Source organism: Prevotellamassilia timonensis (assembly GCF_900106785.1).
Taxonomy (GTDB): domain Bacteria; phylum Bacteroidota; class Bacteroidia; order Bacteroidales; family Bacteroidaceae; genus Alloprevotella; species Alloprevotella timonensis.
Genome location: NZ_LT629839.1, coordinates 57672 through 115342 on the forward strand (window position 1 = coordinate 57672; position 57671 = coordinate 115342).

General features: G+C 54.3%; 48 protein-coding genes (2 of these 48 cut by a window edge). 28 read left to right on the plus strand and 20 right to left on the minus strand.

What is annotated here, in order from left to right:
- The 6 genes from ribD to BQ5453_RS01060 all read left to right on the plus strand — a co-directional run.
- Positions 1-527, plus strand: partial view of a bifunctional diaminohydroxyphosphoribosylaminopyrimidine deaminase/5-amino-6-(5-phosphoribosylamino)uracil reductase RibD gene (gene ribD / locus BQ5453_RS01035; RefSeq protein ID WP_071121772.1) — the 3' portion only. It extends 445 nt beyond the left edge of the window; the window shows 527 of its 972 coding nt (coding positions 446-972); the start codon falls outside the window, past its left edge; its stop codon occupies positions 525-527.
- A gap of 380 nt (positions 528-907) precedes the next feature.
- Positions 908-1855, plus strand: coding sequence for a rhomboid family intramembrane serine protease (locus tag BQ5453_RS01040; protein WP_071121773.1), 948 nt, complete (start codon positions 908-910; stop codon positions 1853-1855).
- A 127-nt stretch (positions 1856-1982) separates the two neighbouring features.
- Positions 1983-3050 carry an endonuclease/exonuclease/phosphatase family protein gene (locus BQ5453_RS01045; protein WP_071121774.1) on the plus strand — a complete coding sequence of 356 codons (1068 nt, stop codon included), beginning with the start codon at positions 1983-1985 and terminating at the stop codon, positions 3048-3050.
- Positions 3051-3660: 610 nt separating this feature from the next.
- Positions 3661-5757, plus strand: a complete 2097-nt coding sequence (gene nrdD / locus BQ5453_RS01050) for an anaerobic ribonucleoside-triphosphate reductase (RefSeq protein ID WP_071121775.1) — start codon at positions 3661-3663, stop codon at positions 5755-5757.
- Between the two features lie 195 nt (positions 5758-5952).
- Positions 5953-6438, plus strand: a complete 486-nt coding sequence (locus BQ5453_RS01055; protein WP_071121776.1) for a radical SAM family protein — start codon at positions 5953-5955, stop codon at positions 6436-6438.
- Between the two features lies 1 nt (position 6439).
- Positions 6440-7105 carry an HD domain-containing protein gene (locus BQ5453_RS01060; protein ID WP_410525564.1) on the plus strand — a complete coding sequence of 222 codons (666 nt, stop codon included), beginning with the start codon at positions 6440-6442 and terminating at the stop codon, positions 7103-7105.
- 857 nt (positions 7106-7962) lie between these two features.
- Here the strand turns inward: BQ5453_RS01060 and miaB are convergent.
- The 8 genes from miaB to dut form a co-directional block, all read right to left on the minus strand.
- On the minus strand, positions 7963-9285 hold the full coding sequence (miaB, locus tag BQ5453_RS01065; RefSeq protein ID WP_071121777.1) for a tRNA (N6-isopentenyl adenosine(37)-C2)-methylthiotransferase MiaB: 1323 nt from the start codon (positions 9283-9285) through the stop codon (positions 7963-7965).
- A gap of 78 nt (positions 9286-9363) precedes the next feature.
- Positions 9364-10101: a ribonuclease H1 domain-containing protein gene (locus BQ5453_RS01070; protein WP_071121778.1), complete on the minus strand. Its 738-nt coding sequence runs from the start codon at positions 10099-10101 to the stop codon at positions 9364-9366.
- Between the two features lie 140 nt (positions 10102-10241).
- A complete protein-coding gene (locus tag BQ5453_RS14720) occupies positions 10242-10439 on the minus strand; it encodes a DUF6722 family protein (RefSeq protein WP_394365330.1) in 198 nt (65 codons plus the stop codon).
- Between the two features lie 10 nt (positions 10440-10449).
- Positions 10450-12267 (minus strand): arginine--tRNA ligase, encoded by a 1818-nt coding sequence (argS, locus tag BQ5453_RS01075; RefSeq protein ID WP_071121779.1) that lies wholly within the window; start codon positions 12265-12267, stop codon positions 10450-10452.
- Positions 12268-12316: 49 nt separating this feature from the next.
- On the minus strand, positions 12317-13804 hold the full coding sequence (locus BQ5453_RS01080; protein WP_071121780.1) for a murein hydrolase activator EnvC family protein: 1488 nt from the start codon (positions 13802-13804) through the stop codon (positions 12317-12319).
- Positions 13805-13904: 100 nt separating this feature from the next.
- On the minus strand, positions 13905-14768 hold the full coding sequence (locus BQ5453_RS01085; RefSeq protein WP_071121781.1) for a lipoprotein insertase outer membrane protein LolB1: 864 nt from the start codon (positions 14766-14768) through the stop codon (positions 13905-13907).
- A 77-nt stretch (positions 14769-14845) separates the two neighbouring features.
- On the minus strand, positions 14846-16735 hold the full coding sequence (locus BQ5453_RS01090; RefSeq protein ID WP_143033243.1) for a tetratricopeptide repeat protein: 1890 nt from the start codon (positions 16733-16735) through the stop codon (positions 14846-14848).
- A 274-nt stretch (positions 16736-17009) separates the two neighbouring features.
- Positions 17010-17444 carry a dUTP diphosphatase gene (gene dut, locus BQ5453_RS01095; RefSeq protein WP_022102507.1) on the minus strand — a complete coding sequence of 145 codons (435 nt, stop codon included), beginning with the start codon at positions 17442-17444 and terminating at the stop codon, positions 17010-17012.
- Between the two features lie 184 nt (positions 17445-17628).
- Here dut and dgt point away from each other — a divergent pair, with 184 nt between their 5' ends.
- Positions 17629-18984, plus strand: a complete 1356-nt coding sequence (gene dgt / locus BQ5453_RS01100) for a dGTP triphosphohydrolase (protein WP_071121839.1) — start codon at positions 17629-17631, stop codon at positions 18982-18984.
- Positions 18985-19574: 590 nt separating this feature from the next.
- Here dgt and BQ5453_RS01105 read toward each other — a convergent pair.
- The 7 genes from BQ5453_RS01105 to BQ5453_RS01135 all read right to left on the minus strand — a co-directional run bounded on the left by BQ5453_RS01105 (position 19575) and on the right by BQ5453_RS01135 (position 29275).
- The gene (locus BQ5453_RS01105; RefSeq protein WP_071121783.1) at positions 19575-20690 is read right to left on the minus strand and encodes a 4-phosphoerythronate dehydrogenase; all 1116 of its coding nucleotides are present in this window, start codon (positions 20688-20690) and stop codon (positions 19575-19577) included.
- An 84-nt stretch (positions 20691-20774) separates the two neighbouring features.
- Positions 20775-21647, minus strand: coding sequence for an Rpn family recombination-promoting nuclease/putative transposase (locus BQ5453_RS01110; protein WP_071121784.1), 873 nt, complete (start codon positions 21645-21647; stop codon positions 20775-20777).
- A gap of 186 nt (positions 21648-21833) precedes the next feature.
- Complete coding sequence (gene porN, locus BQ5453_RS01115) at positions 21834-22967, minus strand: type IX secretion system ring subunit PorN/GldN (RefSeq protein ID WP_071121785.1); 1134 nt, start codon at positions 22965-22967, stop codon at positions 21834-21836.
- 9 nt (positions 22968-22976) lie between these two features.
- Complete coding sequence (gene porM, locus BQ5453_RS01120) at positions 22977-24527, minus strand: type IX secretion system motor protein PorM/GldM (RefSeq protein ID WP_071121786.1); 1551 nt, start codon at positions 24525-24527, stop codon at positions 22977-22979.
- Positions 24528-25268: 741 nt separating this feature from the next.
- Entirely contained in the window at positions 25269-26282 is a 1014-nt protein-coding gene (porL, locus tag BQ5453_RS01125; RefSeq protein WP_071121787.1) for a type IX secretion system motor protein PorL/GldL, read from the minus strand.
- Positions 26282-27730, minus strand: coding sequence for a T9SS ring complex lipoprotein PorK/GldK (gene porK, locus BQ5453_RS01130; protein WP_071121788.1), 1449 nt, complete (start codon positions 27728-27730; stop codon positions 26282-26284). The genes porL and porK overlap by 1 nt, the downstream gene beginning before the upstream one ends.
- A gap of 585 nt (positions 27731-28315) precedes the next feature.
- Positions 28316-29275, minus strand: coding sequence for a PorP/SprF family type IX secretion system membrane protein (locus tag BQ5453_RS01135; RefSeq protein WP_083361077.1), 960 nt, complete (start codon positions 29273-29275; stop codon positions 28316-28318).
- An 813-nt stretch (positions 29276-30088) separates the two neighbouring features.
- Here BQ5453_RS01135 and BQ5453_RS01140 point away from each other — a divergent pair.
- The 10 genes from BQ5453_RS01140 (at position 30089) to BQ5453_RS01180 (ending at position 39106) form a co-directional block, all read left to right on the plus strand.
- Positions 30089-31279: a PCMD domain-containing protein gene (locus BQ5453_RS01140; RefSeq protein ID WP_071121789.1), complete on the plus strand. Its 1191-nt coding sequence runs from the start codon at positions 30089-30091 to the stop codon at positions 31277-31279.
- Positions 31280-31321: 42 nt separating this feature from the next.
- Complete coding sequence (locus tag BQ5453_RS01145) at positions 31322-31540, plus strand: hypothetical protein (protein WP_071121790.1); 219 nt, start codon at positions 31322-31324, stop codon at positions 31538-31540.
- Complete coding sequence (locus BQ5453_RS01150) at positions 31537-31812, plus strand: type II toxin-antitoxin system YafQ family toxin (protein WP_071121791.1); 276 nt, start codon at positions 31537-31539, stop codon at positions 31810-31812. Before BQ5453_RS01145 ends, BQ5453_RS01150 begins: the two co-directional genes overlap by 4 nt.
- 18 nt (positions 31813-31830) lie before the next feature.
- On the plus strand, positions 31831-32625 hold the full coding sequence (locus tag BQ5453_RS01155) for a porin family protein (protein ID WP_022101591.1): 795 nt from the start codon (positions 31831-31833) through the stop codon (positions 32623-32625).
- Between the two features lie 258 nt (positions 32626-32883).
- Complete coding sequence (locus BQ5453_RS01160; RefSeq protein ID WP_083361078.1) at positions 32884-34638, plus strand: calycin-like domain-containing protein; 1755 nt, start codon at positions 32884-32886, stop codon at positions 34636-34638.
- Between the two features lie 91 nt (positions 34639-34729).
- Positions 34730-37036 (plus strand): calycin-like domain-containing protein, encoded by a 2307-nt coding sequence (locus BQ5453_RS01165; protein ID WP_071121793.1) that lies wholly within the window; start codon positions 34730-34732, stop codon positions 37034-37036.
- A 24-nt stretch (positions 37037-37060) separates the two neighbouring features.
- Positions 37061-37231, plus strand: coding sequence for a hypothetical protein (locus BQ5453_RS14255; protein ID WP_154668724.1), 171 nt, complete (start codon positions 37061-37063; stop codon positions 37229-37231).
- A gap of 324 nt (positions 37232-37555) precedes the next feature.
- A complete protein-coding gene (locus BQ5453_RS01170) occupies positions 37556-38068 on the plus strand; it encodes an RNA polymerase sigma factor (RefSeq protein WP_071121794.1) in 513 nt (170 codons plus the stop codon).
- Positions 38058-38609 (plus strand): hypothetical protein, encoded by a 552-nt coding sequence (locus tag BQ5453_RS01175; RefSeq protein WP_071121795.1) that lies wholly within the window; start codon positions 38058-38060, stop codon positions 38607-38609. Before BQ5453_RS01170 ends, BQ5453_RS01175 begins: the two co-directional genes overlap by 11 nt.
- Before the next feature lie 11 nt (positions 38610-38620).
- A complete protein-coding gene (locus BQ5453_RS01180; RefSeq protein WP_071121841.1) occupies positions 38621-39106 on the plus strand; it encodes a DUF4252 domain-containing protein in 486 nt (161 codons plus the stop codon).
- A 727-nt stretch (positions 39107-39833) separates the two neighbouring features.
- Here the strand turns inward: BQ5453_RS01180 and BQ5453_RS01185 are convergent.
- Positions 39834-40826: a malate dehydrogenase gene (locus BQ5453_RS01185; RefSeq protein ID WP_022101584.1), complete on the minus strand. Its 993-nt coding sequence runs from the start codon at positions 40824-40826 to the stop codon at positions 39834-39836.
- 515 nt (positions 40827-41341) lie between these two features.
- Here BQ5453_RS01185 and nadA point away from each other — a divergent pair.
- The 8 genes from nadA to BQ5453_RS14260 all read left to right on the plus strand — a co-directional run bounded on the left by nadA (position 41342) and on the right by BQ5453_RS14260 (position 50205).
- The gene (gene nadA, locus BQ5453_RS01190; RefSeq protein WP_022101583.1) at positions 41342-42328 is read left to right on the plus strand and encodes a quinolinate synthase NadA; all 987 of its coding nucleotides are present in this window, start codon (positions 41342-41344) and stop codon (positions 42326-42328) included.
- Between the two features lie 14 nt (positions 42329-42342).
- Positions 42343-42660 carry a type II toxin-antitoxin system RelE/ParE family toxin gene (locus BQ5453_RS01195; protein WP_071121796.1) on the plus strand — a complete coding sequence of 106 codons (318 nt, stop codon included), beginning with the start codon at positions 42343-42345 and terminating at the stop codon, positions 42658-42660.
- Positions 42661-42727: 67 nt separating this feature from the next.
- Positions 42728-43072 (plus strand): HigA family addiction module antitoxin, encoded by a 345-nt coding sequence (locus tag BQ5453_RS01200; RefSeq protein ID WP_022101581.1) that lies wholly within the window; start codon positions 42728-42730, stop codon positions 43070-43072.
- A gap of 47 nt (positions 43073-43119) precedes the next feature.
- Complete coding sequence (locus BQ5453_RS01205; protein WP_071121797.1) at positions 43120-44919, plus strand: aminopeptidase P family protein; 1800 nt, start codon at positions 43120-43122, stop codon at positions 44917-44919.
- A gap of 594 nt (positions 44920-45513) precedes the next feature.
- Entirely contained in the window at positions 45514-45894 is a 381-nt protein-coding gene (rbfA, locus tag BQ5453_RS01210; protein WP_071121798.1) for a 30S ribosome-binding factor RbfA, read from the plus strand.
- Positions 45887-47113 carry an FtsX-like permease family protein gene (locus BQ5453_RS01215; protein WP_071121799.1) on the plus strand — a complete coding sequence of 409 codons (1227 nt, stop codon included), beginning with the start codon at positions 45887-45889 and terminating at the stop codon, positions 47111-47113. The genes rbfA and BQ5453_RS01215 overlap by 8 nt, the downstream gene beginning before the upstream one ends.
- A gap of 566 nt (positions 47114-47679) precedes the next feature.
- The gene (locus tag BQ5453_RS01220; protein ID WP_071121800.1) at positions 47680-49995 is read left to right on the plus strand and encodes an RICIN domain-containing protein; all 2316 of its coding nucleotides are present in this window, start codon (positions 47680-47682) and stop codon (positions 49993-49995) included.
- 33 nt (positions 49996-50028) lie between these two features.
- Positions 50029-50205, plus strand: coding sequence for a hypothetical protein (locus tag BQ5453_RS14260; protein ID WP_154668725.1), 177 nt, complete (start codon positions 50029-50031; stop codon positions 50203-50205).
- Between the two features lie 637 nt (positions 50206-50842).
- On the opposite strand, the gene BQ5453_RS01225 is transcribed toward BQ5453_RS14260, so the two are convergent.
- The 3 genes from BQ5453_RS01225 to aroQ all read right to left on the minus strand — a co-directional run bounded on the left by BQ5453_RS01225 (position 50843) and on the right by aroQ (position 54004).
- Complete coding sequence (locus BQ5453_RS01225; protein WP_071121801.1) at positions 50843-51469, minus strand: O-methyltransferase; 627 nt, start codon at positions 51467-51469, stop codon at positions 50843-50845.
- 301 nt (positions 51470-51770) lie between these two features.
- A complete protein-coding gene (pyk, locus tag BQ5453_RS01230) occupies positions 51771-53213 on the minus strand; it encodes a pyruvate kinase (protein ID WP_071121802.1) in 1443 nt (480 codons plus the stop codon).
- Positions 53214-53560: 347 nt separating this feature from the next.
- Positions 53561-54004, minus strand: a complete 444-nt coding sequence (gene aroQ, locus BQ5453_RS01235; RefSeq protein ID WP_071121803.1) for a type II 3-dehydroquinate dehydratase — start codon at positions 54002-54004, stop codon at positions 53561-53563.
- A gap of 168 nt (positions 54005-54172) precedes the next feature.
- Here aroQ and BQ5453_RS01240 point away from each other — a divergent pair, with 168 nt between their 5' ends.
- Complete coding sequence (locus BQ5453_RS01240; protein ID WP_071121804.1) at positions 54173-55066, plus strand: tyrosine recombinase; 894 nt, start codon at positions 54173-54175, stop codon at positions 55064-55066.
- Positions 55067-55474: 408 nt separating this feature from the next.
- Here BQ5453_RS01240 and BQ5453_RS01245 read toward each other — a convergent pair whose 3' ends face one another.
- Positions 55475-56185: a Sir2 family NAD-dependent protein deacetylase gene (locus tag BQ5453_RS01245; RefSeq protein ID WP_071121805.1), complete on the minus strand. Its 711-nt coding sequence runs from the start codon at positions 56183-56185 to the stop codon at positions 55475-55477.
- Positions 56186-56319: 134 nt separating this feature from the next.
- On the opposite strand from BQ5453_RS01245, the gene BQ5453_RS01250 reads away from it, so the two are divergent.
- Positions 56320-56907: a BamJ family beta-barrel-assembly machinery protein gene (locus BQ5453_RS01250; RefSeq protein WP_022101459.1), complete on the plus strand. Its 588-nt coding sequence runs from the start codon at positions 56320-56322 to the stop codon at positions 56905-56907.
- A gap of 105 nt (positions 56908-57012) precedes the next feature.
- Positions 57013-57671: the 5' portion of a BamJ family beta-barrel-assembly machinery protein gene (locus tag BQ5453_RS01255; RefSeq protein ID WP_071121806.1), read on the plus strand. It continues 199 nt past the right edge of the window; the window shows 659 of its 858 coding nt (coding positions 1-659); the start codon lies at positions 57013-57015; its stop codon lies beyond the right edge, outside the window.

Below are 57671 nucleotides of genomic sequence, written 5' to 3' on the forward strand. Positions count from 1 at the left end.
AGCGCCGCCCTTACATTACGCTCAAATGGGCGCGTTCGGCCGATGGTTTTATCGACCGCTGGCGCGACGAGGCTGAGGGCGAGGCTGCGGCGCGCTTGTCGTCGGAGGCGTCGCTCATGCGTGTGCACCAGTTGCGTGCCATGCACCAGGCCATATTGGTGGGGCATAACACGCTGCGCATGGACCGTCCGCAGCTTAATGTGCGCCATTGGGCGGGCAACCAGCCGCGCAGGGTGGTGCTGGGTCGTGTGGCCGAGGGCGAACTGCCTGCGGGGTGGCTGGCTTATGCCGACATCGATACTGCGCTGGCCGAATTGTACCGCACTGAGGGGGTACAGTCGCTGTTGGTTGAGGGCGGGCAGCAGACGCTGCAGAGCTTTATTGACCAGGGACTGTGGGACGAGGCTTATGTTGAGCTTTCGCCCGTGGTGCTTGGCAGCGGTGTGCCCGAACCGCGTATGCCGGTGGGCGTGACGCTCAATGAGGAACACTACTTCGGTGCCACTGTGTGGCATTATACTGAGTAGGGGAGGCTGAGGGAGTTTTGAGTTTTGAGGTTAGGTGAGTTCTGAGTTTTGAGGTTATAAGGTTATAAAGTAACCTTTGTGAGCAGGTAGCCTAACTCTAATGGGGGCGACGCGTCCCGCGTCGGTAGTTAAGGCAAAGCCCCCCCACAGTATTCGCGTGTGATTTGTGCTGCCTGTGAACATCTATTTGGTGTATGAACATAGCGCATTTTCCCGACGCGGGACGCGTCGCCCCCATTAGAGGTAGGGGGCCTGCTCACAAAGGTTACTTTATAACCTTATAACCTCAGAACTCAGAACTATCCCAACCTCAGAACTCACTCCCCCTCCAACCCTCGCACAAAGTTACAGAAAATAAATTCCAATACGTTACACTATTCATGCAAAAGATTTCACCCATCACGCGCAACCTGCTGCTTATCAATGTGCTGTGCTACCTGGTGCAGGCCGTAATGCGCACGCGCGGCATCGACCTGACCGAATGGCTCGGACTGCACTTTGCGCTGGCTGACAACTTTTATGTGTTTCAGCTGCTCACATACATGTTCCTGCATGGCAGTTTCACACATTTGTTTTTCAACATGTTCTCGCTGTGGATGTTTGGCGGACTGATAGAGCGCACTTTGGGGGCCAAACGCTTCCTTATATATTATATGGTGTGTGGCATAGGCGCCGGCATCTGTCAGGAACTGTGGCAAACGGCCGACTACTTTATTGAGGGCATGTATGCCTATGACATGGTGAATACGGGGTCGAGCCTCATGCCTATGGGGCTGTTCCTCAACCAGTGGACCACCATTGGTGCCTCGGGCGCCTGCTATGGTGTGCTGCTGGCCTTTGGTATGCTCTACCCCAATGAGCGCATCATGCTGCTGCTGCCGCCCATACCGATGAAGGCCAAATATTTTGTGGCGGGCTATGCTGCCATTGAACTGATATCGGCTTACGCCTCGAACGATAATATTGCGCACTTTGCCCACTTGGGCGGCATGCTGTTCGGGTGGTTCTTGCTGCGCTGGTGGCGGCGCCGTGCGCACAACCGACAGACGGTGGGCGGCTGGCAGCGCTGGGACGACCGCACCAAAACACACCGCACGCTGTGGCAGCGCATCAAGCAATGGCTCGGCATGCCGCAGACGGCTACGCCGGGCAATGCGCATCACACCGCTACGCGCGAGAGCGACTATGAGTATAACATGCGCGCCAAGCGTGAGGCAGAACGCAATGAGGCGCGTATGGACGAGATACTTGACAAGGTGCGCCGCTCGGGTTACGACAGTCTGACTACCGACGAGAAGCACGAGCTCTTTAGGCTCAGTCGCAAGTGATGTATGTGCGCTTTGCTTAGCTGTCGGAATGAGCTGCAAAGTGCCTGTTCGTGCTTTTGCTCTTTAGCCCTTTAGCCCTTACAGGCAGGGCGTAGATTACTGGATAGAGAATAGATGAAACAGAACTATGACTAAACTGCTCACCTTTTTGGCGTGGCTCGCGGTGCTCATTATGTGGGGCTGCGCAGCCACTGTGTATGTCAGTGCCGCCACCTATGGCAAATATATAGCTGTGGTGGGGCTTGGCTTCCCCTTTTGTGTGGCAGCGGTGCTGGCAGTGGGCATGGTGTGCCTGCTGCTCAAACCGCGGCTGGTGTGGATACCCGTGGTGGGCCTTGTGGGCTGCTGTGGCTCGGTGCGCGACTACTTTCCGGTCAATTTGAGCTCGCCCCCGCCCAAGGGCACACTCAAGGTGATGAGTTACAACACGCTGGCCTTGGGCAATATGCGCATGTCGGATGATAGCGTGAACTATGAGGTGGTGCGCTACATCATAGACCAGCGGCCCGACATAGTGTGCCTGCAGGAGGTGTCGTTCCGCAACGACGAAGACCGCGGACGCATGACACGCTCGATGCGCCGCTATGGCTACCACTTCGAGACCATCTGGGTGGGCGAGAACCAACTTGGCGTGATGGCCCGTATGCCCATTGCCGACAAGCGGGTGGTGTGCCACTCCAAGGGCAATGGCTTTGCCGCCTTCAGCCTTGTGCCGCGCCGTGGCGACACCATTACCGTGGTGTGTGCCCACCTGGAGTCGATGCACTTGTCGGGCGAGGAGCGCAGCGAGTATCACGAACTTGTAAAGTCGCCTACCAAGGCCGACAAGGTGCACGGCAAGCTGACGCTTGTGCGCAAGATAGCCACCGGTGGCTATGAGCGCGCCTTACAGGCCGACACGCTGGCACAGTTTATTGACCGCCACAAGGGGCGCAAACTGATAGTGATGGGCGACTTTAACGACACGCCCATATCGTATGCCCACCACCAGGTGTGCAGCCGCCTGACCGACTGCTTCAGGGCCACGGGCAACGGCATAGGCCGCTCGTTTAACCGTGATGCCATATATGTGCGCATTGACAACATATTCTGCTCGTCGCACTTCAAACCTTATGCCATGCGCATCGACACGTCGGTTTCGTGGTCGGACCACTATCCCATGGTGGGCTATCTGAAGGAGCTTGGCTCGAAGTAGCGGGGCGCTTGCGGCATGGTTGATACGCTCAGGGGGCTGTAAAGACAATTTGGGCCGATTGGTACGCCCGTGATGTCTTTACAGCCCCCTGTTCCGTTGCGGGCAGATGGGGTACGCTCCCTCCGTGTTGGTTATCAATGACATTGGCGTTTTGGGGTAAAGTAATAGGTGAAACGTGTGAACTGCGAGACGCAAAGTTGTCCGAAAGTTTTCCGAAAAAAACATTTTCGATTGCTTTTTTTGTTAGAAAGTTTTCCGTATCTTTGCCTTGCAATTAAGAAATAATTCCAACACGAAGGTTCGTTGGAGACGAAGCGCGGCCCGCAATGGCGCCACGTTAGATTAGGTGCACGTGATGTGTGTAACGCGTTGATAATCAGTAGGTTAACAATGTTGTGTGACACGCATTCGATGAAAAACAGCAGCGTGCGCTTACGGATAACACCCTCCCTGAAAACTACTGTTAAGGCATGCCTGCCACGAGATTGACGGGTAGGGAAAGTGTTTGTCATAACGGACAATTCTGATGACGGTGTTGCGCGAAAAGTTTTCCAAAACGGATAACTTTCTGCTCCCGGCGAGCCTTTAGAAAAACCTATATTCCTGCCCCATGTGTACTGACAACTTTATCATTACCAAGCGTAACGGCAAGACCGAGCCGTTGAGCATTGAGAAAATTAAATCCGCTGTGCTGAAAGCCTTTCAGTCGCGCAAAAAAGAGATAGATGCCGAGGCTTTGAACCGCATCATGCAGCGCCTGCGCTTTTGCAACGGCATGAGTGTGGAAGATGTGCAGAACCAGGTGGAAGTGGCCCTGATGGCCGAGCACCACTATGAGGTGGCCAAGTCGTTCATGCTCTACCGCAAGCGTCATGAGGACGACCGCGAGACGGCCGACAAGCTGCGCTTCTTGATAAACTACTGCAACTCGGCCAACCCCGCCACGGGCTCGAAGTATGACTCAAACGCCAATGTGGAGAACAAGAATATAGCCACACTCATTGGCGAACTGCCCAAACAGGGCTTTATACGCTTGAACCGCCGCCTGCTGTGCGACCGCATCAAGGAGATGTATGGCAAGGAGCTGTCAGACCGCTACCTTTATTTGCTCAAGAACCACTTTATATATAAGAACGACGAGACGTCGCTGGCCAACTATTGCGCCTCGATAACAATGTATCCGTGGTTGCTCAACGGCACCAAGGACATTGGCGGCAACTCTACGGCTCCGACCAACTTGAAGTCGTTCTGCGGTGGATTTGTCAACATGGTGTTCATTGTAAGTTCAATGCTCTCGGGCGCTTGCGCCACTCCGGAGTTCTTGATGTACATGAGCCACTTCCTCGAGCTGGAGTATGGCACCGACTATTATGCCCATGCCGACAAGGTGGTTGACCTGTCAGCACGCCAGCGCACCATCGACAAGATTATTACCGACTGTTTTGAACAGATAGTATACTCTATCAACCAGCCTACGGGTGCGCGCAACTTCCAGTCGGTGTTCTGGAACATTTCGTACTACGACAAGTATTACTTTGACAGCATATTCGGCGAGTTCCGCTTCCCCGACGGCTCGCGTCCCTCATGGCCCGCACTCGACTGGCTCCAGCGCCGCTTCATGAAGTGGTTCAACCAGGAGCGCACCAAGGCGGTGCTCACCTTCCCGGTGGAGACGATGGCGCTGCTCTCGAAGGACGGCGACGTGATGGATACGGCGTATGCCGACTTTACGTCGGAGATGTATGCCGAGGGCCACAGTTTCTTTACTTACATGAGCGACAATGCCGACTCCCTGGCCTCGTGCTGCCGTCTGCGCAACGAAATTCAGGACAATGGGTTCAGTTACACGCTCGGAGCCGGCGGTGTGTCGACCGGTTCGAAGTCGGTGCTCACTGTCAACCTTAACCGCTGTGTGCAGCAGGCTACCCGCGAGGGACGCTCATACGTGGAGTATCTTGACGACGTGATAGACCTCATGCACAAGGTGCAGCTGGCTTATAACGCCAACCTCAAGGACTTGTTGGACAAGGGTATGCTGCCGCTGTTCGATGCCGGCTATATCAACATCAAGCGCCAGTATCTGACCATTGGTGTGAACGGTATGGTGGAGGCTGCCGAAAGCCTTGGCATCACCATTTCAGACAACAAGGAGTATGAGGAATTTGTAGGCAATATATTGGGCCTGATTGAGGGCTACAACCGCAAGTACCGTTCAAAGGACGTGATGTTTAACTGCGAGATGATTCCGGCCGAGAATGTGGGCGTGAAGCATGCCCGCTGGGACCGCGAGGATGGCTATTATGTGCCGCGTGACTGCTACAACTCTTACTTCTACGTGGTTGAGGACCCCAATACCGACATCATTGAGAAGTTCCGCCTGCATGGCCGCCGCTTTATAGAACACCTTACGGGTGGTTCGGCCTTGCACATGAACCTTGACGAGCACTTGAGCCAGCCGCAATACCGCCAGTTGCTGCGCGTGGCTGCCAAGGAGGGTTGCAACTACTTTACGTTTAACATACCTAACACGTTGTGCAACGACTGTGGCCACATTGACAAGCACCACTTGCACAAGTGCCCCAAGTGCGGGTCGACCAATCTCGACTATCTGACCCGTATCATTGGCTACTTGAAGCGTGTGTCAAACTTCTCGCTCGACCGTCAGAAGGAGGCCGGCCGCCGCTACTACCAGAAGGTGGAGGCTTAAAGCGGGGAGGACGGCTTTAATATGAACAAGCATGGGCTGCCTGAAGCCCAATGAGCCCATAGCCCAGAGTGCCGCTCGGCTGCCTTGGACTATGGGCTCATTATCTTAATATTGTTGTTTGGTAAAACGCAAGCACTAATGGTTTTATAGAACAGCAATAGTTCTTTAGCGCATTATCTGCACATTACTACTACTATGCTCAAATATTACAACTACGACATTGTATTTCAAGAATATCCCGACGAGGTGACCCTTGCCATCAATCTGACCATGTGCCCCAACCGCTGTGTGGGTTGCCACAGTGCCTACCTGCGCGAGGACATAGGCGAGGAACTGACCCATGAGCGCCTGACGGCACTGATAGACTCGTATGACGGCACTATAACCTGTGTGGGCATACAAGGCGGCGACAACGACCCCGAGGCCGTGCTGGCCGCAGGGCGTTACATCAAGCAACATTATGAGGGCCGCTTGCGCACAGGGTGGTATTCGGGCCGCACGTGGCTGCCCGATGCCGCCACCCTTGCCGCCAGTCTGGATTATGTAAAGACTGGCCCCTATTCGGCCAAATTCGGTCCGCTCTCATCGCCCACCACTAACCAGCGCTTTTGCCGCGTTGAGGCCGACGGCACACTGACCGACATGACGCTACGCTTCAAAAAGAAGGGGGTGAATGACTGACATGACACACACCACAGAACAAGTGCAGGCTTACATGGCCCGTGTGCCCGAGAGCCTTGTGCGGTACCTTGAGGACGAGGTGCTGCCACAGTACGACCATTTTGACCCGGCCCACCAACGCGACCATGCCCGCAGTGTGATGCAGCGCAGCATGGCCATGGGGGCGCACTATGCCGACACCGATGCGGGCATGTTGCTCACGGCGGCAGCCTGTCACGACCTTGGTCTGTGCGAGGGACGTGCGTGTCACCACCTTGTGTCGGGGCGCATTGTGAGGGCTGACCAACGGTTGCGCCAATGGTTTGACGGGGCGCAGATTGAGTTGATAGCCGGGGCCGCCGAGGACCACCGCGCATCGGCCGATCGTGCGCCGCGCACCATTTATGGCATGATAGTGGCTGAGGCCGACCGCCTGATAGACCCCTTGGTGTCGATGCGCCGCGCGGTGCAGTATGGCTTGGCCAACTATCCGGAGCTCACGCGTGAGCAGCACTATCAGCGTATGGTTGCCCACCTGCACGAGAAATATGCCGAGGGCGGCTACTTGCATTTGTGGTTGCCCGAAAGCCCCAACGCGGCCCCGCTGGCCGAACTGCGCCGCATGATGGCTGATGAGCCGCTGATGCGCCAAACGTTTGACCTGCTGTGGCGGCAGGAGGTGCAGTAGCGCAAGCACAAAACGCTATCTCTAATGGGGGCGACGCGTCCCGCGTCGGTGATAGTGCAGCTGTTGTTTAGTGTGTTTTGTGTGTCTTTTCTTTTTATTTTCCCGACGCGAGACGCGTCGCCCCCATTAGAGGTTGCGTTTTGTGGTTGCGTTTTGTGGTTGCGTTTTGTGGTTGCGGTATCTTTACTATACTACAAATACTTTACTTGCCGAGTATCTTACATCTTACACTAACTCGTTGCAACTCATTGACTGTCAATGCTTTACTCAGTGTAAGATGTTACAAATTCCACCTACACGCAACCTACACAACTCACATGTTGCCACACGGACAAGCACGGGAGAAAGATGTCACGGCATAGGGGAGCAGAAAGGTCTGTTGCTCCGACAAATTGTTCTGCGTCCCTATGCCGTATTATCTACTGCATACGTCCAAACCGACTGCGTGACAGGGGGTGAGGTGTGTAAGATGTATGCAGGAGTGTGTAAGATACTTTGAAATCATCTTACACTCTTGAAATCTCTGTATATCAACTTGTTACGTATAAAAAGTGTAAGATGACAGTAAAAGTACAGACACTCGTTTATAGGTAGGCTGACGGGGAGAGAATAAATATAACGCTACCACTAATGGGGGCGACGCGTCTCGCGTCGGGATTTTTCAGTAGCCTCTGGACGCATCGGGATTAAGGCAAAGGCTCACAAACAGACGTGTAATTAGCGCTGTTTGTGAGCCTTTATTATTTATGTATGAACATTGCCTTTTTTCCGATGCGGGACGCGTCGCCCCCATTAGAGGTTGCGTTTGGCATATTAGCACATTGCTATATTAGCACATTAGCCACACGTTACCGCATTTACGCGATAGTTTCGCCCTTGAGTGTGGCACTTGAGGCGTCGGTGATGCGCACGCGTGCATACTGCCCGGGACGATAATTGCCGCGGTCGAACACCACCACCTTGTTTTGCTCGGTGCGTCCGAAAAGCTGCTCCTTGGAGCGCTTGCTCACACCCTCAATCAGCACCTCGTACTCCTGGCCTATGCAACGCTGGTTGCTCTCGGCGCTCAGTTCGTTTTGCAGCGCGATGAGCTCCTCAAGACGGCGTATTTTCACCTCCTCGGGCACGTCGTCGGGCAAGTGGCGTGAGGCGTAGGTGCCGGGGCGCTCGCTATACTTGAACATGAATGACGAGTCGTAGCCGCACTCACGCATGAGCGAGAGCGAGAGCTGGTGGTCCTCTTCGGTTTCAGAGCAGTAGCCGGCAAAGATGTCGGTGCTTAGTCCGCAGTCGGGAATGATGCGGCGTATGGCAGCCACGCGGTCGAGGTACCATTCGCGTGTGTACTTGCGGTTCATGAGTTTAAGTATGCGGTTGGAGCCGCTCTGCACGGGCAGGTGAATGTGTCGGCACACATTAGGCTCCTCGGCAATGACGCGCAGAGTGTCGTCGCTCATGTCCTTGGGGTGGCTTGTGCTGAAACGTATGCGCATGGTGGGCACGGCGCGGGCCACGGTGCGCAGCAGTTCGGGAAATAGCAGGTCGGTGCCGTCCTCGCGGTGCCAGCAGTACGAGTTGACGTTCTGGCCCAGCAGTGTCACCTCCTTGTAGCCGTGGCTTTCAAGGTCGCGCACCTCGGTGAGTATGCTTTGCACGTCGCGTGAGCGCTCGCGTCCTCGGGTGTAGGGCACGATGCAATAGTGGCAAAAGTTGTTGCAGCCGCGCATGATGCTCACAAAGCCCGATATGCGGCTTCCGCAGTAGCGCTCGGGCACAATGTCGCGGTAGGTTTCGGTGGTGCTCAGCTCAATGTCGATGGCCTTGTTGCCCACTTCGGCCTGTGCTATGAGGTCGGGCAGGCTGAGGTAGGCGTCGGGTCCGGCCACGAGGTCGACACCATGCTCGTTGAGCAGCCCTTCTTTTACGCGTTCGGCCATGCAGCCCAGCACACCGATGATGAGTTTGCGGCCCTTGCGGCGCATGGCGTTGAGGGCCTCGAGGCGGTGTATGATTTTTTGCTCGGCATTGTCACGCACCGAGCATGTGTTGAGAAATACAGCGTCGGCCTGGTCCAGACTTTCGCAAGGCTCGTAGCCGGCCATTTTCATGACAGAGGCCACCACTTCGCTGTCGGCCACATTCATCTGGCAGCCGTATGTTTCGATATAGAGATGTTTCATGTGTGTGAATATTACGCGTTGGCGGATTTCTTGGTTGACTCGTCAACCTGAAATTCCGCCAACGGTTTTGCGTTATTGTTATTTGCGTCCGAAGTCGGCCGGCACCTCGCCCCAGCGTTTCGTCTCCCACTTGATGATGGGAATGTCGCTGTAGTCGTGTGTGCGCAACCACTGTTCGGCGCGCTCAATGAGTTGGAACAGTTGTTCGGTGCGTGGGGTGCGCTCCAGTTTGGTGCGGCATTTGCGGGCCTTGACCCACAGTAGCGCGTTGCGGCTGTCGGTGTAGATGGTCATGGTGCGGCCGCGCTGCTTGAGCAGTGCCAGTGCATGCACTATGGCCAGGAATTCGCCAATGTTGTTGGTGCCGTGCACTGGGCCGTAGTGAAATATCTGTTGCCCGGTGGCCAGATACACGCCGCGGTACTCCATGGGGCCCGGGTTGCCCGAGCAAGCTGCGTCCACGGCCAGGGCGTCGGCCTTGACTTCGGGTGGCAGCGGCAGCACGGTGTCGTGTCGCCAGTCGGGTGGGGGTGGCGGACAGCCTTTTGGACCGGCGGCAGGCTTGTAACTGCGGGTGTCGGAAGGCTTTTCGGCATGGTCTGCACCTTGGCTGGCGGCGTCGGCATGGGGTGCACCGCTTGCGCTGTTGGGCTCGGGAGCGTTGGCAAAGGCCGCTTTGGCCTCGTCCTCACTCTTGAACGATTTGAACAGGGCACAAGGAAAGCCCGCCACTTGTTGTTGGCAGGCTTCCCATGTGCGGTAAATGCCCGGCTCGCGGCCACGCCACACTACATAGTATTTGGGGGTTGATGACATGAGGCGGTGTTAGTTGTTAATGGGCTACTTTACCGCCACCGAGCCACCTTTTCCCACTTGGACTTTGAAACCATATTATTCCAATGACGGAACCTATAATCATGAGAATAAACAGCCAGAATACGGGTTGTTTGATGGCTTCATTTATTGCTTGAGTCATAGTCGTCTTTTTTTGAGATGAATAATGCTAATATCAAAATGCCGAGAGCGGCTAAAAGTCCTAAAAGATAGATTATCCACTTGTTTTCGAATTCGTTGAAAAAAGAGGATATTACGACGGCCGTCAGTATATATTTTGACACGTCAAAGCAGTAATCGCTGAGTTTCCCCACATACACGACCTACTTATTACATGCGTTCGGGCATTTCGATGCCCAGCAGCCCCATGCCCAGACGCACCACTTTGGCCACGTTGCGCGAGAGCACAAGGCGGAAGAGTTGCTTTTTGGCATCGGGCTCGCGCATGATGCTGAAGTCGTGGTAGAACTGGTTGTACTCCTTAACCAGCTCGTAGCAGTAGTTGGCCACGGCAGCGGGCTGGTATTCGGTGCCAGCCTGGCGCACCACAGCGGCAAAGTCGGCTATGTGCTGAATGATTTCCTCCTCCTTGGTCGAAATCTCCACGTCGGCAGGCAGTGTGTCGGGAATGTTGATGCCGGCATCGGCAGCCTTGCGCAGGATAGAGCGTATGCGGGCATAGGTGTACTGTATGAACGGGCCCGTGTTGCCGTTGAAGTCGATACTCTCTTCGGGGTTGAACAGCATGTTTTTGCGGGCGTCGACCTTGAGCAGGAAGTATTTGAGGGCGCCCATGCCCACGATGCGTGCCACCTCGTTCTTTTCGTCCTCGGTCATGTCGGGGTTCTTGTTAGCCTCGTCAATGGTCTGGCGGGCCTGGGCTATCATGCCGGCCACCAGGTCGTCGGCGTCAACCACCGTACCCTCGCGGCTCTTCATTTTGCCGTTGGGCAGTTCCACCATGCCGTATGAGAAGTGTACCAAGCTCTTGCCCCACTCAAAGCCCAGGCGGTCGAGCAGTATTGAGAGCACCTGGAAGTGGTAGTTCTGCTCATTGCCCACCACATACACCATCTTGTTGATGGGGAAGTCCTGGAAGCGGAGTTTGGCTGTACCAATGTCCTGTGTCATGTACACACTGGTGCCGTCGGCACGCAGCAGCAGTTTCTCGTCAAGTCCGTCCTTGGTAAGGTCGGCCCATACCGAACCGTCCTCCTTGCGGAAGAAAAGGCCCTTTTTCAAGCCCTCCTCAACGGCCTGTTTGCCCACGAGGTAAGTGTCGCTTTCGTAGTAAATCTTGTCAAAGCTTACGCCCAGAGCCTTGTAGGTCTCGTCAAATCCGGCATACACCCACTCGTTCATCTTGCGCCACAGGGCACGCACCTCGGGGTCGCCAGCCTCCCACTTTACAAGCATGGCGTGCGCCTCCTTAATGAGCGGACTCTCCTTTTCGGCCTTGGCCTTGGCATCGTCGGCAGTCATGCCCTCAGTCTCAAATTTAGCCTGCAGCTCCTTCACCTCGGCACGGTAGTGCTTGTCAAAGGCCACATAGTAGTCGCCAATCAGGTGGTCGCCCTTCTTGCCGCTGCTTTCGGGTGTCTCGCCGTTGCCATATTTGAGCCATGCCAGCATCGACTTGCAGATGTGTATACCGCGGTCGTTCACGATGTTGGTTTTCACCACGCGGTTGCCGTTGGCCTCTATTACGCCGGCCAAGGCCCAGCCCAGCAGGTTGTTGCGCACATGGCCCAGGTGCAGAGGCTTGTTGGTGTTGGGCGATGAATATTCAATCATCACCAGCGGACTGTCGGCCGTGGGGTGTGTAATGCCATATTCGGCATTAGCGTCGATATCGTTGAGCAGCCCAATCCACTGTGCGGGAGCAATGACAAGGTTAAGAAAGCCCTTCACCACATTAAAGCCTTGCAGCAGGGTGGTGTTGTCTTTGAGCCATTGGCCAATTTCCTGTGCCGTGTCCTCAGGCTTTTTGTGCGAAATGCGCAACAAGCCGAAAACCACCAGTGTGAGGTGTCCTTCAAATTCTTTCTTAGTCTTTTGCAGAGCCACTTGCGCGGCAGTGATGTCCTGCCCGTAGAGCGCCTTCACGGCCTCAATGACAGCGTTGGTGAGTTGTTGTTCTATTTTCATTGTAGTGTAGTGTTTGCTGTTGAAAGTGTAGTGTTGGCAAGCGTTGTGGTTATCTTCCGAGCCAGGCCTCAGGGTTGAGGCGGGCCGTTTCCTTGCGCAGCTGGAAGTGCAGTGTGCTGTTGCCCGAGGCATCGGTAGCCACCGTGCCAAGTGTTTGTCCGGCCTGCACGTTCTGGCCGCGTCGCACCGAGGTAGAGCTCAAGTTGCAGTAAACCGACATGTACGAGCCGTGTCGCACAATGATGTTGTAAAGTCCGCCTACGGTAAATATGGCCGTCACCTCGCCCTTGAACACGGCGCGTGCCTGTGCTCCGGGGTGTCCGGTAATGTTGATACCCTTGCTGTCGAGTTGCACGCCCTTTAGTCCGGCCACGCTGTATGAGCCATAGTGGCGCGTAATGGCATAGCTGCCCGTAATAGGCATGGGCAGTCGGCCGCGGCTACCGGCAAAACTGTTGTTGATGGCGCGGTCGGCATTGTTCTCGGCAAATACGGGTGCCGTGCTCGTCTCCACCGGTTGGGTATACGTGTGCCTTGGTTTAGTGCCCGTTTTTGTGGCATTTCGTTTGGTGTTGCTCCTCGTGTTGCCCGATGCCGTTGTTTTGGTGCCGGCATTGTTGGTCTTGGCTCCATTCTTGGCAGCCGCCCTCTTGGCGTTGGCCGCTGCGGTAGCCTTGCGTTGCGCCTCGGCACGTTCGCGTGCCGCACGTTCGCGTGCCGCCTGTTCGCGTTGCGCCTTGATTTTGGCTTGCCGTGCCAGTTCGGCCTTGCGTCTGCGTTCAGCCTCGGCCTTGCGTCGGCGTTCGGCGGCAGCAATCTCCTGTTGTATCAGTTGGTCAATGCGGGCATCGAGCGCGGCAGCCTTTTTGCGTTGTTGCGCTATCGAGGCTTGCAGCTCGGCCTGCCTTTTGTTCAGTTCGTTCACCACCTGTTGGCGTTCTTGCTGTTGGCCCTGCAGTTTGCGTTGTTCGGCCTGTCCTTCGCGCAGCAAGCGGTTCTTCTCGGTTTTCACGCCAAGCAGTTCGTTGCGTTTGGCCTGCACTTGCGCCTCCTTCTGCCGTATGATTTCGGCCTGAGCGCGTTGGTAGCGGCTGAAACTGCTCAGGTAGCGCAGGCGGCGGTACATCTGCTTAAAGTTCTTGGCCGACAGAATAAACTGCCACTTCGACACCTGCATGCGGTTGTGAAATATGTACGACACCGAGCGCTGATAGCGTCGTTTGCACACAGCCAAGTCGGCCTCGAGCAGTTTCAGCTGGCGCTCAAGTCCGCTGATGGTGGTAGCCACCTCGGTCAGTTCGGCATGAATGCCGTTCACATACTTTTGTTGTCCTTCAATCTGCACGTTAATCACTTGCAGGTTGGCCAGTTGCGAGTTGACGTCCTTTTTGGTGGACTTCAGCATGTGCTCTTGGTTGGCAATTTTCTTTTTCAGCGACGTCTGTTCACGCTGCAGCGAACGTATTTTCTTATTCGTCTGTGCGGGGAGTGCCAGCGCTGTGCCAAGGAGCAATATGCAGAGTAATATGCGGTACATTTACTAATGAGTTAATGAGGTAATGTGCTAACCCGTTGACGGAATTTCTGGTTAACGGGTTAACAAGTTGACAGGTTAACGAGTAAGAGTATGCTAAACGTTACATTCCCAGTTGTCCCAGCACCTGTTGCACGCTGCGTTGCGTGTATTTGGCAGATACTGTGGTGCGCGTGTCAAATGAGGCATCAGCCTTAAGGCTCGACAGACTCAGGGCCAGCGTGATATCCTTTTTGCCCGTACCCGTCACCGCCATGCGCATCTGCGTGGGGAAGGGGCGTCCGCCAAACTGCTCAAAGCCGTCGTAGTTAAAGGCAAACTCGCCCTTCTCGGCAGCATTGTTGCTGCGCACCTGCAAACGTTGAATGGTGTTAGCCTGCGGGTCGGCATAAAAGTGGTAGGCCAGTTTCGGCGTGTTCTTCGGCGTCAGCACGTTAAGCCCGGCCTTTTGCACCAGTTCAAAGCGCCCCAGCCCTTCGGCCGAAAGCGTGTGCTGGCCCGGAATGAACAGCTCGTTCCAAAACAGCGATTGCAAGGCATAAAAGTCGAGCCCCGCCTGGCGCAGAAAACTCACCTCGCCATATTTGGCACGCACAAACTGCTTGTTAATGCGGTCAACCACCAGCACATCGTTGGGCGTAAACTCCATCAGGCCCACCTCCATGCCGAGAAAGCGCAGTGAGAGACGTATCACATCGTTGCGCTTCATTTGCAACTTGCCGTTCACGCTCAGGTCCTTGCCACCCACACCGCTCAGCCTTACCTTCGTGCTCGCCGTCACGCCCTGTTGGCTAAGGTGCATGGCAGCCACCTTTCGCACACTGGCCAGGGCAGCCGTGTTATTCGTAATATGCGTAGTCTTGGTTGAGGCCGACGTGTTCGTGTCGGGAGCCTTCACCGCGCTCTTGCTCGAGCGGCAGGCCGTCAGTGTAAGTGCCACGAGGGCTATGTATAGATAACACTTCATTTGAAAAGTTGTGTATGTGTTTTAGTGAGTGTATAAAGTGGTGGGGCGGGGGAGCGAGTTGCCCCCTTCAGTCCCCGTCAGCGGGTGCGCCGTGTACGGTACAATTTGCGCTGCACCCGCCGTTTCGCAGTCCGGTCGGTAGACAGCGACAGCGCCTTGCGCCAGTAGCCAAATGCTGCGTGACGGTTGCCCGCACTGTAAGCAATGTCGCCCGCGTGTTCAAATATCGACGCATTCTCGGCCACCTCCTCAGTGTACCGCAGCGCCTCCTTTATATATATGTCAGCCTGTGCATATTGCTTTTTCAAGTACAATATCCAGGCATAAGTGTCAAGATACACCGCATTGTCGCCTTCAGCCTCCACAGTGCGGCGGCTCATGCGCTCCGCCTTGTCAAGCTGCCGCTTGTCAATGCTCAGAAAGTAGGCAAAGTTGTTCAAGCACAACAAGTTGTTGGCGTTGTACGTCAGCGCATGGTCATAGGCCGCATAAGCGTCCTCCTTCAGTCCCACGCCGTGCATCACATCGCCCATCAGCGCATACACATCGCTCGCCAGCTCGCGGTCGGTGCTCTCGTCAATGCGTTCCACCCCGTGCTGCAACTGGCGTATTGCCTCGTGGTCGCGCCCCATGCGGTACAGCGCCGTACCCTCGTAGTAGTAAAACGTCAGTTCGGCCGGGTCATACAGCTCACCCTCGCGGCAGGTAGCGGCCACCTGGTCCATATTGTTGCGTTGCAGCATAATCCGCAATATTTGCAAGCGCGCTTTAGTATAGTCCGGCTCAATGCTCAGTATCGTGTGCATGGCCGTAAGCAGCGAGTCGTCGGGCATGCGCTTCTCTACCATGTAGTCAGCCAGCATCTCCGCCATGTCGCGGTTCTCCTGCGGCTCCGCCAGCGCCTTTCTGAACAGGGCCAGCACCGGAGCCGCATCGCCCCCGTTGCGCACATTGTCCACCGCAAAGCCACGCATAGCCTCAAGTCGTGCCCCGCTTTGCGTGCGCGGGTTGAGCACCACCCGGTTCAGCAGGTCAAGGTAGAGCGAGTCTGCCCCCGCCGCCTTGTAGTAAGCCAATAGCGAAATCTGTGCATAGCTGTTGTCAGGTTCTGCCGTCAGCACATCGCGGTATATGTCAAGAGCCTGCTCGTGGTAGCCGTGCTGGTCATACAAGTCGCCCAGCAACACACGGTAGCGCAGGTCGTAGGGATATTCGGCACACAAGTCCTCAATGGCCTGATAGGCATGTTCGTCGTCCTTCATGGCCAGATACGTCTGAAACTTCTCCATACTCAGCGGTTCGCTGCGTCCGTCAAGCTTTTCAAGCCGCTCGATGGTACGTATGGCCCCGGCGTAGTCGCCGCTCGTTTTGTACAGCCATATCAAGGTCGAGAGCGTCTCCTCATTCTCTTTGTTCTCAGCTATCTCCTCATACAGGTTGATAGCCTCGGCAAACTTTGCGCTGTTGGCCAGATAGGTGGCCAGGGTCTCCTTAAAGTAGCAGTTGCCTGGTTCAAGCTCCACCGCCCGCCGCAGCAGCGTGTCACCCTGTGCCCGGCTCAGCGTGTCCGAGTACATGGAGTACGACAATTTCAGCACCCCCATTTCATACAGTGCCTCAGGTGCGTCAGGCCTTATTTTGAGTGCCGCGTCAAGCAATTCATATTCAGCGTCAATGTGCTCCGCCTCCTTTTGCCGTATAGCTTCCAAAAACAAGGCGTCAAATCGCCGTCCGGCAGCATAGCTCACCTGTGTGGCCACCCCCGTGTGCTGTTGTCTGTTGGGTTTAACCCCCTTAGGCGCCGTCATAGCCACCGTGTCGGGCTTGACCAGCGGTTTTGCCGTGTGGCACGCCGTCAGCACGCCGCTTGCCATAGCCAGCAACAGCACACCGCACCAATGCAGCAAGGCCGGGGACCAACTCGTCCTCGGCTTGTGCCATTCAGGTATGTACGACGTCTGTTTCACTGTTCGTTTATGAGGGGGTAAGTAAAGAAGAGGGGGGCTTCATGAGGGGGCATTTTAAGTTGCCTGAAACGCGCTGAAAGAAAGCGCAAGCTCTAATGGGGGCGACGCGTCCCGCGTCGGGATTGAGGAGGGAGGGAAATACGAACTCTGCTAAACAATAGCAGCATCTTTTCCCGACGCGAGACGCGTCGCCCCCATTCGAGGTAGCGTTTGGTGCTTTTGGCCTTTCAACCCGTCAACTTGTCAACCCGTTACCCCGTCAACCCATATAAGCTCACTGTTTGCCAGTATGCCCAAATCCGCCGTCGCCGCGTTCCGTACTGTCAAGAGCCTCCACAGCCTCCCATTCAGCCTGTTCGTAGCGGGCAATCACCAGTTGGGCAATGCGGTCGCCATCGGCAATGTTAAAAGGCGTGTCCGACAGGTTCACCATTATCACCCCAATCTCGCCGCGGTAGTCGGCATCAATCGTGCCGGGCGTGTTGAGCAGCGTGATGCCATGCTTCAAGGCCAGTCCCGAGCGCGGCCTTACCTGGGCCTCATAGCCCTCGGGCAGTGCAATGCTCAGTCCTGTGGGCACCAGCCGGCGTTCCATCGGTTGCAGCGTGATGCCCTCCTCCAGGTTGGCACGCAAGTCAAGGCCCGCGCTCAGTGCAGTGGCATACTGTGGCAGAGCGTGGTGCGAGCGGTTCACTATTTTAATCTTCATACTGATATATTACTTCGTAAATGAGTGCATCGTGGGCTACAACAGCCCTATGATAGTGCAAAAGTAGTGATTTTGGGGCAAACTTGTCCGCTTATAGCGTGTTTTTCAATAAATTTGCCACACCTTTGTGTGGTGACAGCACATGACGCAAACCACACCATCATTCCACACATTCAAGAGCAACATGAACTGGCAAAATCTCATATCGTCAAAACGCCTTGGCAAGGAGGCTGAGACCAAGCCCCTCGAGGAGCGCCGCACCGAGTTTCAGCGCGACTACGACCGCCTTATATTTTCTGCCGCCTTCCGCCGCATGCAGAACAAGACACAGGTGTTTCCGCTCCCCGGCAGCGTGTTCGTACACAACCGCCTCACCCACAGCCTCGAGGTGTCGAGCGTGGGCCGTTCGCTTGGCACCGATGTCAGCCGCGAGCTCATAGCCCGCCACCCCGCATTGGCCAACACCGAGGTCACCGGCATGGGGGCTATAGTCAGTGCCGCCTGTCTGGCCCACGATATGGGCAATCCGCCCTTTGGCCACTCGGGCGAGCGGGCCATACGCACCTACTTCAGCGAGGGGCGCGGAGCACGTCTGCATCAGCTCGTCACCCCCGACGGCAAACGCCTCTCCGAGGCCGAATGGCTCGACATGACGCGTTTCGACGGCAATGCCAACACCTTTCGCCTGCTCACCCATCACTTCAATGGCCGGCGTCCGGGAGGCTTTGTCATGACCTACGCCACCCTGGCCTCCATTGTCAAATATCCCTACGGCTCCGATGCCGCAGTGCGCAAACCCAAATTCGGCTTTTTCGAGGCCGAGCGCACCACCTACCTCCACATAGCCGACGCCCTCGGTCTCAAACGCTTGCCCGACCTCCCCGGCGGCATCATACGCTACGCCCGTCACCCACTGGTCTACCTTGTCGAGGCTGCCGACGACATCTGCTATGAAATAATGGATATTGAGGACGCCCACAAGCTCCGGCTCCTTTCCGACGAGCAAACCATGGAGTTGTTCCTCGCCTTTTTCGAGCCCGCCGAGCGCGAGCGTCTGCGCAGCCGTTACACGCCCGACACTGATGTCGACGACCAGATTGTCTACTACCGCTCCTGCGTCATCAATGCCCTTGAGCGAGCCTGTGTACGCATCTTTGTCGACAACGAGCAAGCCATACTCAACGGCACCTTCGAGGGCTCGCTCATCAGCCATTTGCCGCCCCTTTTGCACAACGCCTACCACCAGTGCGAGCAGGTGGCTGCCACACGCATTTACCGTTGCCACGAGGTTACCGATGTCGACCTCGCCGGTTACCACATCATCTACACCTTGCTCGAGCTCATCACCGATGCCGTCATGGCCCCCGACAAGGCCTATTCACAGTTGCTTTTGCAACAAGTGTCCACGCAGTATGAGGTGCACGCCTCACGCGAGGGCGACCGTCTCATGGCTGTGCTCGACTACCTCAGCGGCATGACCGATGTGTATGCCCTCGACCTCTACCGCAAAATCAACGGCCACTCGCTGCCGAGTGTGTAGTGAACTTGCTTGTTAATATGCTAATGGGCTGACGCCGTAGCGTGGTTTGGCAGCCGCTAACGCGGGAGACATAAGAGCATAAGTATATCGTTTGTGTTAGCCGCTAACGCGGTAAACAAAAGAACATAAGGACATAAGAACATAAGATATAACGTTTGTGTTAGCCGCTTACCGCGGGAACATAAGAACATAAGCTACATAAGAAACATATAAGGCCGCTGCGCGGCTGTCGGCCACGGACTAACGTCCGGGTGGCCTCAAGAAACATAAGGGCTGACGCCGTAGTATTACATATAGTAACGCTACGGCGTCAGCCCTTATGTTCTTATGTTCTTCTGTTTACCGCGTTAGCGGCTGCCAGGCAACGCTACGGCGTCAGCCCTTATGTTTCTTGAGGCCACCCGGACGTTAGTCCGTGGCCGTCAGCCGCGCAGCGGCCTTATATGTTTCTTATGTAGCTTATGTTCTTATGTTCCCGCGGTAAGCGGCTAACACAAACGTTATATCTTATGTTCTTATGTTCTTATGTCCTTATGTTTACCGCGTTAGCGGCCAACCAAGCAACGCTACGGCGTCAGTTCATTAACACATTAGCAAGATTCCTCCCTCCTCAGCGGGTAATTACCGCGCAGCCGTTCAAAGTCATCAGGGCATTCTTTCAGCGCCACACTGTCGCGCACAGGGTCATAAAGCCGCAGTTCCGGTGCAAGCAAATGCCCCACGCCCTCAGGGTAATAAGCAAACCCCTCAGGCAACTCAGGCGCCGACACCGCCTCGAAAGCAGACGCGTCCAATCCAAAATGCTCTGCCACAGCCTCCAAACTCATTCGCGTACCGTTAGCCTTGCCGTCAGCGCTGTAACCCGCAATGTGCGGTGTACCCACAAACACCATGTCAAGCAATTCACGGTCAATGCCAGGCTCATGCTCCCAAGTGTCAATCACTGCCGTGCGCACGCGTCCGGCCTTCATGGCAGCCTTCAGCGCAGCAGTGTCCACCACCTCGCCGCGACTACTGTTAATCACCACAGCCCCCTTGCGCAACTTGCCAAAGAACTCCCGTCCTGCCAAGTGGAACGTAGGATAAGGCTGAGGCTCACGCGTCAGCGGCGTATGAAACGTCACCACGTCAGCCCTTTCAGCCACCTCGTCAAGCCCTACAAAGTCAGGTCCCGACGCCCCCTCGTGCGCGGCACGCAGCGGGTCGCAAAGCAGCACCTCCTTAAATCCCAGCCTTTCAGCCATCAGCAGCACCTGCGTGCCCACATGACCCACACCCACAATGCCCAGCGTCAAACCGCCAAACACCGTGCGGTCAAGTTCACCGCGCGTCACCCGTGCCGTAGCAGGCAGCAGTTCACCCCCCGCGCGCCAGCACCCGTGTGCAGCCAGTTGCAGCAGCACAGCCTCAATATACTGTGCCACACTGCGAGCATTACAGCCCGGGCAGTTAGTCCATGCTATGCCAGCCTCCTTCAGCCACGCCGTGTCCAGGTGGTCATAGCCAATAGTAGCCGTTGCAATAAACTGAACCTTCGAGCCTTCAAGCAGCGCCCTGTCACAGTGCGTGCGAGTGCGCACAATCAGCGCATCAGCGTCACGCACATCATCGGGACCAATTTCAGCCCCCGCCTTATACGTCACATCACCCAGCAGTTCGGCATAGCCGTGCATAAAGGGTATTTTAGAGTCAATGACCAGTTTCATGTCCTTACGTCTGTTGTAGTAAAGGCCATTGCTGCCAGCATTCGCGCAGCAATGGCCTTGTTCAAATCATTATTCAATGCCACATTATGGTATGGCATCAATATCCTTTTGAGTCAGTCCTGTCAGTTTTTCTATCAAGTCATAGCCCAGGCCCTCCCTCTTCATTTTGCTAACCATTTTGTTGAGCGTCTCAACTCGTCCTTTAGCCATGCCCTCGGCACGTCCCTCGTCCTTGGCAGTATCAAGCGAGTTCTTTATGTCGCGGTAAGCCTTCAAGCTATCCTCATATTCCTTCAATTCTGTGTGGGTGAAACTTGCGATTTCGGCTTCCGAAAACAAGTGGTCAAACACCGCGTTGCGCAGGTGTGCAGGTTGCTTGTTGAGTCGGGCAAGGTTCTTCAGCACATATATCCATTTGTCATACAACGTGTCAAGCTCGTCCAGGTTCTTGTTGAATTTAGCTACTTCCACATACTTAAACCTCAGCTTCTCGTTGAACACCTTGTTGGTTTCCTTGTCAATCAGCGCCACATCATGGCTGATAGAGTCCTTTGCAAAAGCCTCTTCGTGCATGTCAAAGTTGAGCAGAGCCACCACGTAGACGTGTGCCAGCTTAAAGTTCCAGTCCTGTCCCTTTGGAGCTTGTTCGCGTATGGGAAAGGTTGCATAATACAATGAGCGGTCCTTAAAGTAGTGCTGCTTTGCATTCTGCATCTCCACAATAAACTTCTCGCCTCGCTCATTCTCGCAATACACGTCAAAAATGGCCTTGCGTTCGGCATACACGTCGCCCACATGTTCGCTGTTCAGAAAGTGCACATCTTTCACCACCTCCTCACCATTAAAAAGCGAGTTAAGGAAACTTATCAGCAAGTCCTTGTTAGGCAGCGTGCCGAAAATGCGCTTAAATCCAAAGTCTGTAAGAAGACTTATATAACGTTCCTCAGTATATCTCATAATTTGGGTTAGGGGGTTAGAGGGTTAGGAGGTTAGCGGGTTAATGGGTTAGGGGGTTAGAGGGTTAGAGGTTAGCGGGTTAAGAGGTTAGAGGGTTAAAAGATTACCATAACGTGCCTAACACACAAAGGTTACTTTATAACCTCATAACCTTATAACCTCAAAACCTCTCATAACCTTGCTTCCTCAATGCCTCTGGCGGCGTACAGAGTAGCCACCACCCGACGATTTGCCGGTTGAAGCCTTAGTCTGGCGCGAACTCTTCGTCTTGGCCGGTTTGCTCTGCTTCGTCGAGCTGCCAGTCGACACCTTCGTTGTGCTTGTGCGGCGCGTGCTCGACGTGCGACGCGAAGTAGACGTGCGCCGGCTTGTGCGCGAAGCCTTGCCAGCCGCAGCTAACGAGTCAGCCGCCGCCTGCGCCAGCGAGTCGGCACGCAACTTGGCATAATAAGCACTGTCGCGACCGTAAACGTGCTCCTGCACATCAACCAGCTGCTTCTCAATGCGCTTCTGTTCGCGAATTACCGCAGAGTCGTCCGTGCAATAGTTCGACAGCAAGCGGTCCTGCAAATTCACAGCCTTGTAAATGTCGCCCTTGTAACACTTCATTGTAAAAAAGTCGTCGGCCGACATCATAGCCGCATTATTCAGCGACGAGCCCATCAGCATCAGCTTGCCCAGATAAGGCGCAATGTCGCTCATCTTCACCCAGAACATGGGGTACTGCGCCAGCTCGCCGCCAAAGTCAGCATCGCCGCGTTTCAGCACAGGGCAGAGCGCCGTCACCTGACTGCGGAAAGTAGCCGTATGCTGGTCGTAGTAAGTGCTCTCCTTTACAAAGTAAGCCTTCACCTCGTCCGACGGAATGTCAGCATCGTTCACACGCACCTTGTCACCCTTCGACTCGTAAAAGATGTGGTAGCGGTCCATCAACTGCTTGGCCGTCACCTCGTTCTTGGCCGAAAAGTCCTCGTTGCCGTCAAGCTTATAGTCGTAAGCCTTGATTTGCTTGCGCAGCAGCAACTTAAACAAGTACGTAAACAAATTCTCGCGTCCGTCCTGCGGCGTAGTAGGGTAGTAGAGCACCGCATTCTGTTCCTTGCTCAAGTCGATGGTGCGGTACAAGTCGCGTCGCCAGGCCGCATCAGCCGGCATGGTCTGTGCGGTCGGAAACTCGCGGTATGTGCTGCCTTGCGGCGCGTTGAGTTGTTGTTCCTGTCGAGCCTGCTGTTCAGCGCGCCGGCGTGGCGGCTGGGCCTGGGCCACATCAGCATAAGCCGTGGCGCAGAGCAGCAGTACAAGGGCAAATATCTTTTTCATGAGGTTGTGTTAATTTACTATTACTTCGAGACTACCGTTAAGGTTGCGCGCAATGCCGTCGGGACCGATGGCACGCACCTTCGATATGTAGAAACGCTGGCCGCGGCGCAGCTCGCGCATCAAGTTACGTTGGTTCTCGGTAAAGTTGGCACCCGCCGAGGGTTCGGGGCGGAAGTTGCCCATGCGGTCGGCAAACACCGTTTCAAAACTCAGCACCCTGAACGGGATATTGAGCAACCCGTCGTCAATGGCAGCCCCCAGGCCATGAGCACCAATAATGCTCCCCTTGGCTATGCGGCCACCCCTAAAGCGGTCGGCGCCCACCTGTATAAAGGCCGTCGGGTCGGGCAGTTTGCGCACCTGGAAGGTAAACTGGCCCATATTCTGCGCCTTGCCGTTCACCGTGCCGCTCACCGTAAAGGTCACGTGTTCGCCCACTCTGGCCGGACGTGCCGTATACTTGCCAGGGCCGCGCTGCACAAGCGAGCCGCCCGTCATGGTCAAGTGCACACCAGCATTGCCGCCCGCAGCCGTCACACTGATGGGGTTGTCAAAGCCCGCATAGAGCACATTCATTAAGTCGGCCGCCACAGTGGCACCCGTAGGCGGTGCTATCACATTATACTTCTGCGTAAAGTTGCGGCGTATCACATCGCCCGCAGCATTAGGCATAAGTATGTAGCCCGAAAAACTGTACTGGCCCGGGCCACCCACCGTAAAGTTGTAAGAGCCGTCGGCCGCAATGCGCCGGCCATTCACATATATCTCGGGGCGCTGCGTGGTGTCGACAGCCGCCATAAATATCTTAGATCGGAACTGCTCACCGGGGTACAGCGTGGTAGCCTCGGCCGACACATAGGCGTTAAGCTGGTTCACGCGGATATCCTTCAAATCGATGTTAGCCAGCAGCGTGTGCACCACCTCGTTCTCAGCCTTGCGCACATCACTCTGCAGCTTGGCCAGCATCGTCACCGCAGCCACCGAGGGCATCTCCTCAAACATATACTGCTGCCAGTTCTTGCCCACCGTGTTCTCGTTGCGGGGCACATCAGTCGACAGGTTCGAGGCAATGATAGCCTTTTGCCGAGGGTCGGTCACGAGGGCCAGAATGCGGTTGCGGAACGAGTTGATGGCATCGAACAGCTGTTTGCCCTTGCCCCGTGCCGGAGCCAGCATCACGCGGTTAGAGCCCTCAAGGTCCTCCTTATTCTGCAAGTTGTCGGGGTCAGCGTCCTTGCCGTCAGCCTCACGGGCAATGGCCATACGCAGTTCGCCGGCAAAGTTGTATAGCGAGTCGCTCATACGTTTCACCTCCATGGCCTTGTCGTACCATGGCTTCACCTTTGCCGGATTACCCTTCATGGCCTCGGCAAAGTCAGCGTAGAGCGCTTGGTTCTCCTTCATGGCATTGCCAGTGGTGCGCTTCAGGCTCTCGCCAATCATGGTGAAGCCCTTCAGCACGTCACTCGACACATTGAGCGCCAACATAGCCATTAACACGATATACATCAAGTTAATCATCTTTTGGCGTGGAGATACCGGTCTTTTCTTTACAGACATCTGTAGTAATGTTATTATATATTCAAATTCTTCGCTTGGCGTGGGCAGGCCGCAATATCCGTTATTGCAGTATCGTATACTTTGCTTGTAGTTAGTGAGGGCTGAAAGCTATCCGTTATTGCAGTATCGTATACTTTGCCTGTAGTTAGTGCGGGCTGAAAGCCCAATGTAGCACATAGCCCAGGGCAAGCGTAGCGACACCCTGGGTGTCCTGTGTTGGAGCAGTCGCGCCCTGTAAGGGCAAAAGCCTTAATTATGTACACCCTTGCCGCTCTATCTATGCTTTTGCCCTTACAGGGCGCGTCAATAGGTGCTGTGGGTGTAACCCAGGGTGTCGCTTCGCTTGCCCTGGGCTATGTGCTCCACTGGGCCTTTATTGACATCATCGGCTGCGGCTCAGCAATTCAAGCAAGCTTGATTGCATTCGCCTTGCACGATGATTCAGCCCGCCTTTCAAGCACGTCACGGCGTCAGCCACATCAGCATATCAGCCCATTAGCATATCAACCCATACTCCTCGGCGTCTGCCCTTATGTTCTTGCGGCCACGCAGACGTTAGTCCGTGGCCGTCCGCCGCGCAGCGGCCTTATGTCCTTATGCGCTTATGTCCTTATGTTTCCCGCGTTAGCGGCAGCCATGCCACGCTACGGCGTCAGCCCTTATGTTTCTTATGTAGCTTATGTTCTTATGTCCCCGCGCTAAGCGCAAAGAAAAGAACAACGTCACATCAACATGCCCGATTTACTCTGCCTGCTTCGGCATATTCACCGCCATGGCGTCAATCATGCGGCGGTACACACCATTAAGCTCCTCAATGCGTTTGGCCAGCTGGCGCGTTTCCTCATTGATTTGTTCGATAGTGCCCACCTGCTTGCTGATGCTCTGAAAGTGCAAGTCATAAGTCTTGTTGATAGCCGTAAGCGTGCGGTTGAGCTGCGCCATCTCCTCGCTGTCGTGAGCCAGACGTGCGCTCTGCTCGTCCACCTTGGTAAAGGTGTCGGCCAATGTGTGCAACTTGGCAATGTATGCCTGCGTAGCCTCCTCCATTTCGGGCGAGAGCACCGCCTGTGCGCGACGCAGCAGCTCATCGTTTGCCAGCCGTATGATTTCGGCCAACCGTTTGGCCTCGGCGTCAAAGGGCTGGGCACCAGCCGGTGTGGCAGCCGCAATGGCAGCTTGTGCCGCCTCGGCCGCATTCGGTGCCGCCGCAGCAGTAGCAGCCGCCGTTTCGGGCGCAGCAGCAGTACCACCCCCGTCAACAGTAGCAGATGTAGCAGCGGCACTCGGTGCAGCGGCAGCAGCAGCGCCACCACCCACAAACACCACACCACTCACGCCCTGAGCCACAGGTTGAGCCGCAGCAGCAGCAGGTTGAGCCGCAGGCTGAGAAATCGCCTCATCAGCTGTCGTATCCTCAATGGTATCCTCGTCAGTGTCGTCAGCCTCCTCGTCGTCATCATCGGTCAAACCGAGTCGTGCCGCAATCTCCTCGTCAGTCTCATAGTCGTGCGGCAGTTCCTTGCCAATCTCATCCTTATCGAAGGGGCGGTCAAAGGCCGAGAGGAAGAACACCACAACCTCGGTGCCCATACCCATAAAAAGCATAAAGTTGCCGCCCGGCAGGTGAGTCAGTTTGAACAGCGCACCAAGAATTACGATTGATGCACCCCACGAGTAGGCATAATTAAGGAACGTCTGTCCGGGCACACTATCCATCCAGTGTTGCAAGCGGACTACTATGTTAATCTTGCTCATTATTTCTTCTTCTTGCCATTGTTAGTTGCACTTGTCGTGTTAGCCTTCGACCTCACGCAGCGGAAACCGATGTACGAGCGCGGCTGGTTTTGATACTCCCACGTGCGCCATGCCGAGCGAATGTACGACATGGGGTCCTTCCACGAACCGCCGCGCACACTCTTGCGCTTCAGCACATAGGGGTCCTCCTTGGCAGCGTTGTAAGCCAGTTGCGGATTGAGGTCGGCCATGGCGTCCACACCCGCCTCGGTGTACACCGTGCTGGTCCATTCAGCCACATTGCCCGCCATGTCGAACAAACCGTTAGAGTTGGCGCCATAGATGCCCACGCGCGAGGTAATAAGGTTGCCGTCGTCGGTATAATTGCCGCGGTCGGGCTTAAAGTTGGCATAGTAGCAGCCGTCCTGGCTCTTCGACTCCATGCCCTGCCACGGATAGGGGTTACCCTCCTTGCCGCGTGCAGCATATTCCCACTCCACCTCGGTAGGCAGGCGGTAGCGCTGAATAAATTTGGCCTGTGGCCCCATGCCCTTGAGCAGATAGTTGGTGCGCCAGGCGCAGAAAGCCTCGGCCTGCTCCCACGACACGCCCACCACGGGATAGTCGTTGTAGTTGGCCGACGAAAAGTAAAGCTTCATGTACTGCTCGTTGTTGGCATTCGAAAAGTCGTTCACCCACACCGTCGTGTCGGGGTACACAGGCACGATGTAAGTGTTCAGAAAGTCGTAAAGACTCGATAGCGGCCGTTCGATAGTCTGTCGCACAATCTGTCCGTTATCGTCCACATAAGCCGTATCCTTCGATATCATCACCACCTCGTCGGGGTCGGTAGGGTGGTCGGTGTTGAGCGAGCGCTCCTTAGGGTCGAGCCGGTATTTGCGCAGTGCAGCCTTTTCGTAGTCAAACACCTCGTAGCGGTAGTTAAGCTGTTTGGTGTCAATCATGCGCGTGCCGTCAATGGGGTGCGTGTAGTACACACTGTTAATGGCGCGTTCTTGGTCCTCGTTAGGTTTGCGCGGCAGCGGTTTAGCCCAGTTAAGGTGCGGTTTCACGGGGTCGCCGTTTCTGTCCACCTCAATTTTGTACGTTTCATCGCCGCCATATTGCGGGTCGGCCAGTCTTTCGCGAATGATGGAGTCGCGCACCCACTCCACAAACTGTCGGTACATGCCGTTAGTCACCTCGGTTTGGTCCATCCAGAACCCGTCCACCGAGATGTCCTTTTGTGATGTCACCGTGCCCCACAGCGAGTCATTCTTTTCGAGACCCACCTTCAAGTAGCCGCGTTTCACCTCCACCATGCCGTATGGTGTCGGTTCGTTAAACGAGGCACCGCGTGCGCCGGTCACCTCGCCGCCGCTCATCATGGCCCTGCCGCTGCCCATGCACGATGCCATCAGGCCGCACAGGGCAAGAGCCGCGAGTATATTTGCTATTTTGTGTAACATACAGTAGTTGTAAGTACTAATGGTATTTATGTGTATTATAATATTACCTAAGTCTTGGATATGGCCAGGGCAGATAGAAATCGCTCATGTCTTTAACATGGTCAAGACGGGCTGAAAGCCCAATTCTTACATAGCCCAGGGCAGCGCCCTGGGTGAATTTGAGCAAGGCTGTGACGCCCTGTAAGGGCAGAAGTAAAAATACTTCATTGTACTTTTGCCCTTACAGGGCGTGTAGCTTGGCATGTGGGTAACCCAGGGTGCCGCTTCGCTTGCCCTGGGCTATGTACTCCATTGGGCTTTCAGCCCGCGCAGGGTGTTTTGCCAATCTACCCATCTACTCATCAGCGAGCACAGTTCGTTTCGCTCGCTACGGCGTCAGCCCTTATGTTTCTTGAGGCCACCCGGACGTTAGTCCGTGGCCGTCAGCCGCGCAGCGGCCTTATGTGTATCTTATGTAAACTTATGTTCTTATGTTCCCGCGGTAAGCGGCAAGCACGAACGTCATATCTTATGTCCTTATGTCCTTATGTCTCCCGCGTTAGCGGCTGTCAAGCTACGCTACGAGCCAATTAACACGCAAGCCCGCTACAGCCACCTCACCGAGCGGTGCAAGTTCCGTCCCTTCTTGCCAAGGTTAAGGTCCAGGCGGTAGCCCAGTGTAATTTCGTGCTGTCCGGCGCCCAGCCCCATGCCCGACGTGTTAGCCTCGTACGAGTAGCCAAGGTCCACGCCATGAAACATGCCGCCCACAAAGCCCGTCACCGAGTGTTGCGGACTGTAGCCAAGACCGCAGTACAGCCGTTTCTTTTGATGCGCATATTGCAGCCGCGCCGTAATGTCCGCCCTGAAAGCCGTGCCATCGTAGCGCAACATGGTAGAGGGTGTTATAGTAAATAACGGACTTCGCAGCCGAATATTGTATGCCGCCGTCAAATTATATAAAGCTTTTACCTTCAGCTCGTTCGTTTCGCCCATCGTCACCGTGGGCGAAGTCACGTGCTGCATGGCCAGTCCCACCTGCCAGCGCCGGTGTGCGTAGTACAGGCCCACCGAGGCATCAAACTTCGATCCGTCAAGGTCAGTAGTAGGAAAAGCCGGGTCATTGGCGTCGCCCAGATCAGCCTTGGAACCTTTAAGACTCTCGTTCAGCATGTCCGCCTCGGCACCGATGCTCAGTGTGCCGCCCCACAGCTTGAAGTGGTAAGCATACTGCACGCTGAACCGCTTGTGGCTGAACAAGCCGAAAGCATCGTTCATAAAGTACACCCCCACGCCGTGCCGTGTCTTGCCCAGCTGAAAGGCCATGTCAGCCCCGGCATACATGGTAGAGCCGCCATCTTCGTAGCCAGCGGCATGAGTCTGCAGGGCCGCGTTGATGTTGAGTTGCGGAGTGCGTCCCACGGCAGCGGGGTTAAACTGCGGTTCAACCAGCCAGTAGTGCGACAGTGCAGGGTCCTGCTGCGCCCATGCCACATTGCCCGTGGCCGCAAGGGCTACGAGCACACCTATAATATATATATATGTGCGTGTGAGGCGTTGGTGCATCTCAGTTTAGTTGCGGGTGTCAGCTCTATTGTTTTATAATTTTCATTGTCACATTTGTCACGGTGCTTTGTCAAGGCCGTACCATGTGCGCTGCAAAGTTAATATTAAATGCCGAAGTATGTTGTGCGCGGGCGGATTTTCAGTTGCGGGAGTGCGGATTTTTTGTTGCTCCGTGTGAAAAATCGCTCGCTCGGCTCGGTGTGGCTGCTGTGCTAATGTGTAGACGCCGTAGCGTGTCTTGGCAGCCGCTAACGCGGTAAACATAAGAACATAAGGACATAAGAACATAAGATAACGTTCGTGTTAGCCGCTTACCGCGGGAACATAAGAACATAAGTTTGCATAAGAAACATACAAGGCCGCTGCGCGGCTGACGGCCACGGACTACCGTCCGGGTGGCCTCAAGAAACATAAGGGCTGACGCCGTAGTATTACATATAGTAACGCTACGGCGTCAGCCCTTATGTCCTTATGTTCTTATGTTCTTCTGTTTGCCGCGTTAGCGGCTACCCAGCCACGCTACGGCGTCAGCCCTTATGCCCTTATGTTCTTATGTTTCCCGCGTTAGCGGCTGCCCATCAGTCCATTAGCCCACACGCCATTTCCCTCAAAAAAGCGGTAAATACCGATTTTACCGGTATTATCCGCCTTGATTATCAGCACGTATATACCCATTAGTATTTTTTTTGTAACTTTGCACCCGGAGAAAAAGGGGATAGCACGCGTTGTGCCTGTAACACCGACATAACGTACAAAATCTTCTACTTAACTACACACGATTACACATTACACACATACAATTTTGACTGACTGATGAAACGCATAATACTGTTCATGCAGGCGGCACTGCTGCTCTGCACCCTCAACTCGTGCATACAGGACGAACCACTCAATGCCGAGTGCGACATAACGGGGGTGGACACACTGTGGCTGCAGCAAAACCGCAGCTTGATAAAGGGTAATCCGCGTATAGACAACAACCGCGTGTCGTTTACTGTGCCTTATGATGCCGACCGTTCGGCCCTTGCCCCCAAATTCTATCTTACCCCGGGCGCACACCTTACGGCTATGGTTGAAGGGGTGGAGGTGGCAGATGCCAACGGCATGACGCGCGACTTCAATACACCGCAAACCTATACTGCCCATTCGGAGGACGGCCAATGGAGCAAGCCCTACGAGGTGACCTTTGAACTTGAGGCACGGCCGGTTGAGAAGTGGGCACTCGACTTTGAAAACTTTGAGCTCGACCCCTCGGGACGTTACCAAGTTTGGTTCGAGATGGACGCCAACGATGCCAGCAATCCGCGCCGCAACTATTGGGCGTCGGGCAATCCGGGCTACAACCTTACGGGGCTTGGTTCGTCGCCAGAGGTGTTCCCCACTACGGCGGCTGAGGGGGGCGTGTCGGGCAAGTGTATAAAGCTCGAGACTAAAGACACTGGTATGTATGGCATGAACACCAGACCCAAGATGCCTATTGCAGCCGGCAACCTGTTCATTGGTGAGTTCGAGCTGAGCAAGGCATCGCGCTTCCCGCGCAAGGCCACCAAGTTTGGTCTGCCATTGGTGCGCAAAAAGCCCGTCACGCTCGAGGGCTACTACAAATATAAGGCCGGTGCCAAATTTACCGATGCCAAGAAAAAGGTGCAGCCCACCATGCACGACACGGCCGACATCTATGCTGTGGTGTATGAGATTGACCCCGACAATTTTGTGCCACTCGATGGCGACAACATACTTACTGCCTCAAACATAGCCCTTATGGCACGCATCGACAAGCCCGCAGAATTTGAGGGCGACATGTCGGAGCTTGCGGCTGCAGACTGGGTGCACTTTAGCGAACCCTTCAAACCTATGAACGGTAAGGAATTTGACGCAGAGCGTTTGGCCCGCGGCGGCTATGCCATAGCCATTGTCATGACCTCGAGCCGCCAGGGTGCCTACTTTGAGGGCGCTATTGGTTCAACGCTCTATGTAGACCAGCTGCGCGTGGTGTATGAGTAGTGGGAAGAGTGAAATTTGATCATTTAATATATTATCGTAATTATGAATATTGCATTAGACAACAATAATATTGAAACACTGTCTTTGAACATACCCAAGGACGATATCAAACTGCTCAAAGACCTGGTAAAGAAATTCGGTTGGAAAATCAATCGCAAGAAGAAAACCGGACTTGAAGAAGCCATGGACGATATCAAGCACGGACGAGTGCACGAGATAGATGATTTGGACGACTATTTTAGGAAATTTGGTGTGAAATGAAGTACACTCTGAAGGAAACTAACAAGTTTAAGAAGGACGTGAAACGTTGTGTTAAGCGTGGACTTCCCTTGATAGAACTAAAAAAAGTCATGGCGTTGTTAAAGGTTGATGGCCAACTTCCGCCACAATACCGCCAGCACAAGCTCAGTGGCAATTACGACAACTGCTGGGAGTGTCACATCAAGGCCGACTGGCTGCTCGTTTGGGAAGAGCATGAAGACGAACTCGTGCTTGTAATGACTGACACTGGCTCACACGCCGACTTGTTTTAGCAAATCATCATTCGTTCAATGAAAAAGATACTACTCAGCATACTCCTGCTGCTGACCCTCATGCCCGCTGCCCAAGCGCAGAAGATGGGCGAGGCCAAAGAAACGGACACAAACTTGATAAAGGCTGCCCTGAAGGGCTGGCACGTGCGCATAGGCGCCGGTGTGAGCCTGGGCGGCACATCGCCCATGCCGCTGCCGGCCGAGATACGCAAGATTAACAGCTACAACCCCACGCTGTGCATTCAGCTCGAGGGCGCTGTGCAACGCAAGTTTGGCCCGCACTGGGGCACCATGATAGGCGTGCGCTTCGAAAACAAAGGTATGAAAACCGACGCCAAGGTGAAGAACTACCACATGGAGGCCACCAACAACAATCCGGCCGAGGGCACATCGGGCCAGGTGATAGGTGCCTGGACGGGTAATGTAAAGACCGAGGTGAATAACAATTACCTCACCTTCCCGGTGCTGGCCGTGTATGAGTTCAACGACCGTTGGCAGGTGCAGGCCGGACCTTACTTTTCGTACCTCATCAATGGCACGTTCAAGGGCGAGGCTTACGACGGTTATATCCGCGATGGTGTGCCCACGGGCAACAAGGCCGAGATAGAGAGCGCCACTTACGACTTCAGCAACGATTTGCGCCGTTTTGCATGGGGCGTGCAGTTGGGCGGCGAGTTCAAGGCATACAAGCACTTGTCGGTGTCGGCCAACTTGACATGGGGTTGCAACAGCATTTTCCCCTCCGACTTTTCGGCTGTGACGTTCAAGCTCTTCCCCATTTATGGCACGTTAGGGTTTAATTACCTGTTCTAAAATAAGTTGCTTGAAAGGTGCTGCAAAAAACGCAAGCACTAATGGGGGCGACGCGTCCCGCGTCGGGACAGAGAAAGGGAAGAAATACGAACCCTGCTAAATAATAGCTGCGTCTTTTCCCGACGCGAGACGCGTCGCCCCCATTAGTGTTAGCGTTTAGTAGTAGCGTTTATTGTAGTGTTTGGTGCTGCAAAAAAGCGCAAGCACTAATGGGGGCATTATAACCGACAACAATAACAAATATATTCATACTTTTTTATGAGAAAACTTTTACTTATGGCTGTGGCCGTGTGCTGCAGTGCGCCCACTTTTGCACAGACCGACGTGCAACCCGTGGTGGGTGGCTATGAGGGCAACCTCTACGTCAATGTGGGTAGTGCCGACTATCTGGAGAACAACGACCTGCGTATGTACGCCAAGGTGTTTGTCAATACTTCGGAGGACGCTACCGGCAAGGTTGACTTCAGCTTGCCCAACTTCTCGTTTGTGGGCATGAAACTCGGCGACATCTTTTTGCCAACTATTGGCTTGAACGCCCAAAATGGCGTTTACACCTTTGGCGAGAATCCCGAGGTGCGTCTGACATTCAAACTCTCCGAAACGAACAGCATCTTGGCTGATGCCAAGCTTGATGAGGCCCTTTCGTATGTGAAGGGCGACAGCATCGTGGCCTACATACCCGTGCAGTGGGTGCAAAGTGAGACACAGAAGATGCCTATCGCCGTACTGTTCAAGGGCGTGCGCGTGAACCCCTACGCCTTGAGCAACTACAACTTTAATGATGCTATGCGTTGGGAGCAGAGCCGTCCGTGGGACAGCACGCATGGTTATTTTGACTGGACAACGTTGGAGGACAACGACGAATATTGGGAGCAGTCAAAATGGCAGATGGAAGACTATACCACCCCCGACGCTTGGTGCATTTCGCACGTGATGGGCATGAACGGCATCGGTGCCACAGTGGTGGGCGCTAAGGAATTGACCAACGGCGACGAAGAAAATCCCGACTATGCGGTGCGTTTGACCAACACCCCCAACCCCTTTATGCCCACACAGGTTGTGCCGGGCTATATGACGCTCGGCACGAGCTTTGCCTCGGCCAGTGTGTCAGACCTCGGCAAGGCCGACGGTGGTACGTTTGGCGGTGTGGCCTTTACTGGCAAGCCCGACGCCATACAGTTTGACTACAGCCGCTCACACACACAGGCTGGCGACACACTCTATGCTGCTGAGGTGATTAACAGCGAGGAGCCTGCCACTGTGGTGGCTTACTTGTGGAAGGGCCAGTACAAGCAGGAGGCTGTGCCGGGCGAAACGAATTTTGCCGATCCTTCGACAGTGACCATGTATGGCCGCGAGCGCAACATACTCGACATCAAGACCACTACTGGCGGTGCTGCAACCAAGAGCGACGACGCGGCTTGCATAGCCAAGGTGGTGAAGAGCATTACCGGCAATGTGGAGGGCAAACTCGAAACGATGGTTGTGCCCCTCGACTATGGCAAGTATGCCGGTACTGATGTGCAGCCCGACTCGCTGAACATCATCTTTGCGGCCAGCGACTACTTTGGCCAGCGCAGCAAGGTGGGTGCAGGCAATGCTTTGGTGGTGGACAATGTGAAGTTGCTCTACTATCATGACATTAAGGATGCCAGCTACAACGGCGAGGGCTTTGAGTTCGGTCCCAGCCATGCTGCCGACTTCAGCACAGAGGCTTATGTGCCTGCCAACTTGCAGTTTACCAAGGTGGGCCAGGGTGCCACTGTGGAGCAGAGTTATAACGACGAGACTGGTGTGTTGACCATTACGGTGAAGGGTCAGGACGTGCGTTTCAACCCCGAGTCTGTAACGGTGTACACCATTCAGTTCGACGCTGTGAAGACTGCCATAGCAGGTGTGAAGGCTGATGCCGCTGCTGAGGTTGCCCCTGCCGTTTACGGTATTGATGGCCGCCGTTTGGCCGCTCCTGTAAAGGGTGCCAACATCATTGGTGGCAAGAAGGTAATCAAGTAATTAACAACAAAACAATAACAACAATGGGGCTGTGCCAGGCCGGTGCAAACCTTGCGCTTGGCGCAGCCCCTTTTTAACGCAAAACAAAACAATGAAAAAACAACTTTTGACGCTCGCGTTGCTGGCTGTGGCTGGCACGGCGGGGGCGCAGCAATTGCCGAATGGTAGTTTTGATGAGGGTAATTGGGTGGATTGTGTGCCTTGGACAAGTGACGGTAACACTTCCAAATATGGTAATCAACCTAAATCATGGAAAATTTCGAATGTAATTGGATTTTGGGACCAAGGAAAAACTATTGTCGGGAAAGATGACGCAAAAGGCAGAACTGGAAAAGCTGTGTGCGTTTATAATTCTCCCAATACCGCTTCATCGAAAGGAGCAATTGTTCCAGGTTACGTAACATTGGGCACGCCTTGGAATACTGCAATAGCTCCCGACGAAACTGGAAAAGATGGTGGTACATTCGGTGGAATTAGTTTTAAGAACAAGCCCGATGCACTTCGTTTCTACTATAAGAGGAGTGTTACTGGTACAAATACACGTTCTTCAGTAGTTGCTTATTTGTGGAATGGAACTACGACACAAAAAAAAGTTCCTGGAAATATTGGTTTTACTGTGAAGAAAGTCGACATGGCTGATCGTGACATTAATGTCCTCAAGATGTCAAGAGTCGGTCATCAAGGAGGTTCTCTTATCGGTGAACATAAACTTATTGCAAAGATAGAGTCGTATACGACAGAGCAACCTACGGAATGGACAGAATGGACGATACCTTTTGACTATGTTGCAGAAAACATTGGTGAAACACCAGAGAAGATAAATGTCATATTTGCTGCAAGTGATTATTTCAATTCTTCAAATGTGACTGATGGCGTTTCTATGAGCATTGATGATGTAGAACTCGTATATTACAGTACATTGAGCAGTCTGAAGGTAAATGGAACAGACATCAAATTGCAAGATGGCGTGTACGAATACAACGGAGTCGGTTCTATAGCAAAAGATTGTGTTGTGGCTACCCCTACAAGTCAGTTTGCTACGGTTGCTTATAGCTGTGATAAGAATGTGGTAACTGTTACAGTAACTGCGAACGATGGAACATCAAAGGAATACAAAGTGGTGTTCCCCAGTGCAGAGGGTATAGCTACCAACTACAAGAACCAAATCAATGTTGATTTTGCAAGAAACGTTACATCAAGTGCCAATGATGTTGTAATATCTGCGAACAGCGATAATACAATCAATTTTAAGTTGAACAACTTCGCATTCGCGGGTAAGGTGGTAGGCGACATACTCGTGCCTAATGTGCAAATAGCGTGGAATGGTGATAAGGTACATTTGACAAGCAAGCAAAACATCACGATCGAAAGTGAGGCATTTGCAGGTCTTAAAGATATGCCGATGACACTTGATGCTGATGTTGACAAATATAAAAATTTGACGGCATCGCTTGATATCACGTGGAACTCGCAAAAGATAGGTGTCAGCGTGTGTAAGATGCCATTCGATTATTCTATAGATGGTACGGCACTGACCATAAAGAATGGTGAAGTAAAGGCAGCTGATTATTCGACCAACCTTGTTGCAGGTTTGGCTATGGGTATGACAAGTATAGACCTTAGTGGGGTTACAATTGCCGATGAGAATTTTTATGACAATGTTGTAGCTGCATATGGGAACAATGCTGTATATTTCGTAGGAAACAACAACGTTGAAGGTGATAACATTGTAAAGAATGGCAAAGCACAGACTCTGACATTGATAGACGAAGATGAAAGCATGCCATTTGGTAGCGCGTTTGACTTCACTGCCACAGCAGTAAGCTATGACCGAGCATTTAACACAGAGGACAACTATGTGCAGAGCTTTGTATTGCCCTTCGGCTTTACTGTGCCCGCTGGTACTACGGTGGCTGAACTCAGCAGCGTGAATGGTGACAACCTCGTGTTCAAGCCCGTGGCTGAGACAGTGGCCAACAAGCCTTACTTGGTGGTGACTAATGATGGTGAATTTATCAACAAGCTGACAAATGTGCAGGTGAAGGCTACTACTGGTGCCGACCTGACTACTACCGTGGATGGTGTAAGCCACATTGGTTCGTACACTGCTCAGAATGTAACAGACGTGTATGGCTATGCTAATGGCAAGTTTGTAAAGGCTAACACTGGTTCGGTTAAGCCCTTCCGCACTTATATCAAGGTGGCAGGCACACAGGCTGCTCCCATGGCTTTCGGTGTGAACATTGAGGGTACTGTAACGGGCATCAACAATGCCACTACTGCTGCCACAGCCAAGGAGGCTATCTACAACCTGCAGGGCGTGCGCGTGAGCGGTGACTTGAAGCACCTGACAAAGGGTGTGTACATTGTGAACGGCCAGAAGGTGGTAGTGAAGTAACACATAATAATATAAAGAAAGACAATGAAAAAGACATATATGCGCCCCGAGGGCACTGTAATACAGCTCTGCATGGAGCAGCACATTCTTGACGGTTCGATTACGGCTAACACTTCACAGGCCGACGCCCAGGACAATGTGGAGTTTGAATCGGCCGCCAAGGGCTGGGGCAGCGAAAGCTGGAGCGAGGAGTAAAGGCGCTCATTAAGCTTTAGCTCAAAACTCAAGCATAAATGGGGGCGATGCGTCCCGCATCGGGGTAAAAGGGGGTTGCACTCTCTTTGCCCCGGCGCGAGGGGTGTCGCCCCCATTGGTGTTTTTTGGGGGGTGGGGCATAATGGGCATATTGGGCATAATAGGCACATTAGGCATATTAGGCATATTAGGCAATGGGCATAATAGGCTTGATAGGCATAATGGGCTTGATAACACAGCCCGCTCGCACATTTTTTTGAAAAAAAGTGCGTGCGGGCTGTAACTTTTTGCCGCTATGACCGTCTACATAACAGAGAGCCAAAAATGAAAGAGATAGATTTTCGACAAGACCTCCTTCCGCTAAAGGATAAAATATACCGTGTGGGCCTGCGCATCACGCTCAACGCCCAAGAGGCGGAAGACTTGACGCAGGACACGCTGGTGCGTGCCTGGACAAGGCGCGCAGAGCTGGCGGGGGTGAAGAACTTGGAGGCTTTCTGCATAACCATTTGCCGCAACCTTGCATTCGACCGCATGGCGCGGGCCGAAAATGCTAACCAGCCGCTCGAGGCTGCGGGCACGGAGGCTTGCGACACGGCTCCGGGGCCCGACGAGAGGCTGGAGAGGGACGAGAAGTTGCAGCGGGTGCACCAAATATTCAACGCTCTGCCCGAAAGGCTGCGCACGGCGCTGCAGTTGCGCGACATTGAGGGTTTGAGTTATGCCGAGGCCGCCGGGGCAATGGAGCTGACGGAGGCCGCCTTTAAGGTGACGCTGCACCGCGCTCGCAAGGCTGTTAAGACACAATACGAAAAAATTGAGAACTATGGACTATAAGTATATTGAACAACTCCTTGACCGCTACTGGGCCTGCGAGACCTCTGAGGAGGAGGAACGCATACTGAAGGCTTTTTTCAGCCAAAAGGACGTGCCGGCCGCACTGGCGCGCTACAGGGCTTTGTTCGTATATGAAACCGAGCAATGTGCCGCCAGCACGCTGGGCGACGACTTTGACCGCCGCGTGATGGAAGCTGCCGGTGTGGCTGACGGGGCTGAGGCTCCTGCCGCAGGGCGTGTGGTGTCGGTGCACCACATTACGCTGGGGCGCAGGTTGCGTCCGCTGTGGCGCGCCGCTGCTGCTGTGGCCATAGTGACGCTGCTTGGCACGGCTGCGCAGCACTCGTTTATGCAGCCTTCGGCCACGGACCAGGCTGCTGGCTGGGACTATAACCAGTCGGCTTACAAGGATTCGTACCAGGATCCGCAGAAGGCTTACGAGGCGAGCATGCGCACGCTGGAGATGTTTAAGGAGGGCGCACAGACTGCTGTGAACGACTCTGCTACTCATAATGCGGCTGGCAAGGCTGCCAAGAACTGATGGGCGGGGCTATGGCACTGAAACATTGGTTTGTGACTTTGCTGCTGGCCCTTGTGGCTGCGGTGGCCGCCCGTGCACAGGGTGGCGGCGAGCAGGATTTTGCCTCGCGCTTTATGTCGCTCTATGGCAAGGGCCGCGCGGTGGAGTGTACCACGGTGTCGCCGCTGATGCTTGAGCGCATGATGCAGCTGCCTGATGTGGAGGGTGACTCGCACACGCGTGAGGTGCTGAAGCAGCTCAAGTCGATAAGGCTGGTGAGCAGCACGGCGGGGCATGATGTGACGCACCTTTATGCTAACGCGCGCCGGCTGGCCGAACGTAATGCCTTGCGCTACAAGTTGTACGCCGAACGGGCTGGCAAACGCCTGTATGTGCGCCGCAGGGGCAAGTATATTGTGGAGATGGTGCTGATGATGAGGCACTCGGGCCGCTTTGACTTGATTAACCTGACGGGTAACATGACGAACGACTTTCTGGACACGCTGATGAGGCGCTGAGGCGCTGGGGCGGGCTGAGCCTGGCTGTTTTGGCTTTGGTCTCTCGCTCTTGACTTTTGACAATCAATTTGCACTTTATCATAAAACAATCAAACGCTCCCGCCCGTGCCACGGGGTTGAAATAATGGCGCAAGCGATCTTTAATAAAACAATCAACTTTTGACTGTATGCCTCTGGGCGCGGTGCACGACTTTGCCTTTTACCTGTGTGCTGCATGGCTGTTTCTGGTCCCCGGAATAATGGTTTCAGTTTTCTCTCTCTCAAAATGGGTGGCTGTGTGGCACTAACTTGCTGGCAGGCGCTCTATGCAAGATAAACAGGGGAGCATGTTGCTCGCACACAATGTGGTGGGCTGCTTGCTTCCCTTTATCTTTTGCTCGGGGGGGTGGTAATGATGGGCATATTAGGCATAATAGGCAATAAGCATGATGGGCAATAGGCATAATGGGCATATTAGGCACAATAGGCATAATAGGCATGATAGGCAATAGGCATAATAGGCCTAATAAAAAGGGCTGGCGCCTTAGCGTTACTACTTGCAACGCTAAGGCGCCAGCCTATTAGCACATTAGGCTCGCGGCAGCGGGCTTTTGTGCACAAAAAAATATCCCGACGCTTCACAGCGGCGGGATATCTTCTTCGTGGAGTCTCCTCTACGAATATTTGGATTTTAATGGAAAAATGAATGGAGAAATGAAATTCAGTCCATGTATGAGTATGTCATGAATTACAAGTTGGGGTTATCCTCGCCCCACTTCTCAACGGGAGGTACGATGCCGAGTTCAACAATCTCGTCGCGCATCTTGCAGAGGTGCTCATACGACTTGTTGAGGGCAGCCATTTCCTCTTCGGTGCCAGTGGGCTGTGTAAAGTGCACACCGGTTTTGTCGATAGTGGTAGGCATGGCCATCATGACATTCTTGTAACCACACTTGTCGCAGTTTACGTAGCAGCCTGCGGGCAGAGTGAAGGGTTCGCCGCCCATGGCAGCTTCGATCATCTTGACAGCGTTGTAGGCAGGGCTCTGGAATGAGCTGCGGCCACGGAGCTTGATGATGTTTGAACCACCCTGTACGGTGTGGTGCTTGATTTCCTCCCAGCGCTCGGCAGAGAGTCCCATCTCTGAGAGGGGCTTGCCGTCAACCTTTACCTGTGAGGCAAATACGGCCATTTGTTCGCCGTGGCCGCCATAGGTGTGTGCGCCGGTCACCTTGTCCTGCTGTACGCCGAACTCGTGGGCGAGAGCCTGCTGCAAGCGAGTAGAGTCGAGTGCAGCGAGTGAGGTGAGCTGGTTGGGCTTGAGGCCTGAGTGGATAAGTGCTGTAAGGGCAGTAACGTCGGCAGGGTTGAAGATAACGACTACGTGCTCTACATCGGGGCAGTACTTCTTGATGTTGTCGCCAAATTCGGCAGCAATTTTGCAGTTGCCTTTGAGCAGGTCCTCACGAGTCATGCCGTCCTTACGGGGTGCACCACCTGATGAGATGATGTACTTGGCACCGGTAAAGGCCTCTTTGGGGTCGACGGTGTAGGTTACGTTGGCTCCGGGGAATGCGCACTGCTGTATTTCGTCGAACACGCCGTGTACGCCCGGTTCGTAGATATCGTAAAGACAGATGTTGGGAGTAAGGCCGAGCATCAAAGCGCTCTGTACCATGTTTGAACCGATCATGCCGCCTGCGCCGACAATGACGAGTTTCTCATTGCTTAAGTATGCCATAGTTGTATTACTATATATATTGGTTATATATGTGTGTCTGTATGGTGTGTACGGTTGCACACCGGAGGGGGTGTGTGTCGTATCACGCCGCAAAATTACAAACTTTCGCGAATTATGGTATATGCGACGCGTTATTTTTTTGATACATCTTTCGGCTTGTGCGCTTTTTTAGGTTTTTTGAACTTTTGCGGTTGGGAGGTGCCAAGCAAAAAACGGGTATTGCTGGTTGGTAAAACATGAACATGCGATAGGACTCAAGCACCAAACGCAAGCTCTAGTGGGGGCGACGCGTCTCGCGTCGGGATAGTGCAGCTGTTATTTAGTGGGGCTTGTGTGTCTTTTCTTTTTATTTTCCCGACGCGAGACGCGTCGCCCCCATTAGTGCTTGCGTTTGGTGCTTGAGTTCGTTAGCATGTTTGCGGTTCGGAAGTGCAAAGTCGAAAGTTTTAAGAACTTTCACTTTGCACTTCACTCACCTTGCACTAATTTTGCACACAGAATATAACGCAAGGACAATGACACAGATTAAAGATAGCTGGAAAGCGAAGGGCTATGTTGACGAGCCCGTGCCGCAGGGCGTTGACCTCAAGGCCGAAATTCGACGCATGTGCAAGGAGAAAAATGCCATCATTCTGGCACACTACTACACCGAGGGCGTGCTGCAGGATATTGCCGACTTTGTGGGCGACAGCCTCGGACTGGCCCAACAGGCGGCTAAAACTGATGCCGACATCATCGTGATGTGCGGCGTGCACTTTATGGGCGAGACTAACAAAATTCTCTGTCCGCAGAAAAAGGTGCTCGTGCCCGACCTCAATGCCACATGCTCGCTGGCCGAAAGCTGTCCGGCAGACAAGTTTGCCGACTTTGTAAAGGCGCACCCCGGCTACCAGGTGGTGTCGTATGTCAACACCACGGCGGCCGTCAAGGCGCTGACCGATGTGGTGGTGACGTCGAGCAACGCCAAAAAGATTGTCGAAACTTTCCCCAAGGACGCCAAGCTCATCTTCGGTCCCGACTACAACCTGGGCAACTACATCAATGCGCAGACGGGACGCCAGATGCTGCTCTGGAACGGCGGCTGCCATGTGCACGAGCGTTTTTCGGTGACGAAACTCGTGGAGCTTAAAAAGGAACACCCCGGAGCCAAAGTGCTGGTGCACCCCGAATGCCGCGGCGCGGTGGTGAAACTGGCTGATGTGGTGGGTTCTACGGCCGCACTGCTGAAATATGCCATCGACTCGCCGTGCAACACCTTCCTGGTGGTGACGGAGAGCGGCATACTGCACGAAATGCAGAAGCACTGTCCTGACAAGCACTTCATACCCGTGCCGCCCGACGACAGCACCTGCGGCTGCAACGAGTGTAACTATATGCGCCTCTGCACACTCGAAAAGGTGTATAACACGCTGCGCTACGAGTGGCCCGAAATTGAGGTGCCGGCCGAGGTGGCCGCACGCGCCATCAAGCCCATCGAGCGCATGCTCGAACTGAGCAAATAGAAGGCTGGCATGCGATGATTGTAATTTTCAAGAAAGACTATCTGAAGGAATTGTATGAGCAGGGTGTTGCGAAGAAAAAGAAATACAGGTTCCAACCTCAGATTGTGCGACGTTATCAAGACCGCATCAATTTCCTTATAAAGGCGAGTCGCGTAGAGGATTTGTTCTCTATAAAGTCCTTGCACTATGAAGTGCTGACTGGCGACAAAGCTGGCATGTCTTCGGTACGGGTGAATGACCAATACCGCATAGAGTTTGAAGTGGAGACTGTTGAAGGCGAGTCTGTACTGACGTTGTGTAACATAATAGGACTCTCAAACCATTACGATTAAACGCGTTGGCAGAATTGGTAAGCAAGTTGACAAAGAATTCAACCAACGTAAAACATTTTACAGCAAAATGATTACGCTTAAAGATGTAGACCCCAATATGATAGCCAACAATCTGACGCCGCAGCATGTGTCGGCGCCAGGCTACTTGCTGGCAGACGAAATAGCTGAAAGAGGCATTACTGTTGAGCGTTTTGCACAACTCACAGGCATTGATGCCGAAAGTTTGAGGGGGATTATTGACGGACAGGCACCCATTACTCCAGCCCACGCCATGATATTTGAGGCAGCCCTTGGCATAAGAGCCAACATTTGGCTGGGGCTACAGGCAGATTATGACATGCAGAAGGAGCGCAGCAACAAGTCGTTTGTAGAGCGCTTGCGTTCCATTCGCAAAATAGCGGCTGTGCTGTAAATGCAAGGCTGTACCCGCTCCGTCACCCAACATATAAGTTTATACCCATGACAATATCCCAACGTGTAGAGGCCCTTGGCCAGTGGCTCGCAAGCCATGCCGGGGCCGAGGGTGGGGCAGTAGAGGCATACATCGTGCCCACTGCCGACCCGCACAATGATGAGTACATACCCGTGCGCTGGCAGTGCCGCCAGTGGCTCACGGGATTTGACGGCTCGGCCGGTCTGGCCGTGGTCACCACCCGTGGCACTGCCGCACTGTGGACCGACTCGCGCTATTGGCTGCAGGCCGCCACACAACTCGACGGCACACCCTTTGCACTGATGCGCGAGGGCAACCCCGACACGCCCACCATGGCCCAGTGGCTCAAGGCGCAGGGCATCACACGCGTGAGCGCACCGGCCGACATGGTGACACTGGCTGACGTGGCCGCACTGTCTGCCGACGGACTGGAATATGTGGCACTGCCCGACGCCTTCGACACCCTGTGGACCGACCGTCCCGCCGTGCCGGCAGAACCCATCGTGGTGCAGCCCGCCACCTATGCCGGGGCCACCATGCAGCAAAAGCTCGAACGCCTGCGCCAGCACCTCAGCAAGAGCGGCATGACCGACGCCTGCCTCTTTACCGACCTGGCCGACCTGGCATGGCTGCTCAACCTGCGCGGGGCCGATGCGGCCTACAACCCCGTGTTTGTGGGCTACCTGGGCTACGAGCCCGCCACGGGCCGCTTCACCCTCTTTACCCACACCAGCACCCTCACCGCCGAGGCCAGCGCCCAGCTGCACGAGGGTGGGGTAGCCGTGCAGCCCTACGAGGCCGCGGCACCCTGGGTGGCCACCCACACCACACGCCTCGACCCCTCGCAGGCCACCATGTCGCTGTGTGCCGACCCACGGCAGCAGCCCACCTTCAGTTCGCCCCTCGAGGGTTGGCGCGCCATCAAGACCGAGGCCGAGGCCGAAGGCTTTCGCCAGGCCATGCTGCGCGACGGTGTGGCCATGGTACAATTTCTGCGCTGGCTCGACGAGCAGCAAGCCGCCGGCAACGAGGTTACCGAAATCTCGGCCGACGAAAAGCTCACCGCCCTGCGCGCCCAGCAGCCCGGCTATTGCGAACTGAGTTTCCCCACCATAGCCGCCTGTGGCGCCCACGGAGCCATCGTACACTACGAGGCCACCCCCCGCACCAATGTGCGCCTCACCCCCCACGGCCTGCTCTTGCTCGACAGCGGTGCACAGTACGACTGCGGCACCACCGACCTCACACGCACCATAGTCCTTGGCAACCTCACCGCCGAGGAGCGCCGCGTCTACACCCTTGTGCTCAAGGGCCATCTGCGACTGGCGCACCTGCAGTTTCCCGAGGGCACCACGGGTCTGCAGCTCGACCTTGCCGCACGCCAGGACATGTGGGCTGCCGGCTACGACTTTGGCCACGGCACGGGTCACGGCGTGGGTTCCCACCTGTGTGTGCACGAGGGTCCGCACCAGATACGCAAAAATGTGCGTCCCTGCACACTCATACCCTTCGAACCCGGCATGACCATTACCGACGAGCCCGGCATCTATGTTGAAGGGCGCTTTGGCGTGCGCATCGAGAACACGCTCCTTTGCGTACCGTCGCGTGAGACGGATTTTGGCCGTTTCTTGCGTTTCGAAACCCTCACCCTCTGTCCCTACGACCTGCGTGCCGTAGAGCGCGACATGCTCTCCCCCGACGAGGTGGAGCAAATCAACGCCTACCACATGGTGGTGCGCCGCCGCCTCATGCCGCTGCTCACCGACGAGGCCGACAAAATATGGCTGGCCCGCGCCACAGCAAGCATCGAGGACGACCGCGGGTAGGCGGCAGGCACAGGGCGCTGGCAACAAACTCAAGCACAAACTCTAGCTCTAATGGGGGCGACGCGTCCCGCGTCGGTACAACTCAGCCACTAACCGCTAACGCGGGAAACATAAGGACATAAGGACATAAGAACATAAGATAACGTTTGTGTTAGCCGCTTACCGCGGAAACATAAGAACATAAGTTTACATAAGAAACACATAAGGCCGCTGCGCGGATGACGGCCACGGACTTGCGTCCATGTGGCCTCAAGAAACATAAGGGCTGACGCCGTAGCGTGCTTGGTGCTTTTGCTTCCTTACATATATAATATGACGCTCGAGGTTGTAACGGCGTAGCCCTTATGTTCTTGAGGGCACATGGACGCAAGTCCATGCCCGTATGTCTTGAAACACTTATGTTCTTATGTCCTTATGTTCTTATGTTTTCCGCGTTAGCGGTTAGTGCCTGGGTGCTTGAGTAGCACCGACGCGAGACGCGTCGCCCCCATTAGAGCGAGCGTCTTGTGCTCATATCCAGAGCTTGCGTTTCGTGCTTGACTCCCCCCCCAAAAAAAACTCTTTACCCCTAATCAATAACACACACTTACAAATATGGAAACAACAAGACAACAAAAGATAGCTCGATTGATACAGAAGGAGCTAAGTGACATATTCCAGCGTCAGACACAAGCCACCCACGGTGTGCTCGTGTCAGTAAGCGCCGTGCGCGTAAGTCCCGACCTCAGCATAGCCCGCGGCTACCTGAGCATATTCCCCTCAGAGCGCGCCCACGAAATACTCGACAACATCAACGCCAACACCCGGCAAGTGCGCTACGAACTCGGCACACGCGTGCGCCACCAGCTCCGCATCATACCCGAGCTAAAGTTCTTCATCGACGACTCCCTCGACTACCTCGACCACATCGACAGCCTGCTCAACGAAGGCACACACAAACCACAACCCGACGACACCACCCCGAGCCATGCTTAACAGCCAACGCCTGCCATGGTTCATGGCCTTGCGCTACCTCTTCTCGCGCAAACGCGTGGCCAGCATCAACATCATATCCGGCATAGCCGTCACAGGCGTAGCCTTCGGCACGGCAGCCCTGCTCTGCACCCTGAGCGTGTTCAATGGCTTTCACGACCTCATCGGCTCCCTCTACACCGCCTTCGACCCCCCCATCGAGGTAGTGCCCACCCAGGGCAAACTCGTCACCGCCGACGACCCCGCCCTGCAGCGTATGGCCACCATGCCCGAGGTGGAGGCCGCCTCATACTGCCTCGAGGACAACGCCCTCATACTCTTCCGCGGCCGTCCCACCATCATCACCCTCAAGGGCGTCGACGACCACTACGACCACGTCACCGGCATACGCTCCATACTCTACGGCACAGGCACCTACCAGCTCCACCGCGGCACCATCGAGTACGGCATACCCGGCATCGGCCTGGCCTCCGCCATGGGCAGCATCGACTACGGCACACTCCAGATATGCGCCCCCCGCAAGGGCGAGCGCATCAACCTGGCCAACCCCGGCGAGAGCATCAACGCCCTCGACATCACCTCACCCCGCGTCTGCTTCAACGTCAACCAGCGCAAGTACGATGACAACTACCTCATCACCTCCCTCACCTTTGCCCAAGCCCTCTTCGAGCAACCCGGTTGCGTGAGCGGTCTTGAGCTAAAACTACGTCCCGGGGCCGACCTCCAGACCGTCAAGTCGCGCATGCAGCAGGTGGCAGGCAGCCGTTTCAAGGTGCAGGATCAGCTTGAGCAGCAGCAGGACGTGTTCAACGTCATGCAAATCGAAAAGCTCATGGCCTACCTCTTCCTCACCTTCATCGTCATGGTAGCCTGTTTCAACATCATCGGTTCTGTGTCCATGCTCATCATCGAAAAGCGTGGCGACATGGCCACCCTGCGTCATCTTGGAGCCACCGACAGCATGATATTCCGCATCTTCCTCTACGAGGGCCGTCTCATCACCCTCCTCGGCGCCGTCATCGGTATCGTGCTCGGCCTCCTGCTGTGCTGGCTGCAGCAAACCTTCGGTTTCATCAGCCTCTCCTCGTCGGGTGGCAACTTCATCATCGACGCCTATCCCGTCAGTGTCCATGCCCTCGACGTGCTCATCGTCCTCCTCACCGTAGTTGTGGTAGGCTCCCTCGCCGTATGGTACCCCGTGCGCTACCTCAGCCGCCGCTGATGCAGTAGCGTGTTCGGCCGCCGCTAACGCGGGAGACATAAGGACATAAGGACATAAGAACAGAAGATATGACGTTTGTGTTAGCCGCTTACCGCGGAGACATAAGAACATAAGCTACATAAGAAACATATAAGGCTGACGCCGTAGCGAATAGTAACGCTACGGCGTCAGCCCTTATGTTTCTTGAGGCCACCCGGACGCAAGTCCGTGGCCGTCCGCCGCGCAGCGGCTTATATGTCTCTTATGTAGCTTATGTTCTTATGTCTCCGCGGTAAGCGCGTCAACAGCCGCGCAGCGGCCTTATGTCCTTATGTCCTTCTGTTCTTATGTCTCCCGCGTTAGCGGCTGGCAGGCCACGCTCGCGACCACACTGTCCCCATAAATGTCACATAATCAAGCATAATATCAAAAAATATTGCAAAAAACTTGCACGAAATAAAACAACTCTCTATATTTGCCCCGTAAAATCTAACGAAAGCAAGCACACTACCTACCTACTCTTTATTAACGCATTGCCCGCAACAGCAAACACAGGATTTTATAACCATATATTTTAACAACACCAAATGAAAAAAATTACAACTTTCTTGGCGTTGCTCCTCACGTGCATTATTGGAGCAACAGCCGCCGACTTCGTACCCAAAGATGGCGCGAAGTACCTTATTAAGTGTAAGGGTGACAGCAAGTATGCTATCTGGAACACCAACTGTAAGAAAACTTTTGATGGTACAGAGTACAATGTGCTCTCTAACTGGAACCAGTGTGATACCCGTAGCCTCTTCACCGTTGTAAGTACAGGAGACGGTTACTTCTACATCAAACCGGCTGCCGACGGAACCCGTTATGTCTTTGCTATCAACACCATAGGTGCTGATGGTAATAAAAATGCAGAGGGTAACGTTGCTGTCAAGGAGGTAACTGATGGTACCCCTGATGATGCCTGCAAGTGGACTATTAGTGCCCAAGGCGATGGTTGGAATATAATACCAAAAGATGGTCAAAATGGCTGGAATAATCGTGGTACTGATGATAATGGCAACGCTATGATTGGTCAGTGGTATAGTAATGCTAATGCTAACAATACTTGGGAGTTCCATGAGCAAATAGACCTTAATGGTTATTACACCATGCGAACTAAAGATGACGGTCGTGGTCCTTACCTCTATAATGACTTCAATCAAGACAACGTTACACGTGGTGGCCAGTTGCCCACCACGGTAAGCAACAAATACGTATGGCATGTCACATCTGCAATAGGCAATAAGTTGACTTTGGTTAATGGTGAAGGAACCCCTCTTGGCACAAGCAATTCAGGTACTTTTAAGACTCTTGATATTGCTTGGACTGATGGAACATACCATTTCTTTAGCAATAAACTTGATGCGGGAAATGCTAATGCAGGTTATCAAGCGTCTATATGGGGGAGTGCCAGTAAGGATCTTGCTCAAGACCTCTTCAAATTCGACGATGCGTCTTACACTTCTCTCTACACTGTAAATTGTAACAATGCCGATGGCTATGTTACTTACAACTCTACAAACGAGAAAGCCAAGAATGGTGGCTTCTTCAATATCGCTACAGCTCCTGCAGTAGGCGATTTCACAGCAAAAGAACTTACGGGCTATGATGTCGCAGTCTCAATTGAAGGCAAAACCATCAATGTAAACTACACCCACAACCTGGAAGCAATCACGCAACTTGCCAAAGAGGCTCTTGCCAAGACTGGTGTAGGCTATCCTACAGTGGAAGCTGCAACCCGCATCGCATTGGAAAATGCCGTAAAGACATCCACAGATGCAGTTGCCATCGCAGCTGCTCTCGAAGCATACAAAAACGACAAGACCTCTATCCAAATGCCCGAAGACGGTAAGGCTTATGTAATCACCAACATTCACAAAACAGGTGGTAAGCGTTACATGAAATATCAGGAAGATGGTACTTCAATGATCGTTCGTGGCGAGGGAGAACTCCCCATCGAGGCTACTTACATCTGCCACAAGGTAGGCGACAAATATGTATTCGCCAACAACTCTGGCACATACCTCACATGGCGCGGTAACGCAACAACAGACTGCACCAACAACAATTTGGGCTACACCGCATCTTACGATGCCGACTACAACACCTTTACTGTAGCAGCAAACCCCGACGTGTTCGGTTGTCTCTCTTTCGGTGCTAAGCGTGGTAATAAAGAAAGTACTTCTCAGTCATACTACATCGTTACAAAAACAGGTTCTTTCCTGAAAGCTGGTTTTGACAACTTCTACGATGAAAACAACTCATCAGCTTTCACTTTCGAAGAAGTAACCTATCCCAACACCATCACCTTCCACGATGCCCAAAACATCAATGGTGTAAGCCACATCGCCACATTCAGCGCACCTTTTGCCACCATCATTCCCGAGGGCGTTAAGGCATACTATGTAAGCGCTAAGGGCACTGAGGCCACTATGACTGCCATCGACGCACAGGCTATCCCCGCCAACCAAGGCGTAATCCTTACTTCTGAGTCTGGCGAAGCTGCCACAATGGTTCCCGCTGCAGGCGAAACTGCTGCCACCATCACTGGCAACCAGCTCGGCCACTCTGCCGGTGTTGCCAAGACTCTGACTGCTGGCGAAGGCTATATCCTTGGCAACGGCTCTGAAGGCACTGCCTTCTATCCCTGCAAGGCTGGTTCACTGCCCAGCAACAAGGCATACCTCCTTGGCAACGGCGAAAGCGCTATTGTTATGAACTTTGGCAATGCCGTTACTGGCATCAACACCATCGCTGCTCCTGCCAGCGCAAAGGCCCCCATCTTCGACCTCAGCGGTCGTCGCGTAGTAAAGGCTACTAAGGGTCTCTACATTCAGAATGGCAAGAAAGTCATCGTAAAGTAATACAAACTACAAACACATTTCATAGATAAAAACATGAAACTTACATATATCACACCCGCATCAAGGGCTATCAACTTCGAGCCCATGCAGATGCTCGCAGAGTCTCCAAAGGTGACTATCGTTGACGACGAAACAAAGTCTATCGACCCCACCACTTCTTTCTCTGAAGGCAAGGGCTGGAGCTCTGAAGGCTGGGACAACGAAGATTAATCCTTCCCCGAATCTTCATAGATTAAAACACGATTAATATTAACGAGCCGCGCAAGGCGCAACCCCACAGGTTGCAGTCCTTGCGCGGCTTATTTAATGTGCTCCGCTAACGCGGGAGACATAAGAACAGAAGTAGTATATCGTTTGTGTCAGCCGCTAACGCGGCAAACAGAAGAACATAAGGACATAAGAACATAAGATATGACGTTCGTGTTAGCCGCTTACCGCGGTAAACATAAGAACATAAGCTACATAAGAAACATATAAGGCCGCTGCGCGGCTGGCCACGGACTAACGTCCGCGTGGCCCAAGAAACATAAGGGCTGACGCCGTAGCGTTACTATATGTAATACTACGGCGTCAGCCCTTATGTTCTTCTGTCCTTATGTTCTTCTGTCTCCCGCGTTAGCGGCTGCCAAGCCCCGCTACGGCGTCAGCCCTTATGTTTCTTGAGGCCACCCGGACGCAAGTCCGTGGCCGTCAGCCGCGCAGCGGCCTTATATGTTTCTTATGTAGCTTATGTTCTTATGTCTCCGCGGTAAGCGGCTAACACGAACGTCATATCTTATGTTCTTATGTCCTTATGTTCTTCTGTCTCCCGCGTTAGCGGCAACCAATCCCCGCTACGGCGGCAGCCTCACTTCACCCTAATCACCGACAGCCCGTCGCGTTCAGGCAAAATAAGCTGCTCCACCCGCTCGTCAGCCGCCACATGGTCGTTAAACTCCTTGATAGCCGCCGTCTGCGCATCATTATCATACGCCGCGTCCACCACATGCCCGTCCCACAGCGTATTATCCGCCAGCATCACCGACCCACTGTGCATCATCGGCATCAGCAGTTCATAATACGCCACATACTCACGCTTGTTAGCATCAACAAACGCCACATCAATATCCAGTCCCATTGGCGGCAGCAACTCAAACACATCACCCACCACCATCTCAACCCGCGCAGGGTAAGGCGCCCCCTCGAGCCAAGGACGCGTAAAACACTCCTGCTCATCATTCACCTCAAACGTCACCACCCGTCCGTCAGCCTCCATGCCCGAAGCCATAGCCAGCGCCGAGTATCCCGAGTAAGTGCCAATCTCCACCACCGTGCGAGGCCGCAGCATCTGCATCATCATGCGCAGCAGCTGCCCCTGCAAGTGGCCCGACGCCATGCGTGGCCGCAGCAAGTGCAAGTTAGTAGCCCGGTACAGCCGTTTCAAGTAATCATCGGGCGCAGTAGTGTGTGAGAGTATGTAATCGTCAATAGTCATGGGAGGGGTGAGGTTATGAGGTTATAAGGTTATGAGGGATTGGGTTATGAGGTTATAAGGTTATGAGGTTAAAAAGTAACTCTTGTGAGCAGGGCTGGGGGTGATGTGTCACGCATCGGGGCATCTCAAGCAAATCGCCAGCACAAAGCACCAGCACAAAGCGCAAACCCAAATGGGGGCGACGCGTCCCGCGTCGGTACATGTCAATCATCATAACTGACGTGCACAATTTTTCCCGACGCGGGACGCGTCGCCCCCATTTAAGCTTGCGCTTTATGCTGGCGTTCAGAGCTAAAGCTTATCAGTTAGGCAGCGCGTCCTCCCCCTCATTTCTGAAGAGGTTCTTCACAATATTCATTTCCATAAACGACGTACTCTGCTCCTTGCGTTGCGAGCCAAGGTAGCAAATGCGGTCCTCAGGTTTCAGCATATTGTCCGACAGCAACTTGCGCAGCGCCGCCAGCAAAAACTCATGGCCATAACTCTTCATAGGCATATAAATAGCATACACACCATACTGCAGCGCCAGGTGGCGCACCGTCTTAGCCTTATAGCAAATAGCCAAAATTGTACTCTCGCCGCGGAACGAGCTTACATAGCGCGCCGTACGACCCGTGTACGAGTCCATAATGATAGCACGCAACTTCATGCGCTTAGTAGCCATCACAGCCTCCTTTGAGAAAAACTCCGTTACATCAGGGTTCTCCGACAGCGGAATATCCACATCGCCAAACTCCTTAAACGTATCCCTCTCAGCCTGCCAGGCCACAGTAGCCATCGTCTTCACAGCCTCCTCGGGGTAGTCGCCGTAAGCCGTCTCGCCCGACAGCATCAGCGCGTCAGCACGCGAGTACACCGCATTTGCAATGTCCGTTACCTCCGTACGCGTGGGGCGCGGGTTATGAATCATGCTCTGCAACATCTGCGTAGCCACAATCACAGGCTTGTGCGCCCTGATAGCCTTATCCACCAAGCGGCGCTGAATACCCGGAATAAACTCCTGCGGCACCTCAATGCCCAAGTCACCGCGAGCCACCATAATGCCGTCAGCAGCCTCAAGTATCTCGTCAATGTTGTCCACGCCCTCCTGGTTCTCAATCTTCGCAATGATACGAATGTCACTGTCGTGAGCGTCCAGTATGTCGCGCACCTCCTTCACGTCCTCCTTCGAGCGCACAAAGCTGTGAGCAATAAACGCCACGTCATAGTCAATGGCAAATTCAATGTTACGCTTATCCTTCTCAGTCAGCGCAGGCAAGTTAATGCGCACACCCGGCACATTCACGCTCTTGCGCGAGCCCAGCGTTGCATCATTCTCCACGTGGCAAATCAGCTGTCCGTCCTCCTTATGGTCCACGCGCAGCCCCAGGTCGCCATCGTCAATCAGTATCTGAGCCCCCACGTTCAAGTCGTCCACAAAACCAGGGTAGCTCACAGCTATCACGTCGCGCGTAGTACGTTGTTCAGGTCGTCCCACAATCGTCACAATATCACCCTTATGATAGTCAATAGGCTGATCAGTCACCGTGGTACGCACCTCCGGGCCCTTAGTGTCAACAAGAATAGCCAAGTGGCTTGACACCTCGCGCACATTATCAATCACCCGTTTCATGCCCACAGCGTCCTGATGCGCTGTGTTAAGGCGCACCACATTCATACCAGCATCATACAGGCGCTGAATCATGCCCACGTCGCAGCGCATGTCCGAAATCGTCGCAACAATCTTAGTCTTCTTATACATTATTGATAGTCAAGTATAGTTATTTTCTCGTGAAAGCAAATATATCAATCAAGTTTCGAATTTAGCAAGGGCGGGCTGAAGGCCCAATGAATTCCATAGCCCAAGGCAGCGCCTTGGGTTGTCATCAAGAGGGAAAGTGACGCCCTGTAAGGGCAAAAGTATGATGAAGTTTTTCTACTTCTGCCCTTACAGGGCGCCACAACCTTGCTCAATTTCACCCAGGGTGTTGCCCTGGGCTAAGTAAATACTTGGGCCTTCAGCCCGCACTTGCCAAATCCGAAAGTTGAATTATATCATAGCCCATTAAGCTCCAGCTCATAAGCTCCCGCCTAATATGCCTCTTATGCCTATTAAGCCTCCCGTCCCTCGCCGCCAGCCTGCACAATAGCGCTCACCGCCAGTCGGTACGAGTCAAGGCCAAAGCCGCATATCACCCCCGCACACGCAGCCGATATCATCGACCGGTGTCTGAACTCCTCACGGCGGTGCACATTACTAATATGCACCTCCACTACAGGCATCTGCAGCGACCGTATACAATCATGCAGCGCCACACTCGTGTGCGTATAAGCACCAGCATTCAGCACCACACCAGCCACACCCTCAGAGCGCGCCTGCTGCAAGCGGTCTATCAAGAACCCCTCCACATTGCTCTGGTAATACACCAGCTCAACCTCCGGAAAAGCCCTCCGCAGACCCTCCATGCAATCGTCCATCGTACCCCTGCCATAAATGCCAGGCTCACGTTCGCCAAGCAAATTCAGGTTAGGGCCATTCATAATGAGGATTTTCATAAAATCTGTAGCAAATAGTCATCACACACCATCAGCCCAGCCAGTTAACGACCAGCTCCGCCAATGGTTTTGACAAGTAAATTGTAACTTTGCACGGAACCCGCCCTCCGGCCAACAACGCCAGAGTCAAAAGTTCCGCACCGCAAAGTTACTAATTTTCAATCAAATATGCCCACCATATCACTCGATAATTACAAAGCCCACCTCATGCTCGAAAAAGGCATGGCCTCCAACACAGCCCAAGCCTACATCGCCGACGTTGAAAAACTCCTCAGCTACATGGCCGACCAAGGCCTCCAGCCCCACACCGTCACCCTCGACCACCTCCACCGCTTTGCCTACACCCTCATCGACCTCGGCATCTCCCCCGTCAGCGTCTGCCGCATACTCAGCGGCGTGCGTTCATGGTTCCACTACCTCCTCGCACAAGGCATCATCACCGCCGACCCCACCGAAATGCTCGAAATGCCACGCCGCCCGGCCCACCTCCCCACCGTGCTCACCATAGCCGAGGTCGACGCACTCGAGGCCGCCATCGACCTCTCCGAACCCACAGGCCACCGCGACCGCGCCATCATCGAGCTTCTTTACAGCTGCGGTCTGCGCGTCAGCGAACTCTGCAACCTCACCCTCGCCGACGTCTACATCGCCGACGCCTTCCTCAACGTCATAGGCAAGGGGGCCAAACAGCGTTTCGTGCCCATGTCGCCCCGTGCCGTGCGCGAGCTGCAGTTCTGGCTCGACGACCGTTGCCACATCACCCCCAAACCCGGTGAGGACGACTACCTCTTCCTCTCATTCCGCCGCCGCCAGCACCTCTCGCGCATCACCGTGTTCCACACCATACAAGTGCTGGCCGCCCGTGCCGGCATCACCCGTCCCATCTCCCCCCACACCCTGCGCCACACCTTCGCCACCCACCTCCTCGAGGGCGGTGCCAACCTCCGAGCCATACAGGCCATGCTTGGCCACGAAAGCATACGCACCACCCAGCTCTACACCCACATCGACCGCCAATTCCTGCGCGAGCAACTCCAAGAGCACCTGCCACGCGCGCTGTAATGGGCTGAGGCATAGAGTGTTTAACGGCTGTTCGCCGTTGCGCTTACCGCGGAGACATAAGAACATAAGCTACATAAGAAACATATAAGGCCGCTGCGCGGCTGTCGGCCACGGACTATCGTCCGGGTGGCCTCAAGAAACATAAGGGCTGACGCCGTAGCGTTACTATATGTAATACTACGGCGTCAGCCCTTATGTCCTTATGTCCTTATGTTCTTTTGTTTACCGCGTTAGCGGCTGCCAAGCCCCGCTACGGCGTCAGCCCTTATGTTTCTTGAGGCCACCCGGACGTTAGTCCGTGGCCGTCAGCCGCGCAGCGGCCTTATATGTTTCTTATGTAGCTTATGTTCTTATGTTTCCGCGGTAAGCGCAACGGCGAATAGCCGTTAAACACTCTATGTCTCAGCGTCAGCCCATTACAGCGCGCAGCCTCTCCCGCACTACCTCCATGCCCCTCGACGCAGGTTCGGCAATCACCTCCACGCGCCGCGTGCTCGGCACCCGCACAGGGTTAGGGTCAACAAGCATCACCTCAGCCCCCGCAGGCACATAACCTATCAGCCCCGCAGCCGGATACACATTAAGCGACGTGCCCACTATCAAAAACACATCAGCCCGCGCAGCAGCCTCGGCAGCCACCTCAAGCATAGGCACCGCCTCGCCAAACCACACAATGAACGGACGCTCCAGCGACCCGTCACCCGACAGCTGCCCATGCTCCACCACCTCGCCAGGAGCCAGACGCCGGCGGTAACGCGCATCATTCGGCGCAGCCGACGAGCACACATCACGCAGCTCACCATGCAAGTGAATCACATCTGTCGAACCCGCCCTCTCATGCAAGTCGTCCACATTCTGCGTCACCACCGTCACATCAAAGTCACTCTCAAGCTCAGCCAGTATGCGGTGCCCCGCGTTAGGCTCAGCCTCGTCAAGCTGACTGCGAAGCCCGTTGTAAAAGTCCGTCACCAAGTCAGGGTCAGCAGCCCACCCCTCAGGCGTAGCCACCTGCTCCACAGGGTAGCGCCCCCACAAACCACCGGCACCCCTGAATGTCGAAAAACCACTCTCAGCACTAATACCAGCGCCCGTAAGCGCCACAATCTTCTTCTTCGTCATAACCTTAATAATAAAGTAACTAAACACCCCAAATATACAAAAACCCCTCCGAGTGTGACACAGATGCAAGAAATAATTGTACTTTTGCACCCAAATCATACAAACAATAACACAATACAACACAACACACCATTATGGAAAAACTCAGCTACGCCCTCGGCATGGTCATCGGCCACAACCTCAAAGGCATGGGAGTAAAGAACCTCAGCAGCGCCGATTTCGCACGCGCCATCGACAGCGTCATGCAAGGCCAAACCTGTGAACTCACCGACCAGGAAGCACAGCAGCTCGTCAACAACTTCATGCAGCAACAGCAAGAGGAGGCCACACGCGCCATACGCCAAGAAGGCGAGCAATTCCTTGCCGAAAACGCCAAGAAAGACGGCGTCGTAGTACTCCCCAGCGGACTCCAGTACACCGTCATCACCGAGGGTAATGGCCCCAAGCCCAAAGCCACCGACCGCGTAAAGTGCCACTACGAGGGCACACTCACCAACGGACAGGTGTTCGACTCATCATACCGCCGCGGCGAACCTGCCGTGTTCCCACTCAACGGCGTCATCGCCGGCTGGACCGAAGGCGTACAGCTCATGCCCACTGGCTCTAAGTACCGCTTCTTCATTCCCTACAACCTCGCATACGGCGAACGTGGCGCAGGACAGGCCATCCCTCCCTACGCAGCACTCATCTTCGACGTCGAACTCATCAGCATCGAAGGCTGATAGGGAGAGTTTAAGAGTTGAAGAGTTGAAGAGTTGAAAAGTTGAAGAGGTTACCCCGTCAACTCGTCAACCCGTTAACCACAAAAACAAACACACAATAATATAATGAAAAAGATAATTCTCGCAGCCATCATAGCCGCCACAGGCCTCACAAGCTGCAACAACGGACAGCCCAAAGCCAACCTCAAGTCCGACATCGACACACTCAGCTACGAAATGGGTATGGCCATGTCGCAGAGCGAAGGCGAATTCCAAAACTACCTCAGCCAGTCGGGCAGCGACTCAGCCTATGTTGACGAACTCCTCAAGGGTTACGTCGACGGTATGAAAGCTGCCGACGACAAAAAGAAACTCGCCTACTACATGGGTGTCATGCAGGGCTTGCAAACTAAAATGCAACTCCCGCAAATCGAGTCACAAGTATTCCAGGGCGACACCACAAAGCGCATCAGCGTCAAAAACTTTGTAGCCGGTTTCACCGCACAGGCCAAGAACAAGACCACCCTCAAAATCGGTGGCAAACTCGTTGACAAGGAAACCGCCCAGAAGCGCATCATGGACTACATGTTCGGCAGCAAAAAGCAGGAAAGCGAAGCCTTCATGCAGAAGGTAGCCCACCAGCCCGGCGTGGTAGCCCTCGGCGAGGGCGTCTACGGCAAGCAGCTTGCCAAGGGCACCGACCAGCACTGCACCGCCACCGACAGCGTCACTGTCAAGTACGAAGGCCGCCTCACCAATGGCCAGGTGTTCGACTCATCAGCCAA

Coding starts and splice junctions, on each gene's coding strand:
- BQ5453_RS01040 (WP_071121773.1), top strand. CDS start 908: ATGCAAAAGATTTCACCCATCACGCGCAACCTGCTGCTTATCAATGTG.
- BQ5453_RS01045 (WP_071121774.1), top strand. CDS start 1,983: ATGACTAAACTGCTCACCTTTTTGGCGTGGCTCGCGGTGCTCATTATG.
- nrdD (WP_071121775.1), top strand. CDS start 3,661: ATGTGTACTGACAACTTTATCATTACCAAGCGTAACGGCAAGACCGAG.
- BQ5453_RS01055 (WP_071121776.1), top strand. CDS start 5,953: ATGCTCAAATATTACAACTACGACATTGTATTTCAAGAATATCCCGAC.
- BQ5453_RS01060 (WP_410525564.1), top strand. CDS start 6,440: ATGACACACACCACAGAACAAGTGCAGGCTTACATGGCCCGTGTGCCC.
- miaB (WP_071121777.1), bottom strand. CDS start 9,285: ATGAAACATCTCTATATCGAAACATACGGCTGCCAGATGAATGTGGCC.
- BQ5453_RS01070 (WP_071121778.1), bottom strand. CDS start 10,101: ATGTCATCAACCCCCAAATACTATGTAGTGTGGCGTGGCCGCGAGCCG.
- argS (WP_071121779.1), bottom strand. CDS start 12,267: ATGAAAATAGAACAACAACTCACCAACGCTGTCATTGAGGCCGTGAAG.
- BQ5453_RS01080 (WP_071121780.1), bottom strand. CDS start 13,804: ATGTACCGCATATTACTCTGCATATTGCTCCTTGGCACAGCGCTGGCA.
- BQ5453_RS01085 (WP_071121781.1), bottom strand. CDS start 14,768: ATGAAGTGTTATCTATACATAGCCCTCGTGGCACTTACACTGACGGCC.
- dut (WP_022102507.1), bottom strand. CDS start 17,444: ATGAAGATTAAAATAGTGAACCGCTCGCACCACGCTCTGCCACAGTAT.
- dgt (WP_071121839.1), top strand. CDS start 17,629: ATGAACTGGCAAAATCTCATATCGTCAAAACGCCTTGGCAAGGAGGCT.
- BQ5453_RS01105 (WP_071121783.1), bottom strand. CDS start 20,690: ATGAAACTGGTCATTGACTCTAAAATACCCTTTATGCACGGCTATGCC.
- BQ5453_RS01110 (WP_071121784.1), bottom strand. CDS start 21,647: ATGAGATATACTGAGGAACGTTATATAAGTCTTCTTACAGACTTTGGA.
- porN (WP_071121785.1), bottom strand. CDS start 22,967: ATGAAAAAGATATTTGCCCTTGTACTGCTGCTCTGCGCCACGGCTTAT.
- porM (WP_071121786.1), bottom strand. CDS start 24,527: ATGTCTGTAAAGAAAAGACCGGTATCTCCACGCCAAAAGATGATTAAC.
- porL (WP_071121787.1), bottom strand. CDS start 26,282: ATGAGCAAGATTAACATAGTAGTCCGCTTGCAACACTGGATGGATAGT.
- porK (WP_071121788.1), bottom strand. CDS start 27,730: ATGTTACACAAAATAGCAAATATACTCGCGGCTCTTGCCCTGTGCGGC.
- BQ5453_RS01135 (WP_083361077.1), bottom strand. CDS start 29,275: ATGCACCAACGCCTCACACGCACATATATATATATTATAGGTGTGCTC.
- BQ5453_RS01140 (WP_071121789.1), top strand. CDS start 30,089: ATGAAACGCATAATACTGTTCATGCAGGCGGCACTGCTGCTCTGCACC.
- BQ5453_RS01145 (WP_071121790.1), top strand. CDS start 31,322: ATGAATATTGCATTAGACAACAATAATATTGAAACACTGTCTTTGAAC.
- BQ5453_RS01150 (WP_071121791.1), top strand. CDS start 31,537: ATGAAGTACACTCTGAAGGAAACTAACAAGTTTAAGAAGGACGTGAAA.
- BQ5453_RS01155 (WP_022101591.1), top strand. CDS start 31,831: ATGAAAAAGATACTACTCAGCATACTCCTGCTGCTGACCCTCATGCCC.
- BQ5453_RS01160 (WP_083361078.1), top strand. CDS start 32,884: ATGAGAAAACTTTTACTTATGGCTGTGGCCGTGTGCTGCAGTGCGCCC.
- BQ5453_RS01165 (WP_071121793.1), top strand. CDS start 34,730: ATGAAAAAACAACTTTTGACGCTCGCGTTGCTGGCTGTGGCTGGCACG.
- BQ5453_RS14255 (WP_154668724.1), top strand. CDS start 37,061: ATGAAAAAGACATATATGCGCCCCGAGGGCACTGTAATACAGCTCTGC.
- BQ5453_RS01170 (WP_071121794.1), top strand. CDS start 37,556: ATGAAAGAGATAGATTTTCGACAAGACCTCCTTCCGCTAAAGGATAAA.
- BQ5453_RS01175 (WP_071121795.1), top strand. CDS start 38,058: ATGGACTATAAGTATATTGAACAACTCCTTGACCGCTACTGGGCCTGC.
- BQ5453_RS01180 (WP_071121841.1), top strand. CDS start 38,621: ATGGCACTGAAACATTGGTTTGTGACTTTGCTGCTGGCCCTTGTGGCT.
- BQ5453_RS01185 (WP_022101584.1), bottom strand. CDS start 40,826: ATGGCATACTTAAGCAATGAGAAACTCGTCATTGTCGGCGCAGGCGGC.
- nadA (WP_022101583.1), top strand. CDS start 41,342: ATGACACAGATTAAAGATAGCTGGAAAGCGAAGGGCTATGTTGACGAG.
- BQ5453_RS01195 (WP_071121796.1), top strand. CDS start 42,343: ATGATTGTAATTTTCAAGAAAGACTATCTGAAGGAATTGTATGAGCAG.
- BQ5453_RS01200 (WP_022101581.1), top strand. CDS start 42,728: ATGATTACGCTTAAAGATGTAGACCCCAATATGATAGCCAACAATCTG.
- BQ5453_RS01205 (WP_071121797.1), top strand. CDS start 43,120: ATGACAATATCCCAACGTGTAGAGGCCCTTGGCCAGTGGCTCGCAAGC.
- rbfA (WP_071121798.1), top strand. CDS start 45,514: ATGGAAACAACAAGACAACAAAAGATAGCTCGATTGATACAGAAGGAG.
- BQ5453_RS01215 (WP_071121799.1), top strand. CDS start 45,887: ATGCTTAACAGCCAACGCCTGCCATGGTTCATGGCCTTGCGCTACCTC.
- BQ5453_RS01220 (WP_071121800.1), top strand. CDS start 47,680: ATGAAAAAAATTACAACTTTCTTGGCGTTGCTCCTCACGTGCATTATT.
- BQ5453_RS14260 (WP_154668725.1), top strand. CDS start 50,029: ATGAAACTTACATATATCACACCCGCATCAAGGGCTATCAACTTCGAG.
- BQ5453_RS01225 (WP_071121801.1), bottom strand. CDS start 51,469: ATGACTATTGACGATTACATACTCTCACACACTACTGCGCCCGATGAT.
- aroQ (WP_071121803.1), bottom strand. CDS start 54,004: ATGAAAATCCTCATTATGAATGGCCCTAACCTGAATTTGCTTGGCGAA.
- BQ5453_RS01240 (WP_071121804.1), top strand. CDS start 54,173: ATGCCCACCATATCACTCGATAATTACAAAGCCCACCTCATGCTCGAA.
- BQ5453_RS01245 (WP_071121805.1), bottom strand. CDS start 56,185: ATGACGAAGAAGAAGATTGTGGCGCTTACGGGCGCTGGTATTAGTGCT.
- BQ5453_RS01250 (WP_022101459.1), top strand. CDS start 56,320: ATGGAAAAACTCAGCTACGCCCTCGGCATGGTCATCGGCCACAACCTC.